Origin of the sequence: Nonomuraea sp. NPDC047897 (assembly GCF_043204415.1) — a bacterium.
Lineage (GTDB): Bacteria > Actinomycetota > Actinomycetes > Streptosporangiales > Streptosporangiaceae > Nonomuraea.
Genome location: NZ_JBIDCC010000002.1, coordinates 1 through 56101, shown reverse-complemented (window position 1 = coordinate 56101; position 56101 = coordinate 1). Strand labels below are relative to the sequence as shown.

The window sequence follows — 56101 nt, the reverse complement described above, 5'->3', positions numbered from 1 at the left end:
TCGGCATAACGTTCTCGGCAGAGACCGGGACCGAAGGAGGCCCAGGGTGGGGCTGGTCACCACGGTGACATGGGTGTTCACCGCCCTCGTCGGGATCCACCTGCTCTACCTGTGGCTGTCGGGCGGCGGGCTGCGGCAGCAGGCCGCCAAGGTCACCCGCTTCCCGCTGGCGCTGGTCGTGTCCCACCCCACGCTGGCCGTCACGGCGCTCGGCTGCTGGGCCGGCCACCTGCTGACCGGTGCGCGGGCCCTGGCCTGGGCGGCGTTCGGGGTACTGGCGGTGGCGGCGCTGCTCGGGTTCGTCATGTTCACCCGCTGGCTGGGCGGCGGGCGGCACGCCAGAGGAGCCGAGCGCCGCTTCCCCGTGGTGGCGGTGGCGCTGCACGGCGTGGCGGGTGTGACCACGTTCGTGCTGGTGCTGCTGACGGCCGGCGCGGCGGGCGAGCCGTGACCGTCAGGACGGGAGCGGCTGGCGCAGCACCTGGATGGAGCGCGAGGTGACGGCCACCAGCGCGCCCGCCGGCCACCGCTCGTCGGGGAACGCCTCGTCGCGAGGTGACTCGTCGGTCGTGTCGAGCACCGGCTGCCAGCCGTCGCCGAACTCCGCGCCCGGCAGGGTGAACGTCATGTCCTCGTGGTGGGCGTTGATCAGCAGCAGGAACGAGTCGTCGACGATCCGCTCGCCGCGCGGCCCCGGCTCGGTGATGGCCAGGCCGTTGAGGTAGACCGTGAGCGACTTGGCGTAGCCGGTGTGCCAGTCGCCCGCCGTCATCTCCGCCCCGGCCGGGGTCAGCCAGACCAGATCGCGCCTGCCGTCGTCGGGGTGCCGGCCGTGGAAGAAGCGGCGGCGCTGGAAGACGGGGTGCTCCCTGCGCAGCCGCGACAGCCGCCGCACGAACTCCAGCAGATCGGTCTCGGCGGACAGCCGCGACCAGTCGATCCAGGCCAGCTCGTTGTCCTGGCAGTAGGCGTTGTTGTTGCCCCGCTGCGTGCGGCCCAGCTCGTCGCCATGGGACAGCATCGGCACGCCCTGCGACAGGAAGAGCGTGGTCAGGAAGTTGCGCCGCTGGCGGTGGCGCAACCGGACGATCTCGGGATCCTCGACGGGACCCTCGGCGCCGCAGTTCCAGGACCGGTTGTCGTCGGTGCCGTCGCGGTTGTCCTCGCCGTTGGCGAGGTTGTGCTTGCGGTCGTAGGAGACGAGGTCGGTGAGGGTGAACCCGTCGTGGCAGGTCACGAAGTTGATGGAGGCGACCGGGCGGCGGCCTGAGGTGGCGTAGAGGTCGGCGGAGCCGGTCAGCCGGGAGGCGAACTCCGGCAGCGCAGAGTGGGTGCCCCGCCAGAAGTCGCGCACGATGTCGCGGTACTTGCCGTTCCACTCGGTCCACAGCGGCGGGAAGTTGCCGACCTGGTAGCCGCCGGGACCGACGTCCCACGGCTCGGCGATCAGCTTGACCTGTGAGATCACCGGGTCCTGCTGGATGAGGTCGAAGAACGCGCTCAGCCGGTCGACGTCGTGCAGCTCGCGGGCCAGCGCCGAGGCGAGGTCGAAGCGGAACCCGTCGACGTGCATCTCCAGGACCCAGTAGCGCAGCGAGTCCATGATGAGCTGCAGGGCGTGCGGGGAGCGGACGTTCAGCGAGTTGCCGCAGCCGGTGTAGTCGAGGTAGTAGCGGCGGTCGCCGTCGTGCAGCCGGTAGTAGGCGGCGTTGTCGATGCCCCGGAAGCCGAGCGTGGGCCCCATGTGGTCGCCCTCGGCGGTGTGGTTGTAGACCACGTCGAGGATGACCTCGATGCCCGCCTCGTGCAGGGCCCGCACCATGGCCTTGAACTCCGGCACCTGCTCCCCGCGCGTGCCCGAGCTGGAGTAGCCGCCGTGCGGGGCGAGGTAGGCGACGGTGTTGTAGCCCCAGTAGTTGGTCAGGCCGCGCGCCACCAGGAAGTGCTCGGGGATGAAGTGGTGCACCGGCATCAGCTCGATGGCCGTCACCCCGAGGGACAGCAGGTGGTCGATGACCGCCGGGTGCGCCACCCCCGCGTAGGTGCCGCGCAGCGGCTCCGGCACGGCCGGGTGGCGCATGGTCAGCCCGCGCACGTGAGCCTCGTAGATCACGGTCTCGTGGTACGGCGTGCGCGGCGACCGGTCGTCGCCCCACTCGAAGAACGGGTTGACGACCACGTTCTTCGGCATGAAGGGGGCGCTGTCGGCGGTGTTGAGCCGGGCCGGGTCGGTGAACGTGTAGGGGAAGACCGACTCGTTCCAGGTCAGCTCGCCGTCGATCGCCTTGGCGTACGGGTCGAGGAGCAGCTTGGCCGGGTTGCACCGGTGGCCGCGTGACGGCTCGTACGGGCCGTGCACCCGGTAGCCGTAACGCTGACCCGGCATGATCCCCGGAAAGTAGCCATGCCAGACGAACCCGTCGACCTCGGGCAGGTCGACGCGTTCCTCGGAGCCGTCATCGTGGAAGAGGCACAGCTCCACCCGCTCGGCCACCTCGGAGAACACCGAAAAACCGGTGCCCACGCCGTCCCAGGTGCCGCCGAGTGGGTAGGGCAGGCCAGGCCAGACTTCGCGCATGTGACCCGATTGTCGCACGCGATCGCACGCTAGAGGAGCGAGGCCTTGAGCGTGATCGTCGTGCCGGCCAGTGCCTTGCTCACCGGGCAGTTGGCCTTGGCGGTCTCGGCCGCCTCCTGGAACTGCTCGGCGCTGATGCCGGGCACCTGTCCCTCGACGGTGATCACGATGCCGGTGATGCCCTCGCCCGGCTGGAACGTCACGTCGGCACTCGTGCGCAGCGACTCGGGCGGCGTGCCGGCTCCGGCCAGGCCGTGGGACAGCGCCATCGAGAAGCACGAGGAGTGGGCGGCGGCGATGAGCTCCTCGGGGGAGGTCTTGCCGTTGGCCGCCTCGGCCCTGGACGGCCAGGAGACCTCGAACGTGCCGACACCCGAGCTGTCCAGCGAGACCGTGCCGGAACCGTCGAGCAGGGCGCCCTTCCACTGGGTGGTGGCGGTGCGGGTGGTGGCCATGTGAATGCTCCCTCCGTAGTGGTCCTCCGACCCTATCGCGGGTTCCCGCGACGATCGTCTTCCGGGGCCGCGGCCCGTGGCCGCGGGCCCGGGGTCACGGGCCCGGGGTCACGGAGGGTCAGTCCAGCCAGACGAGTCCGGCGAACCGCCCGCAGGCGCGCTCGCGCCGGTGGGAGTAGAGCTCGGCCGACTCGATGGTGCACCGGGCGTCGTGGCGCACGTCCGTGACGCCCGCCGCGCGGAGCTGTGCCTCGATCCCGGCGCGCAGGTCGAGCGCGGGGGTGCCCCAAGAGGTGGCGGACCAGGTCTCGGGCACCCGAGCCGCCACCCGTTCGCGCAGGTCGGCGGGCACCTCGTAGCAGCGGCCGCACGCGCCGGGGCCGACGAACGCCGCCATCCGCTCCGGGCGCGCGCCGTTGGCCGCCATGGCCAGGACGAGCTCGGTCGCCACGCCCGCCTCGGTGCCGGGCCGGCCGGAGTGGGCGGCGCCCACCAGGCGCGCCTGCGGGTCGGCCACGAGCACCGCCGGGCAGTCGGCGCCCAGCGAGGCGAGCGCGAGCCGCGGCTCGCCGGTGAGGACCCCGTCGAGCGGCGGCGGGTCGTCGCCGAACGGCTCGCTCACGTACGCGACGTCCGCGCCGTGCACCTGACGCATGAACACCACGGCCCGCACGCCCAGCTCGGCCACGAGGCCGTCGCGGTTGGCCCGGACGGCGGCGGGGTCGTCGCCGACCAGCCCGCCGAGGTTGCGCGAGCCGTACGGCGGGGCGCTGACGCCCCCGTGGCGGTCGGTGACGGCGACGTGCACGCCGGGAGCCAGCAGCATGCCTCGATCCTAGAGGCCCCCTGGCCTCCGCCACTCAAGCAAGCATATGCTTGGTTACGTGGCTGACTATCGCAACCTCGTCGGCGGGCGGCTCGTCCCCGCGGCCGACGGCAGAACCCTCGACTCGGTCAACCCCGCCACCGGCGAGCCGTGGGCGCGGGTGCCCGCGAGCGGCCCGCGCGACGCGGACGCGGCGGTGGAAGCGGCCGGGCGGGCGTTCCCGCGCTGGTCGGCCATGCCCGCCCTGGGCCGGGCGCACCTGCTGCGCCGGGTCGCCGCCGTCTTCACCGAGCACGCCGAGGAGCTGGCGCGGCTGGAGACCCGCGACAACGGGCGGATCCTGCGCGACACCCTGCACAGAGACCTGCCCGGCATGGCCCACCTGTGGCAGCTCGCCGCCGCCCAGTGCCTGGACGCGGTCAAGGGCGACACCGTCGTCCTCGGCCCCGACGCCCTCGGCCTGACCCGCCGCGAGCCGTACGGCGTGGCCCTGTGCGTCATCCCGTGGAACTCCCCCGTCTCGACCTTCTCCGCCAAGGCCGCCCACGCGCTGGCCGCGGGCAACACGGTGATCGTCAAACCGGCCGAGCAGGCGAGCGTGTCGGTGCTGCGGCTCGGCGAGCTGCTGGCGGACGTGCTGCCGCCCGGCGTGCTGAACATCGTCAGCGGTCTCGGCGAGGAGGTCGGCGACGCCCTGGTACGGCACCGCGGCGTGCACCGGATCAGCCTGACCGGGTCCACGGACACCGCCCGGGCGATCACCCGCGCCTCGGCCGACGCCCTCAAGCCGATGACCTTCGAGCTGGGCGGCAAGTCGCCGAACATCGTCTTCCCCGACGCCGACCTCGACGCCGCCACCGAGGGCGTCACCGTGAACTCCGTCTACACGGGCAACGCCGGCCAGGTGTGCGTGGCCGGCTCGCGCATCCTGCTGCACCGGTCGATCTGGGACGAGATGCTGGAACGCATCGAGCGGGCGGCGGCCGGCCTGGTGCTCGACGACCCGCTCCACCCGGACACCACGATGGGCCCGATCGTCTCCCAGGGCCAGTTCGAGCGGGTCACCTCCTACCTGGACCTCGCCGAGAAGGAGGGGGCGCGGCTCGTCTTCGGCGGCCGGCGCGGCGCCGAGGTGGTGCCGCGCCTGCCGGGCGGCTACTGGGTCGCCCCCACCCTGTACGCCACGACCGACAACCGGCTGCGCGTCTGCCAGGAGGAGATCTTCGGGCCGGTGGCGGTGGCGATCCCGTTCGACACCGACGAGGAGGCGCTGAGCCTCGCCAACGACTCGCCGTACGGGCTGGCCGCCGGGGTCTGGACGCGCGACCTGGGCCGCGCCCACCGGTTCGTCCGCGACCTGCAGGCCGGCACGGTGTGGGTGAACACGTTCCGTCAGATGCCGCCCGGCCTGCCGTTCGGGGGCGTCAAGGACAGCGGCTACGGGCACGACGCGGTCCTGGAGTACACCCGCGAGAAGGCGGCCATCATCCGGATGTAGTTCGGATACATTCCCGGCATGAGCGAGGAGATCATCGCCGGGCGCGGGGGCGAGTCCGCCGGCCCGCCCGCCCCCCTGCCCGAGCTGCCCGAGCTGCCCGAGGAGGCCGCCCGGTCGCGGGCCTCCGTGCTGCGCAGCCGGGCCGAGTCGTACATCGCGCTGTCCCGCCACGACGCGGCCGTCGCCGACCTGACCGAGGCGATCGCGCTGGAGCCCGACAACGCGCGGGCCTGGCGGATGCGCGGCGAGAGCCACCGCCTGATCGCGCGTTACGAGGCGGCGCTCGCCGACTTCGGCGAGGCGCTGCGGCTGGAGCCCGACAGCGCGTACGCGCTCGGCTCACGCGGCCAGGCGTACGCCTCGCTCGGCCGCCACCAGGAGGCCCTGGACGACTTCGAGCACGCGCTCACCCTGTCGCCCGAGTCGCTGTGGATCCTGGAGGCGCGGGCGGACGTCCTGGCCGACCTCGACCGGCTGGACGAGGCGCTGGACGAGCACGCGAAGATCATCGCTCTGAACGGGCAGATCGCCTACTCCTGGCTGGCCCGCGGCGATCTGCACCAGCGCATGCACCTGTACGCGGAGGCCATCGACGACTACACCAGGGCGCTCGACCTCGACCCCGCGTACGTGCGCGGCTACAGCCGGCGCGGCGAGGCGTACCGGATGATCGACCGCTACGAGGAGGCCCTCGCCGACCTGAACAAGGCGATCGAGCTGGATCCCGACCACGACCGCGCCCTGGGCAGCCGCGGCGCGGTGCTGAGCGAGCTGGGCGACAACGAGGCGGCGCTGCGCGACCTCGACCGGGCCGTCCAGCTCGACCCGGGCTACGTCTGGGCGTTCCGGGTGCGCGGCGAGATCCTCCAGGAGCTCGAACGGCACGAGGAGGCGGTCTCCGACTTCACGCGCGCGCTGGAGCTGGAGTTCGGCGACTCCTGACGCCGCCGCGTGCCCCCACGGTCCACGCCCCCGCCGCCTACGCCCAGGGGCGGGGGAAGGTGTCGCCGTCCAGCCGGTCACCCACGGCGAGCCCGAGCGGATCGGTCACGACGTGCTCGGCCCCGCTGTAGCGGGTCTCCTCGTCCATGTAGATGACGACGTGCGCGAGCCGCGCCTGGTCGGTGCGGTTCGGCAGCGCCATGTGACCGGTGTAGCCGCTGTGGAAGGTGCAGTCGCCGGCGCGCAGCGGCACGGTCACCCGGGGCGTCCAGCGCAGCGACGGGTCCATCTCGAACAGGTCCTCCTCGTGGTGGAGATCCTGCGGGCGCAGGCCGGTGCGATCCTGCGTGCCGGGCAGGAAGGTCATGCAGCCGCGCTCCGGCGGAACGTCAACCAGCGCGATCCACGCCGACAGCGGGAGCCGGTCGCCCGCGTGCGGCCAGTACGGACGGTCCTGGTGGAACTCGGTGGCGGCGTTGTTCCGCGGCTCCTTGACCAGCATCTGGTCGTGCCAGAGCCGCAGCGGGAACCCCGCGAGCTGTTCGGCGATCCGGCCGAGCCGCGGGTCGAGCGTGAGCTCCCGCAGCGTCTGGTCACGCTGCCAGACGTTGACGAGCTGGCTGAAGACGCCGCGCTTCTCCAGGCTCTCCGCCCGGTGAGCCTGCAGGAACGCCTCGGCGCCGGCCCGATGACGCTCGATCCGGGCCGGATCGAGTACGCCGCGCACTCGCACGAAACCGTGTTCGCGGTACGCCGCCACCAGCTCGTCCGGTACCCGCCCGTCCGGGCCGACGTCGCTGCCGAGCTGCCCGGTCGTGGTCGTTGCCATCCCTGACCTCCGATGTTCTCGCCTTTGGGACACCGCAAGCGTCGCCGGGGAAGGGTGCGACGGGCTAGGCCGATCTCGGCTTGTAGTCGTACGATCCCGACATGACCGTCACGCTGCACGAGCACGCGCTGTTCGCCGGCGACCCGGTCCTGGCAGGGGTCCACCGGCTCGACACCGACGTCGAGCCGCACGCGCACGACTTCCTCGAGATCGCCGTGATAGCAGCCGGCCACGGCCGGCACGTGACCAGCCGGGGCGAGCACCCGCTGCGCCGCGGACAGGTCGTCGTCCTGCGCCCCGGCGCCTGGCACGGGTTCAGGGACTGCACCGACCTGGCCGTCTCGAACTGCTGCGTGTCCGCCCAGGCGCTCCGGGCCGAACTGGCGGCGCTGTACGACCTTCCGATGCTGCGCCGGATGCTGTGGACCGACCCGGTGGCGTCCGGAACGCACGGTGTGGCCGTCACGACCGTGGATCCGGCCGCCGCAGAGGAGGCCAGTGCGGAGATCGGCGCGCTCCAACGCGAACTCGGCGCGGGCCCCCGCCGGCCGGGCCGGGTGCTGGGCCGGCTGATCACCGTGCTCGGCGTCCTGGCCGACGGCCGCGACCCGGAACGGCAGCCGCCTGAGCCCGCCCTCCACCCCGCGGTCGCCGCCACCGTCGCCCGGCTTGAGGCGGCGCCCGCGCATCCCTGGCGGCTGGATGATCTCGCCGGCGCGGTCAACCTGGACCCCGCCTACCTCGGCCGGCTGTTCAGGCGCCACGTCGGGTTGACGCCGCTGGGCTTCCTGGCCCGGCTGCGGGCCGAACGCGCCGCCACGTTGCTGGCCCACTCGCCGCTGCCCGCCGCGCGGGTCGGCGCCGAGGTCGGCTGGGACGACCCGACGTACTTCGCCCGCCGCTTCCGGGAGCTGGTCGGGCTGACGCCCACCGAATACCGCAGACGCAGCCGGTCAGCCGCGCCTGCCCGGCCCGGCGCACCGGCGGAGCCGGCGGACGGGCAGCGCCCACCCCGCCGCGCCTGAGGAGCTCGCGCGGGCCGGTGCGCTCAGTCCTCGGCCGGTCGCGCCTTGCTCGGCTGGACGCGCTTAGGCTCGCCGGGCATCTTCGGGTAGTTCGGCGGGTACGGCAGGTCGCCGCGGTCGTCGGCGGCGTACCGTTCGAGCAGCGGCTCGATCGAGCAGGCGTGGTCGTCGATGGCCGCGTGCACGTCGCCCAGCTCGGCGAACCGGGCCGGCACGGTGCGGACGTCGAAGTCGGCCGGCTCGGCGTCGGCCAGCTCGTCCCAGGTCAGCGGCGTCGAGACGGTCGCCGCGGGCCTGGCGCGCACCGAGTAGGCGCTGACCACGGTGCGGTCGCGGGCGTTCTGGTTGAAGTCGACGAACACCCGCTCGCCCCGCTCCTCCTTCCACCAGGCGGTCGTCACCAGGTCGGGGGCGCGTTCCTCGACGGCGCGGGCCAGGGCGATCCCCGCGTGCCGCACCTGGACGAAGTCCCAGCGCGGCTCGATGCGGACGGCGATGTGCAGGCCGCGGTTGCCGGACGTCTTCACGAAACCCGTCATGCCCAGCTCGCCCAGCACCTCGCGGGTCAGGAAAGCGGCCTCGCGGGCCGCGCCGAACGCGACGCCCGGCTGCGGGTCGAGGTCGATCCGCAGCTCGTCGGGATGCTCGACGTCGGCCGCCCGCACCTGCCAGGGGTGGAAGTCGACGGTGCCGAGGTTGGCGCAGTAGGCGATGGCGGCCACCTCGGTCACCCGCAGCGAGTCGGCCGTGCGCCCGCTGGGGAAGGTGACGGTGACGGTCCGCAGCCAGTCGGGATGCTTGGCGGGCATCCGCTTCTGGTAGATGGCCTCGGTGTGGATGCCGTCGGGATGCCGCTTGAGGTTGGTGGGGCGGTCCCGCATCGCCCGGAGCGCGCCCTCCCCCACGCTCACGTAGTACTCGACGAGCTCACGCTTGGTGACGCCCAGCTCCGGGAAGTAGACCTTGTCGGGGTTGGTGACCTTGACGGTCCGCTCCCCCACCTCAAGCTCGATGAACGGCGATGCCATGCCCCCGAACCTACCCCCAGGATTCCGGGCGGCCCGCCTGACGGGGCCGAAGCGTGCTTTTCGTCGGCCGCCACAACGCGTCCGGGCCAAATCCGTCGGATGGCCCGGTGCCCCGGGCCGGGCGTGCCCTGGACAGTGTGACCATGACTTCAGCGCCCACCGCATGCCCGTCGGGGCCACGGTGGTAGCCGGCGAGCTGGTGCACGGCGGCTGGTGACGAGCGGGATTCGACGAGCGGGATTCGACGAGCGGAAAAGGAGCACCACATGCGGGTCTTCATCTCTGTCGACATGGAGGGCATCGCGGGTGTCGCGACGCCGGACCAGGCCTACCGCGGTGGCCACAACTACCCGATGGCCCAGCGGCTCATCACGGCCGAGACCAACGCGGCGATCGCGGGCGCCTTCGACGGCGGGGCCACCGAGGTGCTGGTCAACGACGCGCACGGCACGATGGACAACCTTCTGCCCGACCAGCTCGACGAGCGGGCGGAGGTGCTGCTCGGCAGGCCCAAGGCCCAGTGCATGATCCAGGGCATGACGCCGGAGCACGACGTCGCGCTGTTCGTGGGCTACCACGCGCCGGCGGGAGCGCCGGGGGTGTTCTCGCACACCCTGTCCTCGCTGGCCTTCACCCGGTTCCTCGTCAACGGCGTCACCGCCTCGGAGACCGACCTCGGCGTGCTGCAGGCCGCCGCTCTGGGCGTCCCGGTCGGCATGGTCACCGGCGACGACCAGATCTGCCGGCTGACCCGCGAGCAGCACGCCGGCATCGAGACGGTGCAGGTGAAGCGGGCCGTAGGCCAGTTCGCCGCGTCCTCCGTGCATCCCGTCAAGGCGCAGCAGCTCGTCCGGGCGGGAGCCGCGGCGGCGGTACGGCGGGCCGACCGGTTGCGGGTGCCGCCGCTGCCGGACGCGCTCACGCTCACGGTGGATCTGAAGATGCCCGCGCACGCCGAGATCGGCGCGCTCATCCCGGGGATGCGCCAGATCGACCGGCTGCGGCTGGAGTTCGACGCGGCATCGCCGGACCAGTTGCTCGCCGTGTGCGCCCTGTTGTGGGAGACGGCGCCGGGAAACGTGTGACCGGCGGGCGCGGCCAGTGGCGGGCGTCTGTCGGACGGACGGATCGGCGGCGCAGAGTTCGTCGGAATCGCCGACGAAGTGCGGCGATGTGCCGACCTAGTGTATGCGGCACCCCAGAGCGGGATGCAATGCGTGGAGGAGTGGTCCGACATGATCAGGCCAATGGCAGGCAGCGCGCCGCGCGCCACCTCACAGAACAACCTCGGACGACGTGGCTTCTTGTTCGGGCTGGGTGCGTTGGGCGTGACGCTCACGGTTCCGGGCTGCGCGAACGAGGACAACAAGCCGTCGGGCGGGAGCACCGTCAGCGCGGACCCCGCCGGCAAGGACCCGGCCGGCAAGGACGTCGTCGTCGAGCACGCCTACGGCACAACCACCGTTCCCAAGAACCCCAGGCGCATCGTCGCTCTGGGCCAGACCGACATCGACGTCCTCGTGGCCCTCGGCGTGCCGCCCGTCGCCGTCGGGGTGTTCAGCGGTGACTGGTACTCGCCGCTGCATCCGTGGAACCAGCACGCGTTCACGGAGCAGCCGGCCTTCCTCGACTTCGAGGAGTACTCCATCGAGAAGATCCTCGCCCTGCAGCCGGACCTGATCACCGGCGTGATGGGCGGCATGACGAAGAAGGAGTACGACAAGCTCAGCGCGATCTGCCCGGTGGTGGCACAGCCCAAGGGGTTCACCGACTGGAACTCGCCGCTGGACCAGCAGACCGACATGCTCGCGCGCGTCCTGGGCAAGGAGGAGCAGGGCAAGGCGCTGGTGGACGGCATCAAGAAGCAGGTGGCGGCGGCCGTCGCCGAGAACCCGGGCTTCGCCGGCCTGACCGTGGCGATCGCCGAGTGCTGGGGCGACACGTTCAAGGTGATCGGTGCCACCACCCCCCGCTCCAAGTTCTTCACCGACCTCGGCTTCAAGACCCTGCCCGAGCTGGACGCGCTGGTGGGCAGCGCCTACACCGCGGACATCTCCTCCGAGAAGCTCTCCCTCATCGGCGAGGCCGACCTCGTGCTGTGGACCACCGACGGTGGTCAGGTGGAGGCACTGAAGAAGAACCCGGTCGTCTCCAAGCTGAAGTCCACCAAGGAGGGACGCTCCCTCTGGTCGACCGGGATGAAGCACGACTCCGCGTTCTGGTCGATGGACTGGGGCACCGTCCTGAGCCTGCCGTACGCCCTCAAGCACGTCATCCCGCAGATCAAGCTGGCCGTCGACGGGACCACCGACACCAAGGTCGAGAACTTCTCCTCCTGACAGCCCCGATCCGAACAGAGCACCGACGAGAGGAACACATGAGCGGGCTGATCGAGGCCGTCGAGATACGAACCGTGCGGTTGCCGCTCCGCGCCCCTTTCCAGACGTCGAACGGCGTCAGCACCGAGCGCGAGTTCGTCCTGGTGCGCCTCGCGGGCGGCGGCGCCGAGGGCTGGGGCGAGTGCGTGGCCGAGCGGGAGCCGACCTATTCCAGCGAGCACACCAGTGGCGCCGTCGATGTCATGCGTTCGTTCCTGCTGCCGCGACTCGTCGCGGCGGAGGTCCGCACCGCGGAGGACGTGGCGCCGGCGCTGAGCGGCGTGGTCGGCCACCCGATGGCGAAGGCGGCCCTGGAACTGGCGGTCCTCGACCTCGAACTCCGCCTCCGAGGGGTGTCCCTCGCCCAGTACTTCGGCGCCACCAGGACGAGAGTCCCGGCCGGCGTCTCGGTCGGCATCCAGCCGTCGGTGCCCGCTCTGCTGGACGTCGTGGGCGGGTTCCTGGACGAGGGATACCGGCGGATCAAACTCAAGATCCAGCCCGGCTGGGACCTGGAGCCGGTCCGGGCGGTCCGGCAGCGGTTCGGCGACGAGCTGCCGCTGCAGGTCGACGCCAACGCGGCCTACGACCTCGCCGACGCCGCGCTCCTTCGGCGGCTCGACGAGTTCGGGCTGCTGCTCATCGAGCAGCCCCTGCACCACGACGACCTCTACCAGCACGCCCGGCTGGCCGAGCTGCTGACGACCCCGCTGTGCCTGGACGAATCCGTGGTGTCGGCCAGGTCGGCCGCGGCGGCGATCTCGATGGGCGCCACGCGCATCATCAACATCAAACCCGGACGCGTCGGCGGGTACCTGGAGGCACGACGCATCCACGACCTCGCCCGAGCCCACGGGGTGGCCGTATGGTGCGGCGGCATGCTGGAGAGCGGCCTCGGCCGGCGGGCCAACATCGCCCTGGCCGCGCTCCCGGGATTCACCCTCCCGGGTGACACCTCGGCCTCCGACCGGTTCTACGAGTGCGACCTCACCACCCCCGTCACGCTCGACGCGGACGGGCACGTGACGGTCCCGTCCGGTCCCGGTATCGGCGCCGCGCCCGATCCGGACCTGCTGAGCAAGTTCACCGTGGACGTCTGGAGCTACGAACGATGACCGACACCACCGCGATACCGGGCCTCGACCAGGTCACCGACCGGATCGAGGAGCTGATGACCCGGCACGGGTTGCCGTCGCTCTCGCTCGCGATCGCCCACGGCGACCGGGTGGAGGCCCGCGGCTTCGGGATGGCCGACCTCCGGGGGCGGCCGGCCACCGGCGACACGCCGTACCTGCTGGCCTCGGTCACCAAGCCCATCGTCGCGACCCTCTGCCTCGTGCTCGCCGAGCAGCGGCTCGTCGATCTCGACCAGCCGCTGGCCGATCGGTTGCCCTGGCTCGACCGGCAGCGGCCCGGACGCCGCGGACGGCCGACCGCGCGCCAGGCGCTGAACCACACCGCCGGGTTCGGACAGTACTGGGACTTCGCCTACGGCGAACCGGCCCCGGGCATCCGGCAGACCATCGAGCGGTACGGCGTCCTGATCCACGACCCGGGCACCCGCTTCGAGTACGCCAACCTGGGGTACGGCGTGCTGGAGCCGTGGCTGTCCGCGGCGACGGGCCGGCCGCTGAGCGACCTGCTGGACCGGTATCTGTTCCGGCCGTTGGGACTGGCCTCCGCCGCGTACGGTCCCGGCGCCGGAGGAGCGGACGCGGCGGTGCCCTACACGGCGGCGCGGCACCTTCCCTACCCGACGATCGACACGAGCCACCCGGCCGCCAGCCTGGCCTGGATGTCGGCCTCCGACCTGGCCAGGTTCGGGCTGACGCACACGAACGGGTCCACGATGGTGGCTCCCGCCTCGGCCGAGGCACTGCGGACGCCCGGTGTGCCGGCCGCGCGGCCGTCCACGGAACGGCCCGACGTCTACGGTCTCGGGTGGAACGCCCGGTACCCCGGCGGTGTCGAGGTGCTGACCCACGTCGGAGACATGTGCGGGGTGGGCGCGTCGATCGCCGTCCTCCCGGAGCTCGGGGTGAGCGCCGCCGCCGTCGTCAACCGCACCGGGTCCTTCGAGCAGGCCCGCGCGGCGTGCGAGCTGCTCCTGGAGGGCCTGGTGAGCCGCATCGGCTCGGAGCCGGCCGCGCGGACCTCCCCGGCCGTGCCGGTCGGCGAGTGGTCCGGCCAGGTGGAGACCCCCTCCGGCGCGATACCCCTGCGGATCGGCGTCTTCGGCGACGGGGCGGCGTGGATCGAGGTGGCCGACGCCGCCCGGACACCGGCCCGCGTCGAGCCGGACCCGGTGTACGACGTGATGTTCGCGGCCGACCTGCAGCTGCCCACTCCCGACGCGCTGCGGGCCGGCCCGTTGCTCGAACTCGCCCTCGACGTCGGCGCCGACCGCCTGGCGGGAGCCGCCCGGGCGGTCAAGCACGGCGAGGGCGGGGACCGGGTGGGCAACTGTCTCACCCACTGGTGCGAGCTGGAGCCGGTCCGTTGAGCACCGAGACGCCACCGGCACCGGCACCGGCTCCGGCGGCGGGGCGTTCCGTCCGGCGGCGGCTGACGATCGGACTCGGTGTCGCCGCCGCGATCCTGCTCCTGCTGTCGGCGGCGAGCCTGGCCCTGGGCGCCGAGAACCTGCCGCTCGGGGACGTGTGGCGTTCGCTCACCGTGGGCGGCACCGATGCCGACGTCATCGTGCGCGGCGTCCGGTTGCCGCGGACGCTGCTGGCGGTGCTGGTCGGCGCCGCGCTGGCGGTCGCGGGCGCGCTGATGCAGGCGTTGAGCCGCAACCCGCTCGCCGAGCCCGGCCTGCTCGGGGTGAACGCCGGGGCCTCCCTGGGCGTGGTGGTCGCGATGGCGTACCTCGGGGTCACCGCGCTCACCGGCTACGTCTGGTTCGCCCTCATCGGAGCCGCCATCGCGACGGTGGCGGTCTACGCGCTCGGCTCGGCGGGTACGGCCGGAGCCAGCCCGGCGCGGCTCGCCCTGGCGGGAGCGGCCATCACCGCGGCGCTCGCGGGAGTGATCTCCGCGATCGTCCTGCTGTCGTCGACGGTGTTCAACGGGTTCCGGGCGTGGAGCGTCGGGACGTTGTCCGGCCGGACGGCTCCGGTGGTGATGCAGGTGGCGCCGTTCATCGTGGTCGGAGTGGTGCTGACGCTGTTCCTGGTCTCGTCGCTCAACGCGCTGTCCCTCGGTGAGGACGCGGCGCGGGGACTCGGGGCCAACGTGGCGCGCACGCGCCTCCTGGGAGTCGTCACGACGACGTTGTTGTGCGGGGCCGCCACCGCCGCGGCCGGCCCGATATCGTTCGTCGGGCTGGTCGTGCCGCACATGGTGCGCAGCTTCACCGGGCCCGACCATCGCTGGCTGCTGCCCTACTGCCTCCTCGTCGGGCCGATCCTCATGGTGGCCGCCGACCTGACCGGGCGGCTGATCGCCCGGCCCGGTGAGCTGCCCACGGCACTGGTCACCGCCGTCGTCGGCGCGCCCGTGTTCGTCTACCTGATCCGCCGGCGCAGGATGGCCGGGCTGTGAGCGCCGTGGAACGCGCCCGCCGCGGGCAGGCGGCCTCGCACTCGGCCGCGCGGCTGTCGTGGGGTGAGTGGACGGTCCTCTGGCGCCCGCGCGCGGTGCTCGTGAGCCTCGCGGTCCTGCTGGCCGCCCTCGGCTTCGCCCTGGTGCAGTTGTGCGTCGGCGACTACCCGATGTCCCCGGGCGAGGTCCTGGCGACGCTGACCGGCCAGAGCACCCTGGCCCAGGAGTTCGTGATCTACAACCTCCGGCTTCCCCGGCTGCTCACCGCCGCGCTGGTCGGTCTCGCGCTGGGGGCCAGTGGCGCGATCTTCCAGTCGGTGACCCGCAACCCGCTGGGCAGCCCGGAGATCATGGGCTTCACGATGGGCGCCTCCGCGGGCGCCGTGGCCGCGGTGCTGGTCGTCGGAGGTCAGGAAGTCTCCGGCATGCTGGGCGCCGTCATCGGTGGCTTCGTCACGGCCGCCGTCGTCTACCGGCTCGCGTATCGCCGCGGCATCCAGGGGTTCCGCCTGATCCTGGTCGGTGTCGCCGCCACCGCGCTGCTCGACAGCCTCGTCTCCTACCTGCTGCTCCGGGCCCGGCTGCAGAACGCCGAGAGCGCGTACACCTGGCTGGTGGGCAGCCTCAACGGAGCGGACTGGCAGCAGGTTCAGATCATCGCCCTGACCGTCGGGGTGCTGACCGTCCCGGTGCTCGCGATCGGCAGCCGGATGCGCCTCCTGGAGATGGGCGACGATCTCGCGCAGGGGCTCGGCGTCCGTGTCAAGGTGACCCGTCGCCGGCTGCTGGTGATCGGCACGGTGCTGTGCGCGGGAGCCGTCGCGACCGCCGGGCCGATCGCGTTCGTCGCCCTGGCCGCGCCGCAGATCATGCGCCGCCTGACCGGCGGCTCGGTGTCCGTCGTGCCCGCGGCTCTGATGGGGGCGCTGATCCTGGTCGTGAGCGATCTGGCCGCCCAGCGCGTCTGGCCGGACGCCCAGATGCCGGTCGGCATCCCGACGCTCTGTATCGGCGGTACGTATCTGGCCTGGCTGCTGTACCAGCAGAGCCGCGCCTCCCGACTCTGACCTGGAGTGAGCCATCCCATGACGACTGACATCCGGCCCGAGCACGACACCCACGGCAACCGCCTCCGTGCCCATGACCTGTCCCTGAGGTACGGCGAGCGGGTGGTCGCGGAGAACCTGTCGATCGACATCCCCGACGGTTCGCTCACGATCATCGTCGGGCCGAACGCGTGCGGCAAGTCCACGCTGTTGCGCGCGCTCGCGCGGCTCCTCGAACCGGAGCGCGGCAGCGTCATCCTCGACGGGCAGGACATCTCGCGATACCCGTCGAAGGAGGTCGCGCGCCGGCTGGGGCTCCTCCCGCAGGCCTCGATCGCCCCCGACGGCATCACCGTGGCGGACCTCGTGGCGCGCGGGCGCTTCCCGCACCAGAGGTTCCTGCGGCAGTGGTCGACCGATGACGACGTGGCCGTGACCAACGCGCTCGAACGGACCAACACCAGCGAGCTCGCGACCCGCTACGTCGACGAGCTCTCCGGCGGGCAGCGGCAGCGCGTGTGGCTGGCCATGGCCCTCGCTCAAGAGACGCCCCTGCTGCTCCTCGACGAGCCGACGACCTACCTCGACATCACCCACCAGGTCGAGGTGCTGGACCTCTGCGCCGAGCTGCAGGAGAGCGGGGAGCGCACGGTCGTGGTGGTGCTGCACGAGCTCAACCTCGCCGCGCGTTACGCGACCCATCTGATCGCCATGCGCGACGGGAGGGTGGTGGCCCATGGGGCTCCCAAGGACATCGTCACCCCGGAGCTGATCGAGACGGTCTACCAGCTCCCGTGCTCGATCATTGACGACCCCGAGACCGGAACGCCGCTGATCATCCCGGCGGCCCGGACCCGGGCCGGGCGCGCGCGGTACGACGCGGACGGGTTCCCCCGTTGACCACACACACCGACCCGGCGGACGTGGCCCTCGTCGGCGGGCGGGTGATCGACCCGGAGACCGGTCTGGACGCCGCCCGCACGGTCGCCTTCACCGGCGGGGAGATCACCCACGTCACCGAGGAGCCCGTACCGGCGCGGCGGACCGTCGACGTCACCGGCCTGGTCGTCGCGCCGGGCTTCATCGACCTGCACAGCCACGCGCAGTCGCTGGTCGGCGCCCGGCTCCAGGCCCTGGACGGCGTGACCACCGCGTTGGACCTGGAGGCCGGCCGCTGGCCCGTGTCACCCGCGGTCCGGGCCGCGCGGGAGCAGGGCCGTCCCATCAACTTCGGGTTCTCCGCCGGTTGGGCGCACGCGCGGGCCACGATCGCCGGGGACGGAGCGAGGTTCGGTCCGGATGTCGTCCTGCCCGCGGCTCCCGGCTGGGACGAGCCCTGGTCGGGCCGGCAGGTCACTGCTCTGCTGGACATGCTCGCCGGGGAGCTCGCCGCGGGCGCCGTGGGGATCGGGGTGCTGCTCGGCTACGCCCCGGGCGTGACCCGGGCCGAGTACCTCGACGTCGCCCGGCTCGCCGCGGAGCACGGCGTGGGCACGTTCACCCATGCCCGGTTCCTGTCCGGAGCCGAACCCGGCTCCTCGCTCGAAGGAGTGCTGGAAGTGGTCGCGGCGTCGGCGGCGACCGGAGCGGCGATGCACCTGTGTCACCTGAACAGCACCTCCGGCCGGCAGTCCGCGCAGGTCGCCGGGGTCCTGTCGACGGCGGCGGCGCAGGGGCTGAAGGTCACCGGCGAGGCGTATCCGTACGGGTCCGGCGCGACCGAGATCGGCGCCGCCTTCCTCGCGCCCGCGAACCTGCGCCGGCTGGGCCTCGACCACTCCGCCGTCCACCTTCTGGAGGAGGGCCGGGCCGTCCGTGATCGGGCCGAGTACGACGACCTGCGTGCCCGCCGACCGGCCATCGACGTGATCGTGACCTTCCTCGACGAGGCCGACCCCGACGACCGGGCCTCGCTCCTGGAGACGCTGCTGATGCCGGACACGGCCATCGCCTCCGACGCGTTCACGCCGTACCTGGACGCGCGGCCGGTGACCGCCGACACCTGGCCGTCCCCGCCGGGCGCGATGACCCATCCCCGGAGCGCCGGCTGCTTCGCGAAGGTGTTCCGGTGGCTGGTGCGCGACCTCGCCCTGCTCACGGTGGCCGAAGCGGTGCGTCGTTGCACGCTCGTCCCGGCCCGGGTGCTGGCGGCCAGCGCGCCGGGGGCCCGCCGGAAGGGCCGGTTGCAGGTCGGATGCGACGCCGACGTGGTCGTGTTCGACCCCGCGACGTTCGGCGACGTCGCGACGTACCGGAGGGTGGAGCCGTCGCGGGGCATGGTGCACGTCTACGTCCACGGGGTTCCGGTCGTCCGCGACGGTCACCTGCTGCTCGACGCCCGGCCGGGTCGCCCGGTCGTCGGCGCCGCCGCCGGCTGAGCCGTTCGGTCCGGCGCACCGATCCGCCCGGTGGATCTCGTCGGAACCACCGAGATCCGCGGTGGGCGAGCGTGCGTACGATGGGCGAATTGCCCCGCTGTGAGCGCGGCGCCGGGATCGAGAGTGGGTGAGCGGTGGGAAGCAGTCCGAGTCCTGCTGAGGAGGGGCGACCCTCCGCCGGTGAGTCCGCGGGTCGCGGACCGACCCTCGGCAGGGTCCTGCAGCACCTGGGACCGATGCTGCTCGCGACGCTCGCGGGCACGCCCCGCTACGTGGCGCCCGTCGGCGGGGTCGTCGTCCACGACCTGGACGACCCTCCGCCGATGCCGCGGGGGGCGATCCTGCTCGGTGTCGGCATCACGGCACCCTACGACGTCCGCTCGCTGGTCCGGCTGGCCTGCCGGCACGACGCCGCCGCTGTGATCATCCGGCAGCCGCGCGGCAACGCGCCGGCCCTCGACGAGCTGCTTCCCGACGAAGGGATGGTCGTGCTGGGCCTCCCGGCGGGAGTGTCCTGGCAGCAGGTGATCACCGTGCTCGGGACGGCCATGCAGTCGTCCCCGCACCCGGAGGTCCGGGAACTGGGCGAGCGCGAGGTCGGCGATCTGTTCGGGATGGCGGGCGCGATCAGCGACCTCATCGACGCTCACGTCACCATCGAGGACCGCAACTCGGTGGTGCTGGCCTACTCGGACCACCAGGGCGAGACCGACCCGATCCGGGTCGAGGTGATCCTGGGGCGCCGGACGCCCGAGCCCTACTGGGCCTTCGACGAGGAGCGCGGCGCGCTGCGCTCGATCCGCGAGTCCGTGCGCCCGGTGTTCCTGCCGCCTCTCGCTCTTCCCGACGGCCGCGTCACCCGGGGCCGGGTCGCGGTCGCCGTACGCGCCGCCGACGAGATCCTGGGCTCGATCTGGGCCGTGGTCGACAAGCCGCTCACCGCCGAGAAGGACGACCTGCTGCTCGACGCCTCCCGGCTCGTGGCCCTGCACATGCTCCAGTTGCGGGCCGGTGCGGACGGAGCCCGGCGGCTGCGGACCGACCTGGTCGCCACCGCCCTCACCGGTGGCCCCGAGGCGCGTTCCGCACTGGACCGGTTGCGCCTGGCCGAGCATCCGCTGATCGTCGTCGCGCTGACGCTGAGCGAGACGGCCGGCGGCGCCTACACCGCCGCCGCGGCGCACGTCACCAAGCTGCAGCGGCTGGCGGTCTCGTTCCAGGTCCACCTGGCGGGAACCTGGGCGGACACGGCCGTCGCGCTCCTCGACGACACCGTCTACGCGCTCGTGCCGTCCCGCCGCGAGGACACCGAGGTCAGCCTTGAGCTCTCGTGCCGGAGCTTCATCGGGCGTGGCGGCGAGAGCGCCATCGTGGGCATCGGCAGGGTCGTCCACCACGCCACCGAGCTGGAGCTGTCGCGGGCGGACGCGGACCGCGCGCTGCGGGTGCTGGGCCGACGTCCCGCCGAGCCGTCGTCGGCGCCGGGGGCGGGCCGGGTGGCCCGTGCGGCCGACATCGAGGCGGACTCGCTCATCCTGGAGCTGCGCGATCTCGCCCTGACCTCGAAGCGCGGGCCGTTCGGCGCCTACGCGCGGCTGCTCGCCTATGACGACGACAGGGACTCGACGATCATGGTGGAGACGTTGCGCGCCTGGCTGGACGCCCATGGTGACGTGATGACCGCCTCCACGGCGGCCCACGTTCACCAGAACACCTTCCGGTACCGGCTCAAGAGGATGTCGGAGATCGGGGGGTTCTCGCTCGACGACCCGGCGGCCAGGTTCGCGCTGCAGCTCCAGTTGCGGCTCTACCCGCCGGACCCGTCCACCGGGCGCGCGAGCAGGTAGCAGCCGTCACGACGGACGTCGACGACCTCCCAGCCGTCGGCGAGCGCCCAGGTCATCGCCTTGCGCATGCCGAAGCGCCAGGCGCTGGCGGCGCTCGGGTTCGTACGGCGCAACGCCTCGATGTTCTCGGGGACCTGCAGGGCCAGCAGCTCGGTCCGGGACGCTCCCGAGCCGGGCTTGTCCAGGAGCGGGCGGTCACCGTCCGCGCGGAGCAGGTAGTGCGGAGCCCTCTCCACGGTCACCGCGGGGTGCGGGTACGGACGCAGCAGGTTCCAGTTCGCCAGCGCCCGGTCCGAGTCGTCGTGACCGTTGAGCGCGTCGCCCATGTCGCCGTAGAAGTTCTCGAAGTAGCGGTCGATGCGTGCGCCCAGGCGGTGCACGTTCAGGTAGGCGTTGCGGGCCACGAGGGGGTCGAAGGTCCAGGTGATGCTCGTGGCGCCCACGCTCAGCGCCCAGTGGCGCTGGTGGAGCTTCAGGGCGTTCCCCGCTCCGCGTCCCCGCAGCTCGGGCAGGACGCCGGCGATGTGGCTGTGCAGCGTCTGCGTCCGCGGCGGGGCGAAGAAGCCGGCCGCGGCGCCGACGACCCGGTCGCCGGCCCTCACCACGGCGACGTAGTTGCCACTGTGGGCCAGAGCGATCAACGCGCCCGGGGAGAGCACGCTGCCCTCCCGTTGGTTCCAGACACGATCGAAGATCTGGCTCGCGGCCTCGCAGTCCGCCTGGGAGGAGGCCAGCTCGATCGTCACTCCGGCGCGCTCGGCGGCGGCGCCGGCGAGCGACGCCGCGCCGACAACCCAGCTGTCCGTGACGAGCACTGCGTCCCCGACATCGGGGGACTTTTCACCATTCGTCTTCACGCTTCCGCTCCACCTCAGGGTTATTACGAACCGGGCCATCCTGACCGGCACGACGAGGACGCGGCACAGACCGGCTCACGAATTCCGCCGGGCCTCTTGGGCGATCCCGACGAACCTCTCCCGTGGCTCAACCGTGGGCCCCGGGGGGTTCGCCGAGCAGATCCGCGACCAGCGCCGCCAGCAGCGCGGTGCGTGCGGGGACGTACTCGACCAGCACGTGCTCGTCGCGGCCGTGCGCCCCGCCGCCGACCGCGCCCAACCCGTCGAGGGTCGGGGTGCCGAGGGCCGCGGTGAAGTTGCCGTCGGAGGCCCCGCCGACCGCTGTCGACTCCAGATCCGGCAGACCGAGGCGCCGCGCCAGCGTGACCGCCCGGCCATAGAGGCCGGCCGTGTGCCCCGACTCCAGCGGAGGTCGCCGGTCCGCGGAGCGGACGGACACCGTGGCGCGCGGATCCGCCGGCGTCAGCTCCTTGAGCGCGACATGGACCCGGTCGAGCTCGGCCGCGGTCCAGGCGCGTACGTCGACGTCGAGCCGCGCCCGGTCGGGCACGGTGTTGGTCGTCGTGCCCGCGCGCATCGTCGTCGGGGTCACGGTCGTCTCCAGGCGGGGATCGGACAGCGCCGCGATCTGGCCGGCCAGTCGCGCGATCTCCAGCCCCGCGTTCACGCCGCGCTCGGGTTCGAGCCCGGCGTGCGCCGACCGGCCGGTGACCTCCACGACGTACCCGTCGACCCCCTTGCGCGCGGTCTTCAGCGCGCCGCCGTCAGCCGCGGGTTCGAGGACGAGCACCGCGTCCACCCCGCCGCCGAGCTCCTCGACGAGGGCGCGCGAGGTCGCCGAGCCGACCTCCTCGTCACCGGTGATCAACAGGGCGACGCCGTCGAGCACGTCAGGGCGTCCGGCGTCGAGCAGCAGCGCCAGGGCGTGCACCGCCTGCACGACGCCCACCAGCATGTCGAAGCACCCCGGCCCCGTGAGCACCCCGTCGACGACTCGGCACGGCAGGTCGGCGAGAGACCCTTCGGGCCACACCGTGTCGTGGTGGCCCAGCAGCAGCACCCGTGGCCGCTCGGGCGTGAACAGCACGTGGCTGACACCGCCCACCTCGCGGATCTCGGCGACGACGCCCAGCCTTCGTCCGACCAGCTCGGCGACCTCGGCCGCGCTCCTGGCGACCATCGCGTGATCGGCGCTCGGGGACTCGATGCCGACCAGCCGGGTGGCGTCGGCCAGCATCGCGTCGAGACGGCACTCGGCGGCGGTCACGAGGTGAGCGCCCGGACCCGGGTAGCGGGAGGCTGCGGAAGACATAGGTCGAACGTAGAGCCGGACCCGGGACGCCGCCTCGGCCGATCGAACGGCTCCTCGGGCCGTGGGTTGGTGAGCCCGCCCAACCAGCCGGCACGAGAGGGAGCCGGTGGCGATTCCCGCCTTCGCCGCCTTCGGGTTCGCCGTGGGTGGGTCCGTCCCGGAGCGCGCCTCGGTGGCGGGACCGAGGGCTCGACGGGACGGACCACAGACCACCCGCCCACGGGCCGGTCCGGGCGCTGGCGCGCCACCCGGCCGGCCGGTGATCACCTGCGGCTCCAGCACGGGCGTGGGCTGTGCCGCTCGGGCGATCCGGCGAGTGATCCCACCCTGAGCAGGAGGTGATGACACCCCCTTGCCTACAAAGACGCGAATTCGCCGCAGAAAGGATGCTCTCCCGGTGGAGATCTCTTTTTGCCACATCTCGTACGCTGAACGTATGGACAAGGTGGTCAAGAGCGAAGCCGAGTGGCGGGTCCGGCTGTCGCCCGAGGAGTTCCAGGTCCTCCGGCAGGCGGGCACCGAGCGGCCGTTCACCGGGGAGTACGTCGACACCAGGACCGAGGGCGTCTACTCCTGCCGCGCGTGCGGAGCGGAGCTGTTCAGGTCGGACGCCAAGTTCGAGTCGCACTGCGGCTGGCCGAGCTTCTTCGAGCCGTCGAAGTCGGAGGCGGTGACGCTGGTCGAGGACCGCACCCTCGGCATGGTCCGGACCGAGGTGCGGTGCGCCCGCTGCGACTCCCACCTGGGCCACGTCTTCCACGGCGAGGGCTACGCGACACCCACCGACGACCGCTACTGCATCAACTCGATCTCCCTGCGTCTCGAACCCCAGGCGTGACCCGCCCGCCGCGCGTGGCGGACGCCCGCCGGGGGTAGGACCGGCGGGTGAGACTGGTCCATCTTCGGCACCGGTGGGTGACGGTCGAGAGCATCGGCCGGGTCGTCACCCAGCGGTGCGCGCGGTGTTTCGCGAGCCGGGTGCGCGTGCGCTAACCGGGGTCGGGGTGGGTCACCCGGCAGGTCGTGTCGCCGTGGCCGAGGATGTTCGCCAGCACCGGGCTGCCGTTCTCACCCGGCCTGGCCTGCACGAACACCACCGGCTCGGCCGTGCCGCGCGCGCCGAGGTAGGCGAGGCCGCGCTCGCAGAGGGCGAGCGCGGCGGCGGAGTCGTCGGCGGACTCCGGCAGGTCGGTGTAGATGCGCAGGTAGCCGCCCACCGTGCGGATGTCCTTCACGTGCTTGGCGGCCGCGTCGCCGGAGCCCCACCGGGTGCGGAAGTACTCGACCGCCTGATGGTCGGTGTCCTGCGAGGCCGCCGTGGCGCCCGCCGCCCCGGTGCCCGCCCGCCCGTCGGCGGCGGCGCCCGCGCCGGTCCCGCCCTCGCCTGCCCCCGGGCCGCCGTCCGAGCCGCTGCCCGAGCCGCCGGTGGAGTCGCCGTCCGGGGTGGCTTCCGTGCCCTCGCCTGCCGTCCGGGCGGAGCCCGCCGGACGGGGCCTGCCGGTGTCGCCGTCGCGCGCCGCGGCCGGGCCGGCCGCCCGTGCGCGCGGCCCGTCGTCCGTGGCCGCCGCCGTTCCCGACGGGGTGCCCGTGGGCGGGCCGCCGGTGCCGAGCAGGGCCACGATCCCGCCGGCCAGCGTCAGCGTGCCCACCGACACCCATCCGGCCCACGCCCTGCCGGGCTTGGCGTGCGTGCCGCGGCTCCCGCGCCTGCCGTGCGCGCCGGGTGTGCGACGCCGTCCGGCCCGCGCCGCGCCCCGCCCGACAGCGCGACGGCCACCTTCACCGCCGTCATCGCCGTCGCCCTGGCCGACGTCATCACCGTCGCCCTGGCCGGCGGCGCGCCCGCCGGCCGGCGGGTCCGCCGTGAAGGGGTCCGGCCGTTCGTACGGATGCCGCCCGCGTTCGCCCGAACTCGCGGCCATGTGACGCCCCCCGAACCGTGACGACCTGCCATCCTCTGCCGATTGTGACTCCCGGAGCGGATCCGTGCAGGCGTATCCGTGAAGGCGCTAGGGCAGGGCGGCGAGCAGCTCCCGCACCGGCTTGCGGGCCCCGGTGTAGAAGGGGATCTCCAGCCGGGTGTGCCGGCGCGCCTGGGCGCCGCGCAGCTCGCGCATCAGGTCGACGATGCGGTGCAGCTCGTCGGCCTCGAACGCCAGCATCCACTCGTAGTCGTTGAGCGCGAAGCAGGCCACGGTGTTGGCCCGCACGTCGGGGTACTCGCGCGCCATCCGGCCGTGCTCGGCCAGCATCGCCCGCCTGTCCTGGTCCTCCAGGAGGTACCACTCCAGCGAGCGGACGAACGGGTAGACGCTCACGTACGCCCGGGGCTCCTCCTCGGCGAGGAACGCCGGGATGTGCGACTTGTTGAACTCGGCGGGGCGGTGCAGCGCCATCGCCGACCACACGGGCGCGCTGTGGCGGCCGAGCGTGGTGCGGCGGAACCGGGAGTAGACGTCCTGCAGGTCCTCGGGCGTGGGCGCGTGCCACCAGAACATGTAGTCGGCGTCGGCGCGGAACCCGGCCACGTCGTACAGGCCGCGCGTCACGACGTCCTTCAGGGCCGCCTGCTCCAGCAGCTCGGTGACCTCCTCGCCGACCCGGTCACGCTCGGCGGGCAGCGGCTCGGCCGCCTTGAAGACGGACCACATCGTGTAGCGGATCACCTGGTTGAGATCGCGGGCCTTGGGCCGCGCGGCGCCTTCAGTCATGCCAACATTCTCCTCAACGCGACAGGTGGTCCAGAATCCGGGCCGCGGCGGTGCGGCCGGTCGCGACGCACGCGGGGATGCCGAGGCCGTCGTAGGCGGCGCCGCACACGGCCAGGCCCGGCTGGGGCGCGACGGCGGCGCGCACCCGGGCGACCCGGTCGAGGTGGCCGACGTTGTACTGCGGCAGCGAGCCGCCCCACCGGGTGACGCGGGTGTCGAGGGGCAGCCCGCGCACGCCGAGCACGCCGGCCAGCTCCGCCGTGGCGAGGGAGACCAGCTCGGCGTCGTCGCGCTGCAGCAGGTGTTCCTCGCCGATGCGGCCGATGGACAGCCGGATCACGACGGCGTCGCCGCCGAGGTGGGGCCACTTGTTGGAGCTGAACGTCGCCGCCTTGACCGCCCGGCCCTCCACGGGCGGCACCAGGTAGCCGCTGCCGGTCGGCGGCTCGGGGAAGGCGGTGGGCGCGTAGGCGAGCGTGACGATGGCCATGCTGGCGTAGTCGATCCGGGCCAGCTCGGCGGACGCGACCGGCACCTCGGCCTTGAGCAGCCGGGCGGCGGCGGGGCCGGGGGTGGCGACGATGACGGCGTCGGCCTCGATGGTCTCGGGGTGCGGCACCGGGCCGGCCACGAGTCGCCAGCCGCTCTCGGTCCGGTGCAGCTCGCGGACGGTGAGGCCGGTGCGCACGTCGGCCTCCGACGCCTTGGCCACGGCCTCGGGCAGGCTGCCCATGCCGTGGCGGAGCGAGGTGAAGACGGGGCCCGCGCCGGCGGCGGCGTCGTGGACGATCTGCCTGGCCGCGCTGAGCAGCGACCGTTCGGAGCGGGCGGCGGCGGCCACCCGCGGCATCGTGGCCTCCAGCGACAGCCTGTCGGCGCGGCCCGCGTAGACGCCGCCGAGGAGGGGCTCGACGAGCCGGTCGAGGACCTCGCCGCCCATGCGGGCCCGGATGTAGGCGGCGACGGACACGTCGGTGCGGACGAGGGTGGCGGGCAGTATCTGGTCCATCGGCACCCGCAGCAGCCCGCCGGGCGAGACGATGCCGGAGCGGGCCAGCTCGGTGAGGTCGGCGGGCACGCCCATGACCTGCGTCTTCGGCATCGGCCGCAGCGCGCCCCGGCTGAGGATGGCGGCCCGCGTGGTGCCCGGGTCGACCAGCTCGTCGCCGAGCCCGGCGGCTCGGGCCAGGTCCTTGCCCTCGGGCCGCCTGGCCAGCATGGACTCCGCCCCGGCGTCGACCATGACCCCGGCGACCTCGGAGGCGTGCAGTTTGCCGCCGACGCGTGGGCTCGCCTCGATGACCGTCACCCGGACGGGCGGGCCGTGACCGTCGTGGGCGGCGTGGCGCAGGTGCCACGCCGCGGCCAGACCGGAGATGCCGCCCCCGATGACGACCACGTGCGCGTGATTGCCTTCCACGCCTCCAGACGCTACCGCCTCGGCGGCCCGCCCGCCCGTCCGGGGCGCGCGGGTGCGGCGGGCGTGTGACCGTACCGTGACTGGCGTTCGCAAACCGGTCCGGTGCGGGATCCGTCTCAGGGGCATGAGGAGATTCCGGTTCGGCATGGCGTTGCCGGTCGCGTGCGCGGCCCTGCTCCTGGCCGGCTGCGGCGGCGGCGCGTCCACGCCCCAGACACTGAGCGCGCCGGTGACCGACGAGGTCCGCGGTGAGGCCGACGGCGCGCCCGAGGAGGCCGCTGCGGCCCCGCGGGAGAGCACGCGGCAGGGCCGGAGCGTCACCTCCGGGGTGGAGGTCGCCCGCCAGGAGCGCCAGGTCATCTACGTGGCGCGGCTGAGCGTACGGGTCAAGGAGGTCGCGGCGGCGGCGCAGCGGGCCAAGCAGTTCGTCGCGTCGACCGGCGGGCACCTGGCCAAGGAGGAGTCCCGTTCCGGGGACCGGGGCGGGGGCTCGGCCACGCTGGAGTTCAAGGTGCCGCCCGCCCGCTACTCCGAGGTGCTGACCGCCCTCGGCAGGGACCTCGGCGAGCAGATCTCCCTCACCCAGGGCACCGAGGACGTCACCCTGCGGGTGGCCGACGTGGAGAGCCGGCTCGCGTCGGCGCGGCAGTCGCTCGACTCGCTGCGCGCGCTGCTGAAGAAGGCCGGCACGATCGGCGAGGTGCTGCAGGTCGAGCGGGAGATCTCCGCCCGGGAGGCCGACCTGGAGTCGTTGCAGGCGCAGCAGAAGGAGCTGGCGGGCCAGGTGGGCATGGCCACGCTCACGCTGAGGCTGGTCGGGCCGCGCGCCGTCGTGGCGGACCCCTCGGCGCAGCCGCCCGGGTTCCTCGGTGGGCTTGCGGCGGGGTGGGCGGCGCTGGTGATGTTCGGCAAGGTGGCGCTGACCGTGCTCGGCGCGGTGCTGCCGTGGCTGGCCGTCGTCGTGCCGCTCGTCGCCTTCCCCGTCGTCGCCGTACGGCGCAGGCGCAGGCGCAGGACACCCTCCGCGCCCCCGTCGGCGCCCGAGCCCCCGTCGACGCCCGAGCCCCCGTCGGCGCCTGCGCCTCAGGCGCCGTGAACGAGGTCGGTCAGGCGCTTGAGCTGGTCGGGGTCGGTGCCGGGGAGCACCCCGTGGCCGAGGTTGAACACATGGCCCTCGGCGGTCTCGCCGCGGCGCAGCACCTCACGGGCCTTGCGCTCGACGACCTCCCACGGCGCCATGAGGATGGCCGGGTCGAGGTTGCCCTGCAGCGCCTTGCCCGGCCCGACCCGGCGGGTGGCCTCGTCGAGCGGCACCCGCCAGTCGACGCCGACCACGTCGGCCCCGGCCTCGCCGAGCAGGCCGAGCAGCTCGCCGGTGCCGACGCCGAAGTGGATCCGCGGCACGCCGAGGTCGGCCAGGCCGTCGAAGATGCGGCGGGTGTGGGGCAGGACGAACTCGCGGTAGTCGTCGGGGGCGACCGCGCCCACCCAGGAGTCGAAGAGCTGGATCGCCGAGGCGCCCGCCCGCACCTGGATGCGCAGGTGCTCCAGGACGATGCCGGCCAGGCGGTCCATGAGGTCGTGCCAGAGCCGCGGCTCGCCGTACATCATGGCCTTGGTGCGGTCGTGGTGACGTGAGGGGCCGCCCTCGACGAGGTAGGAGCCGAGCGTGAAGGGCGCCCCGGCGAAGCCGATCAGGGGTGTGCCGCCGAGCTCGCCGACCAGGGCCCGGATCGCCTCGGTGACGTAGGAGACGTCGTCCGGCTCGATGGGGCGCAGCGCGGCGAGGCCGGCGGCGTCGCGGACGGGCTGGGCGACAACCGGGCCGACGCCCGGCTTGATGTCGAGGTCGATGCCGATGGCCTTGAGCGGCACCACGATGTCGCTGAAGAAGATGGCCGCGTCGACGCCGTAGCGGCGGACGGGCTGCAGGGTGATCTCGACGGCGAGGTCGGGCGTCTCGCACGCCGTCAGCATGGGCACGCCCTCGCGCACCTTCAGGTATTCGGGCAGCGAGCGCCCGGCCTGCCGCATGTACCACACGGGCGGATGCGGGACGGGCTGCCGGCGGCAGGCGCGCAGGAACGTTGACTCGGCGAGATTCACCCTCCAAGGGTGCCATGTTCCGGCTCCGGTCCCGGCATCCGGCGGGCGGCACTCCCCCAGCCCGGCCCGCCTGTCCGGAAAAACCACCATAACTGGGCCCAAATCATGATCGAATAGCCGAATGGATGTTTACCCGCCGACCGGCCATGGACCGCACACTCGGGTCGAACACCTCCCATGGAGGGCCATACAACCGGTCCTGAGTGCCCCAATTCTTCGCCAAGAACCCGCGCGGCATCGATTCAGCATCCACTTTCGGGACACGCCGAGCGCGTTGCGCGGAATTGTCGCCGCGGCATGCCACCGTCGGAGCGACGATCCGACGAAAGGCCTCAGTGCGATGACCGCGTTGTGGAGTCCCCCAGAGCGCCGCATGGAGACCTGCGCGTCCCGCGCGGGTGAGCGGCCGTTCGAGCAGCCGCCGTGCCCCGACGGCCACGCGCCCGGGGAGTGCCCGGAGTGGGCCCGCGTCGCGTGCGGCCACGCCCTGCCGGTCCCGCCGCCCGCCCGCCTCCCGCACGTGCCCGCCCGTCTCCCGCTCGTGCCCGCGCCGCGGATCCCGCAGCTGGCAGCGGCAGCGGTTTGAGCACGTACGATGAGCACCCCCGTGGTCCCCTTCCGTTCCCTCTCGACCTACTCTTCGGCTATGACCCACGGTGACCTGCCACCGGCCCCCGCGGCGTTCAGGCGCGCGGTCGAGAGCCTCCGGCTGGCCGAGGTCAGACCGGAGATCGAGCTCGAAGACCTGCCCGCCCCGCAGCGGCTGGCCCCGCACTCCGCCGCCATCGGCGCGTCCGTCTACCGCGACGACGACGAGCTGGCCGTCGGGCGGCTGATCCTGCTCTACGACCCCGACGGCCAGCGCGGCTGGGAGGGGCCGTTCCGGCTGGTCGCCTACGTGCGGGCCGACATGGAGCCCGAGATCACCTCCGACCCGCTGCTCGGCCCGGTGGCGTGGAGCTGGCTCACCGACGCCCTCGACGCGCACCACGCCGACTACTCTGCCGCCGGCGGTACCGTGACTAGAGCTGTGTCCGAGGGGTTCGGCAACAAGGCCGACGACCCGGTCACCACCGAGCTCGAGCTGCGGGCGTCCTGGTCCCCGACCCAGGAAGACCTCTCCGGCCACGTCGCCGCCTGGTGCGACCTCATGTGCGTGGCGGCGGGGCTGCCGCCGCTCCCGCCGGATGTGGCCGCCCTGCCCCGTAGACGCGATGATCCGGAGAGTGACCGAACGAAGTGAGGGCACCAGTCAACACCACATCCCCGTCATGAGAGCGGTGGACTCATGACAGAAGAACGCACCATCGTCCCGCTGCTGGAGCCGCGCGAGGGCATCCCCGCCGTCATCGCCGACGACGCCGCCCTGGCCCGGGTGGTCGACGCCTTCGCCCGCGGCGACGGACCGGTGGCGGTCGACGCCGAGCGCGCCTCCGGCTACCGCTACGGCAACCGCGCCTACCTGGTGCAGCTACGCAGGGAGGGCGCGGGCACGGCGCTGATCGACCCGATCGCCTGCCCCGACCTGTCGGAGCTCGACGCGGCGCTGGCCGAGACGGAGATCGTGCTGCACGCCGCCTCGCAGGACCTGCCCTGCCTGTTCGAGGTGGGTTTCCGGCCGCGGTCGCTGTTCGACACCGAGCTGGCCGGCCGGCTGCTCGGCTACGAGCGGGTCGGCCTCGGCACGATGGTCGAGACGGTGCTGGGGCTGCGGCTGGAGAAGGGCCACTCGGCCGCCGACTGGTCCACCAGGCCGCTGCCCGAAGACTGGCTGCGCTACGCGGCCCTCGACGTCGAGGTGCTGGTGGAGCTGCGTGACACCCTGCACGAGGAGCTGGCCGACAGCGGCAAGCTGGACTGGGCGCGCGAGGAGTTCGCCGCCGTGCTGCGCATGCCGCCGTCCGCGCCCCGCTCCGACCCGTGGCGGCGCACGTCCGGCATCCACAAGGTGCGCAACGTCCGGGCCCTGGCCATCGTCCGCGAGCTGTGGACGATGCGCGACCGCATCGCCCGCGAGAACGACCTGGCACCGGGCCGGGTGCTGCCCGACTCGGCGATCGTCGCCGCCGCCCTCGACGTGCCGCGCACCCGCAAGGCGCTCACCGAGATCTCCGCGTTCACCGGGCGCAGCGCGCGCCGGCACATGAGCGACTGGCTGGGCGCGGTCAGCCGGGCGCGCGCGCTGCCCGACGGGCAGTTGCCGCAGCCGAGCACGCCCGGCGACGGCCCGCCGCCCGCCAACCGGTGGCCCGACCGCGACCCGGCCGCGGCCAAGCGGCTGGCCGCGGCCCGCGCGGTGGTGACGGCGCTCGCCGACGAGCACCACATGCCCGCCGAGAACCTCCTGCAGCCCGACGTCGTGCGGCGGCTGACCTGGGAGCCGCCCGAGGAGATCACGGACGGGTCCGTCGCCGAGCGGCTGCGCCTGCTGGGCGCGCGCGCCTGGCAGGTCTCCCTCACCGCTCACCCCCTCGCCTCGGCCCTGTCCCGGCTGGCAGGCTGAGACTCGCTCCACGCCCTGCCCGGCTCCGGGCGGGGCCGGCACTTGACGCCCCGACGGGGGCGGCCTTACGGTTCGGGAAAGCGCTTTCCACGAAGGGAACCCCATGAGCGTGCGGTCCATCGGCGTCGTGATGAACGGCGTCACCGGCAGGATGGGTTATCGCCAGCACCTGGTCCGGTCGGTGCTGGCCATCAACGAGCAGGGCGGCGTGACGCTCTCCGACGGCAGCCGGGTCACGCTGCGGCCCGTCCTCGTCGGCCGCAGCGCCGCCAAGCTCGCCGACCTCGCCGCCAGGCACGGCATCGCCGACCACACCACCGACCTCGACGCCGCCCTCGCCGACGACGACAACCTCATCTACTTCGACGCCCAGGTCACCTCGGCCCGCGTCAAGTCCGTGCTGAAGGCCGTCGAGGCGGGCAAGCACATCTACACCGAGAAGCCGACGGCCGAGTCGGTCGAGGAAGCCGTCGCGCTGGCCGAGGCCGCCACGGCCAAGGGCATCAAGAACGGCGTGGTGCAGGACAAGCTGTTCCTGCCGGGCCTGCTCAAGCTCAAGCGGCTGATCGACGGCGGCTTCTTCGGTCGCATCCTGTCGGTCCGCGGCGAGTTCGGCTACTGGGTCTTCGAGGGAGACTGGCAGGAGGCGCAGCGCCCGTCCTGGAACTACCGCGCCGAGGACGGCGGCGGCATCGTGCTCGACATGTTCCCGCACTGGCACTACGTCATGGAGAACCTGTTCGGCCGGGTCCGTTCGGTCTACGCCCAGGCCGTGACGCACGTTCCGGAGCGGGTCGACGAGCAGGGCCGCGCCTACCCGGCCACCGCCGACGACGCCGCGTACGGGGTGTTCGAGCTGGAGGGCGGCGTGATCGCGCAGATCAACTCGTCCTGGACGGTGCGCGTGAACCGCGACGAGCTGGTGGAGTTCCAGGTGGACGGCACCGAGGGCAGCGCCGTGGCCGGCCTGCGCAACTGCCGCGTCCAGCACCGCGCCACCACCCCCAAGCCGGTCTGGAACCCCGACCTGCCCGTCACCGCCCGCTTCCGCGACGGCTGGCAGGAGGTGCCGGACAACGCCGAGTTCGACAACGGATTCAAGATCCAGTGGGAGCTGTTCGTCCGGCACGTGCTGGAGGACGCGCCCTTCCCGTACGACTTCGCCGCGGGCGCCCGGGGCGTGCAGCTCGCCGAACTGGGCCTGCGCTCGTCCGCGGAGGGCCGCCGGATCGAGGTGCCGGAGCTGTGAACATCGACCTGCCCGGCGGGACGTACACGCTGCGCGAGCGGGTGACCTGGCCGGTGCCCGACAGCCCGGCCGCCAGCCGGATCGTGTACGCGGCGGCGCACGTGGTGGCCGACCCGCTCGGCGACAACACGCCCGGCTCCCCCGCCGCCGTCGACTGGGACGCCACGCTGCGCTTCCGCCGCCACCTGTGGTCGCACGGGCTGCGCGTCGCCGACGCCATGGACACCGCCCAGCGCAACATGGGCCTCGACTGGGCGGCGACGAAGGAACTCATCCGGCGCAGCGCCGCCGAGGCCCGCGACTACGGCGAGCCGGCCTCGCTGGTGGCCTGCGGCGCCGGCACCGACCACGCGCCCGGCGCCGCCGACCTGGACGCCGTCACCGCCGCGTACACCGAGCAGATCGAGACCGTCCAGACGGCCGGCGCCGGCGTGATCATCATGGCGTCACGCCAGCTCGCGCGGGTCGCCGCCGGCCCGAAGGACTACCACCAGGTGTACGGCAAGCTGCTCGGACTGGCCGAGCGGCCCGTGGTGCTGCACTGGCTGGGCGAGATGTTCGACCCGCAGCTCGCCGGCTACTGGGGCTCGCCGGACGTGGCGGCCGCGACCGAGTCGTTCCTGGAACTGATCCACGCCCACGCCTCCATGGTCGACGGCGTGAAGGTGTCGCTGCTGGACGAGCAGCACGAGATCGCGCTGCGCGCGGCGCTGCCCGAGGGCGTGAAGCTCTACACCGGCGACGACTTCAACTACCCGTCACTGATCAGGACCGGCTCCCACGCGCTGCTCGGCATCTTCGACGCGATCGCTCCGGCCGCCGCGGCGGCCCTGCAGGTGCTCGACGCGGCCGAGGCCGCCTGCGACGCCGCCGGGCGCGACCGGCTGCTCGCCCACTACGACGAGATCCTCGCGCCGACCGTCCCGCTGTCACGCAAGATCTTCGAGACGCCGACCTACCACTACAAGACCGGCATCGTCTTCCTGGCCTGGCTCAACGGCCACCAGGACGCGTTCGCCATGGTCAACGGCGCCCAGTCGGCCCGCTCGCTGACGCACCTGGCCGAGGTGTTCCGGCTGGCCGACCAGGCGGGGCTGCTCACCGACCCCGAGCTGGCCGTCCACCGGATGAAGGCGCTGCTGGCGGTGAACGGCCGGTGAGCCTGTCACTCAACCAGTGGACCACCCGCCGCTGGACGGTGGCCGAGGCCGTGGACGGCTGCGTCCGGCACGATCTGGAGGCCATCGGCCTGTGGCGGCAGGACGTCGCCGAGCAGGGGCTGGCCGAGACGGTCAAGCTGGTGCGCGCCGCCGGGCTGCGGGTGTCGTCGCTGTGCCGGGGCGGATTCCTCACCTCGGGCGGGCTGCCCGGCGAGGACGGCCGCCGGGCGTTCGCCGAGGCGCTCGACGACAACCGCCGGGCCGTGGACGAGGCGGCCGAGCTGGGCGCGGCCTGCCTGGTCATGGTGGTGGGCGGGCTGCCCGGCGTGCGCCCCGGCGAGCCTGTCGGTGAGCGCTTCGGCCAGGCGCCGGGCCAGGGCCCGGCCGAGCCGTCCCCCGTCTCGCGCGACCTCGCCGGCGCCCGCGAACGGGTCACCGAGGGGCTGGCCGAACTCGCCCCGTACGCCGGTGAGCGGGGCGTGCGGCTGGCGCTGGAGCCGCTGCACCCGATCTACTGCCCCGACCGGGCCGTCATCTCGACCCTCGGCCAGGCGCTCGACCTGAGCCTGCCGTTCCCGCCGGAACAGGTGGGCGTGGTGGTCGACACCTTCCACGTGTGGTGGGACCCCCAGCTGTTCGAGCAGATCGCCCGGGCGGGCGACCGGATCGCCTCCTACCAGGTGTGCGACTACCTGCACCCGCTCCCGGCCGACGTGCTGCTGGGGCGCGGCATGATGGGCGACGGGGTGATCGACTTCCGGCCGATCACCCGGGCGGTCCAGGAGGCCGGCTACACGGGCGATGTGGAGGTGGAGATCTTCAACGCCGACGTGTGGGCGGCCGACCCGGACGAGGTCCTCGCCACGATGAAGGCCCGCTACGCCGACGTGGTGCTCCCGGCCTGACCGGGACCGCCACGGACGGTCCGGCCGGCGGCGAGAAACCGACGAGGGGCGGGCGCCGCCGGTCTCGCCCGGCTCAGCGGGTCACGGCGGTCTCCCGCTCCACCCGCGACAGCTTCTCGGGATTGCGCACGTGGTAGGCGCCGGTGACGTAGCCGTTCTCCACGCGCACCGCCACCACGCCGTCGATCTCCCCGTCGACTCGCACGAGCAGCCCAGGACCACCGTTGATCTGGACCAGCTCGACCGACCTCTCCGCGTCGCGTCTCCACCAGCCGACGGCCAGCAGACGGGCCACCTTGTCGATCCCCACAACGGGCCGGAGCAGGGCATGTCTGACTCCGCCGCCGTCGCTCAGGGCGACGACGTCCGGCGCGAGGACGTCGAGCAGGCTCTGCAACTCGCCGGTCTCGACCGCCCGCTGGAAGGCCTCAAGCGCGGCTCGGGTCTCGGCCGGGGAGGTGATGCCGCGGGGCCGGCGGGCGGCGACGTGTGCCCGCGCCCGGTAGGCGAGCTGGCGTACCGCGGCCGGGCTCTTGTCGACGGCCTCGGCGATCTCCTCGTAGTCCAGATCGAACACCTCGCGCAGCACGAACACCGCCCGCTCGATCGGCTGGAGCGTCTCCAGCACCAGCAGCATCGCCATCGAGACGCTCTCGGCCAGCTCCACGTCCTCGGCCACGTCCGGCGCGGTCAGCAACGGCTCGGGCAGCCACGGCCCGACGTAGGACTCCTTGCGCCGGCCGAGCGCGCGCAGCCGGTCCAGCGCCTGCCGGGTGACGATCCGCACCAGGTAGGCACGCTGCTCCCGCACGGTTGCGTGATCGACGTCCACCCAACGCAGCCAGGCCTCCTGCAGGACGTCCTCGGCGTCGGCGGCCGAGCCGAGCATCTCGTAGGCGACGGTGAACAGCAGGTTGCGGTAGCCGACGAACGCCTGGGTGGCGGACTCCACCGAGTCCGCCGAGTCGACGCGGCCGACCCGGTCGGGTGACCCGGCCGGGTCCGTCGTCGGTTCGCTGTCCTCGTTCATGCCTGCTTCCCGCCTGCTCGGTCTCGACGCTGCCACACGCACATGACGTCGGTCCCCGCCGCTCCGTAACACCCACGCCACGTGGTCTATGTCACATGGCCGCGCTGTTACGGGGGCCGGGGCGCCGACGTCTCGTGGTCGTCAGAACGCTGACACCCACGACAACATGAGTTGAGGAGACCCGCACCATGTCCACACCCGCGACGACCGACACGGCGACCGAGCAGGAGAAGCTGCGGTCGCGGATGCCCAACCCCCTCCCCTTCGTCCCCGAGATGACCGGAGTCGCCGAAGGCCTGCACAAGGTCCTGAAGAACGGCTCGATTCCGCAGGTCACCATCCACCTGCTGCAGCTTCGCGCCGGGCAGATCCTCGGCAGCACGTACTTCACCATCCGGGAAACCAGGAACCTCCGGCAGGCCGGGGAATCGGAGGAGCGCATCACCGCCGTGGCCACCTGGCGGGACGCCACCTCCTTCACCGAACCCGAACGGGTCGCGCTGGAGCTCGTGGAGGCCGTCCTGACCCCGAACCCGTCCGGGGAACGCGTCCCCGACGAGCTGTACGCCAGGGCATCCGAGCACTACGACGACAAGGCGCTCTGGACGCTCATCATGGCGATCGCCCACATCGGCTTCTTCACCCCTGCCGCTCTCATCGCCAAGCCGATCCCCGGTATGCCCCCCGGCCAGAACTACAGCCACTGAGAAAGGCGTACGGCATGAGCACCACCAAGTTCGCGGTGGCGGGAGCGACCGGGCGGCTGGGACGCCACGTCGTCGACGTCCTGGCCGACCGGGGACACCCCGTCGTGCCGGTGTCCCGGGCCACCGGCGTGGACGTCATCACCGGTGAGGGCCTCGCCGACGCCCTCACCGGAGTGGATGTCATCATCGACGTCGCCTCGTGGCACTCCTCCGAGCAGGAGGCGGCGACGGAGTTCTTCCGCACGTCGGCCCGCAATCTGCACGAGTACGGTCAGCAGGCCGGGGTCGCCCGGATCGCCATGGCGTCCATCATCGGCGCCGACCGGGCCACCGCCGGGTTCCTCGCCGCCAAGAAGGTGCACGAGGAAGTCCTCCTGTCCGGCCCGCTCCCCGTCCGCATCCTGCGGGCCGCGCAGTTCCACGAGTTCGTCGGCCAGCTCCTGGACTGGCAGCCCGGCGACGTCGCCTACGTCCCGGACCTGCCCAGCCAGCTCGTGGCCTGCCGCGCCGTGGCCGAGGAACTGGTCGACCTGGCCCTCGGTGTCGACGCTCCCGCAACCATCCCCGAGATCGCCGGCCCCCGCAAGGAGAGCCTGGCGGAGGCGGCGGCGCTCCTCGGCGCCCGCCGAGGCGTCAAGGTGGTCGGCGTCGACGGGTCCGGCATACCGGATGCCGAGCTCGCCGCCGCCGGCGCCTTCCTGCCCGGCCCGCACGCCAGGCTCGCCGGGCCCACCTTCCGGGAGTGGCTCGACACCCAGCCCTGAGCCGGTCGTACGGCACGGCCCTGCCTTCCGCCGCCACGGTGCTCCGGTCGTCCTGGTCCGGCTCACGGCCGGCGCGGACGGATCAGACGCCGCGCCAGGACGCACCGAGATCCCGCGCCCGCCCGGCCCCCTCCCAGCGGGCTGGGACGTCGTCGTCGACGACCTGGCCGGCCATCCCGGGGACGTCACCGTGACCAAGCGCACCTGGAGCGCCTTCCACGGCACCGACCTCGACCTGCGGCTGCGCCGCCGCGGCGGCACACAGCTGGTGCTGGCGGGGATCGCCACCAGCATCGGCGTGGAGTCCACCGCTCCACCGCCGAGATCATCGGCCTGCTGGCCGAAGACACCATCCCCTCGAGAGGACAGATGATGACTGAAGCGCCGGACCTGCCGCTGCACATGCGGCGGAACGGGCTCAGCCCGGTCGAGGAACTGGCCCGGGCTCGCGACAGCGAGGGCGTGGTGCGAGTGAAGACGCCGTTCGGCGTGCCCGCGTACCTGGTCTGCCGCCACGAGGATGTCCGCCAGGTGCTGGCGGACCCTGCCCGGTTCAGCAGCGCCCTGACACCGTTCCCGGGAGCAGAGCAGTTGGACGCCGACGAGCTGGCCACGATGCAGGCCGGGCAGCTGATCGGGTTCGACCCGCCCGAGCACACGCGGTTGCGCCGGATGCTCACCCCGGAGTTCACGGTACGGCGGATGCGCAGGCTGGAGCCGCGGATCACCGAGATCGTCCGGACGGCTCTGGACGATCTGGAGCGGGCCGGCAAGCCGGCCGATCTGGTGGAGCACTTCGCGCTGCCGGTGCCGTCGCTGGTGATCTGCGAGCTGCTGGGCGTGCCGCAGGCCGACCGCGCCGAGTTCCACGAGCGTTCGGTGCGTCTGCTGGACACGTCCTTGCCGTTGGAGCAGCGCGTCGCGGCGCAACGGGAGGATCGCGCCTACATGGCCGGCCTGGCGGCCCGCGCGCAGGCGGAGCCGGGCGAGGACATGCTCGGCATGCTGGTGCGCGAGCACGGCCACGATCTCAGCACCGACGAGCTGATCGGCATCGCGGCACTGCTGCTGCTGGCCGGGCACGAGACGACCTCGAACATGCTCGGCCTGGGCACCCTGGCCCTGCTCCGGCACCCGGAGCGGGCGGCGATGATCCGCGACGATCCGGCGCGGGTCGAGCCCGCCGTAGAGGAGCTGCTGCGCTGGCTGTCCGTCGTGCAGGTGCTGCCGCCGCGCACGACCACGACGGACGTGGAGATCGGCGGGCATGCCATCCCCGCGGGCTCTCTCGTGCTCTGCTCGTTTCCGGCCGCCAACCGCGACCCCGCCTTCGTCGACGACCCCGACACCCTCGACATCACCCGGGCAGCCGCCGGTCACGTCGCCTTCGGCCATGGTGTGCACCACTGCCTCGGGGCGCCGCTGGCGCGGATGGAGATGCGCATCGCCTTCCCGGCACTGCTGCGGCGCTTTCCCGGCCTCGCCCTCGCCGATCCGGACGAGCAGGTGGACTTCCGTGCCTTCAGCCTCGTGTACGGCGTGCGCACGCTGCGGGTGACCTGGTGAGCGGGCAGCCTCGGGAGCCGGAAGCCCACGGCAACCGACCACCACGGAGTGACCTGGTGTGGCGGGCAGGCCGGGGATCGGTGCGGTACCTGGCCGTCAGCGCGCTCCTCTTCGTCCTGATCAGCGTCCAGTTCGTGGTCGGGGGGAGCGGCGACCTCGCCGTCCATGTCCCTCTGGGCGTGGCGCTGTTCGGCGCGAGCGCCGTCATGGTGGCACAGGTGTGGTCGTCCCGCCCCGACCGCGCCGCCGGCTGAACGTCCCCCGTCACCTCCACGCCGTCCGGCGCCCGGTGCTTGAATGTCCGGATGGAGATCTTGATTCTGGGTGGGACGGCGTGGGTGGGGCGGGAGGCGTCACGGCAGGCGCTCTCGCGCGGCCATCGGGTGACGTGCCTGGCGCGCGGCGAGAGCGGAGCGGTCGCGGACGGGGCGACGCTCGTGGCCGCCGACCGGCGTGATCCCGCCGCGTACGCGCCGCTGCTCGACCGCGAGTGGGATGCGGTCATCGAGGTTTCCTGGCAGCCCGGTTTCGTGCGGGCGGCACTCGACGCGCTGGGCTACCGGGCCCGCCACTGGACCTATGTCTCCTCCGTCAGCGCCTACGCCTCCCATGCCGCGCCGGACGCCGACGAGTCCGCGCCGCTCCTCGCCCCGACCGACCGCGTCGAGGTCGATCGCACGCTGTACGGCGAGGCGAAGGTGGCCTGCGAGCAGGTGACGACGGCGGTCCTTGGCGACCGCCTGCTCATCGCGCGGGCCGGGCTCATCGGCGGCCCGGGTGATCACAGCGGACGTTCGGGCTACTGGGCGGCCCGCGCGGCGCGCGACCCGCGGGGGCCGATGCTGGTCCCCGACGCGCCGGCCCTGCCGACGCAGGCGATCGACGTGCGCGACCTCACCGCCTGGCTGCTCGACGCCGCGGAGTCGGGGACCGTCGGCACCTACGACGCCGTCGGCCCGGTCGTGCCGTTCGGCGAGTGGGTCGAGCTGTCGCGCGCCGCCGGCGGCCACACGGGCCCCGTGGTCGCCGCCGACCCGGCGTGGCTGCTGGCCAACGGCGTGGCCGAGTACATGGGGCCCGAGTCGCTGCCGATGTGGCTCACCGATCCGGGCTGGCAGGGGTTCTCGGCCCGCAGCGGGTCCGCGGCGCGCACCGCGGGCCTCCGCCATCGGCCCCGGGCCGACCTGCTGGCCGACACGCTGAGCTGGGAACGCGAGCAGGGCCTCGACCGGCCGAGACGTGCCGGCCTCAGCGCCCCGCGCGAACGCGAACTGCTCGCGGCCCTCGGCTGACGTCCTCGTGCCCCACGGGCCGGTCCGGCGCGGTGCGGAAGTCCGCGAACCTTCGGCCGCGCCTGCTCATCCAACAAGGGACACATCACCTGCCACGCATGCGGGGGGATCATGAAGCACCGAACGAGCCGGCCGGCACGGGCCGTCGCGGCACTGGCGGCGGGGACCTTGCTGGCGGCCGCGGCACCCGCCGCGGCCGGCACAGCGGCGTCCGCCGCGACCGCCACCACCGAGACCACCGCGACCGCCACCACGACCACCGCCGCGACCGCCGCCGCGCCGAAGGGCACCTTCGGCCCGTACGGCTACGGCGGTCTCCGGCTGGGCATGACGGCCAAGCAGGCCAACGCCACCGGGAAGATCGTGCTGAAGCAGCGTGGCCACTGCTCCGGCTGGGACTACAAGGCCCACCGCAACCCGCGCGACGAGGTGGGCCTCTACATCTCGGTCCGGCGCGGGGTGGCCGTCATCTTCGCGCCGAAGGGCGTCCGGACTCCCCGGGGCATCGGCACCGGCGCCACGCTGCGCCAGGTCAAGAAGGCGTACCCGGGGGTCAAGGAGGAGGTGAGCGGCTGGTACGCCACCGCGCCCGGCAACCCGAAGGCGTACTACTACTTCGGCGTCGACCGGCGCGGCAAGGTCGAGGCGCTGGCCCTGGGCCTGCGGAACCAGGACTGCGTCAACTGACCTGCGCGGCGCAGACCCCGGCGCGGGGTGGGTCAGGCGTCGGGTGGTGACAGATCGCGGGTGAGGGCGTCGAGGGCGGCCAGGCGGGCGGCCGGGGTGAGGCGGGCGGCCGCGGCGACGAGGATCAGCTCGGTGACCGCGATCTCGTGGGTGAGGGGCGCGATGGGCCCGGCGGCCTCGCGCGGGAGGCGGACCAGCACCTCGGCCTGCTCGGCCAGCGGCGACTCCCACGCGTCCGTGACGAGGACCAGCCGGGCGCCGCGGGCGCGGGCCGCGTGGACGAACCGGGCCGTGGCGGCGGAGTAGCGGCGGAAGTCGTAGGCGACGACGACGTCCGGCGGCCCGAGATCGAGCACGACCCGGGCGCGGGCGGCGGGTTGGTCGGGGACGCGGTGCGCGCCGGGGCGCAGGCCGGCGAGCTGGCGGACGAGATAGTCGGCGGCCAGCTCGCTGAGCGGCCCGCCGAGCGCCCAGACCGCGCCGGCCTCCGCCAGCCGGACGGCGACGGCGTCGAGCAATGGCCCGGTCACGGCGGCGAGCGTGCCCGCGAGGCCGGAGCGGAGGTCCTCGGCCGCGTCGTGGAGGTCGGGCGGCCGGGTGACGAACTCGCTGAGCCGCGACCGGTCGTGCTCGCGGGCGCCGGCCCGTACGGCGGCCTGGAAGTCGGCGAACCCGGCGAACCCGAGCCGGCCGACCAGGCGCGAGGCGGTGGGCGGGCTGACGCCGGCCCGCTCGGCCAGGGCGCGCAGCGAGCCGAGGGCCGCGAACGGGTAGTCGTCGAGCAGCACCCGGGCGATGGCCCGCTCGCCCGGCGGCAGCTCGGGATACATCTCGCCCAGCCGGATCTCGATCGCATCGGCGTCCATGTTGACGAATGTTACATCAGCTCCCGGATAGCGCTCATAACGAAACAAATGTTATGGTCCGGCACATGACCACCTGGCAAGGACTGCTCGACAGTCGCTACCGGCGTCTGCTCCCCGTCACCGACTCCACCCCGTCCGTCTCCCTCCACGAGGGCGCCACGCCGCTGCTGCGCTCCCGGCACCTGTCCGCGCTGACCGGCTGCGACGTGTGGCTCAAGGTGGAGGGCGCCAACCCCACCGGGTCGTTCAAGGACCGCGGGATGACCGTGGCCGTGAGCCGGGCCGCCGAGTCCGGCGCCGAGCTGGTGCTGTGCGCCTCGACGGGCAACACCAGCGCCTCGGCGGCCGCCTACGCGGCCCGCGCCGGCCTCGCGGCGGCCGTGCTGGCGCCCAGGGGGGCGGTCGCCCTCGGCAAGCTGGGCCAGGCCGTCCGCCACGGCGCGCGGGTCGTGGAGCTCGCCGGCACGTTCGACGACTGCCTGCGCGCCGCCCGCGACCTGGCGGCGCACCACCCCGTCGCGCTGGTCAACTCGGTGCGCAACGAGCTGCGGCTGGCGGGGCAGCGGACGGTGGCGTACGAGATCGTGGACGCGCTCGGCGACGCGCCGGACGTGCACTGCCTCCCGGTGGGCAACGGCGGCAACATCACCGCCACCTGGCAGGGTTACCGCGCCTACGCGGCCGAGGGCCTGACCGGGCGGGTGCCCCGCATGTGGGGGTTCCAGGCGGCGGGCGCCGCGCCGCTCGTGCACGGCGCGCCGGTCGCCGAGCCGGTGACGGCGGCCTCCGCCATCCGTGTCGGCCATCCCGCGACCTGGGACGGCGCGGTCGCCGCCCGTGACGAGTCCGGGGGGCTCATCGCGGCCGTGACGGACGAGCAGATCTTCGCGGCGTACCGCATGGTGGCCCGCCACGACGGCGTCTTCGCCGAGCCGGCCTCCGCCGCGGGCGTCGCCGGCCTGCTCGACCGGCACCGCCGGGGGCTCCTGTCCCCCGGGCTGCGCGTCGTGATCACCCTCAGCGGCAACGGGCTCAAGGACGCCGAGGCCGCGCTGGCCGACGGGTACGCGCCGGTGGAGACGTCGGCCGCCACCGCGGACGTGGCCCGCGCCCTCCACCTGGCCGCCTGAGTTCGCCTCGCGGAACGGGGCCGGCCCATGGGGCGGACCGCCCGGCCCTTGGAGGGTGAGCCGGGCGGCCCGCGGGCCCGGCGAGGCGAGGAGGGGGCCGCCGGGCGGTCCTGGGAGGTTCCGCCGCGGTTCCAGCATGCGGGCCGGGCGTACAGGAAACGTCCAGAAGCCGCACACACGGCCCGCGCTCAGCCCTCCGTGAGGGTGACGGTGCCCGCGGCGCCGTCCACGGTGATGCGGGCGCCGGTGACGATGCGGTGCGTGGCGTCGGCGACGCCGACGACGGCCGGGATGCCGTACTCGCGGGCCACGACCGCGCCGTGCGACATCGCGCCGCCCATCTCCATCACCAGCCCGCCCGCCGTGAGGAAGAGCGGGGTCCAGCCGGGGTCGGTGGACGGGCAGACCAGGATCTCGCCCGGCTCCAGGTGGGCGCCGACCGGGTCGAGCACCACCCGGGCCGGGCCGGTGACGGTGCCGGCGGAGGCCGCGCTCCCGGTGAGGGCGCCCGGGTCGGCCGTGACGGCGGCCTGGGCCTCAGGCTCGGTCCCGTCGGACAGCATGATCCGGGGGACGTGCCGGCGGCGCGTCTCCCGCTCGTGGGCCGCGCGCCGCCCGGCGACCCGCTCGCGCAGGTCGCCGCCGGCCGGCGCCGCCCTGGCCTCGGCGAAGGTCAGGAAGAACACGTCGTGCGGCTCGGCGAGCACCCCGGTGGCCACGAGGTGCTCGCCGACGGCCAGCATGCTGCGCCGCAGCCCGGCCAGCGTCTGCACGAGGTGGAACTTCGGCAGCTCCCGCAGTCCCCCGTACGCCCTGGTCCGGCTCAGCGCGAACCGGGTGACCGCCCCCCGCAGCCGCCCTCGGCGGCGGGCCCGCGCGACGACGGCGGCCACGGCCGCCTCCGCGTCGGCGGCTCCCCGGGCGAACAGCGCGTCGGGAGGGGGGCCGGCCGCGACACCGGCGCGCAGGTAGTTGGCGAGCACGCCGAGGATGTGCGTGGGGTCCTCCGACCAGCGCGGCAGTCCCAGGTCGATCTCGGCGACGCCGCGGTGCCCGTACCTGTCGAGGAATCCGGCGATCTCGCGCTGCGCCTTCGGGGGCAGCGCCCCGTCCCGGTAGCGGCGCGCCAGCTCGTCCACGGGCAGCTCGCGGAACGGTTCGGGCTCGACGCGGCCGGCCAGCGCCCACAGCTGGAGGTCCATCTCCGTGGTGGGGTTCGCGGGGAGGCTGCGCAGCACGTCCTGCATCTCGGCCAGCGGCACCCCGGACAGCCTGGCGGCCAGCGCGAACAGGGCGTACCCGGTGATCACGATGGGCATCACGGACACGACGAGCGGGAACGTGCCGGCGAGAACCCGTTCGGCGTGGTCGAGGCGCTGGGCGGGCGTCGCCCCGGCGGGCACGCGCAGCCGCCGGTCGATCCGCTCGCCGAGGCCGCTGACGTGGGCGTACGACCTGCGGGGGCTGGCGAGAGCCTGCAGCACGCGGGCGGGCGCGTGGATCCGGCGGGCGAAGCGGGCGGCGGCCGGCACGACCGGGCGGCGCGCGGTCCGGGTGACCGACAGGCGCGGGTCGGCCATCAGCCGGTCCACGACGACGGCGGCCCGGGGCCTCGCCGAGCCGCAGCATCCGAGGCAGGATCGCCCGGCCCGCCCGGCTGCGCAGGGCCGTCGTCAGGTCCAGCCACAGCCGCCCGCCCGACTCCGCCATGAACGCCGGCCCGTCGCGCAGCACCGCCGGCCCGTACCCGAACAGCCCCGCCGCGCCGGCCGCCACCAGCTTGATCGCGGCCAGCCCCATCGGCGTGAGCGGGCCCATGACGCCCTGGGCGACGTTGAAGCTGAAGTACACCCGCAGTCCCTCGCGCGTTCCGTGGGGCAGCGGGTACAGCGTGGTGATGGGCCTGGCCTGGGTGAGCCAGAGCCGGCCGGCGCCGTCGATCGCCCACTCGGTGTCCTGCGGCGCGCCGTAGTGGCCTTCCACCCGGGCGCCGAGCGCGGCCAGCTCGCGCGCCTGCGGGTCGGTCAGGCACAGGCCGGCCGGGACGTCCTCGTCGCGCCGGGTGCCGCCGCCGGGCGCGGGGCGGACGGCCAGGCGCTTGTCGCCCTCGTGCCGGTCGAGGACCCGGCCGGTGGCGGTGTCCACGACGAACCGGTCGGGGTTCACCGCGCCGGAGACCACGGCCTCGCCGAGACCGGGGCTCGCGTCGATGACCGCCTCGTGCCGCCGGCCCGTGACCGGGTTCGCGGTGAACATCACCCCGGCCACCCGCGCGTCCACCATGGCCTGCACGACCACCGCGAGCCGGACCCCGGCGTGGTCGATGCCCGCCGCCTCCCGGTAGGCGACGGCGCGGTCGGTCCACAGCGACGCCCAGCAGCGGCGGACCGCGTCGAGCACGGCGTCGGCGCCCACGACGTTGAGGTAGGTGTCCTGCTGGCCGGCGAAGCTGGCGAACGGCAGGTCCTCGGCCGTCGCCGACGAGCGCACCGCGACCGGCCCGCCGCCCACCTCCTCGTACGCGGCCACGACCGCCTTGGCCACCTCGGCCGGGACGGGCGTCCGCAGCAGCCGCGTCCGGGCGGCCTCGGCCAGGCCCGCCGTGCCCTGCCCGCCGGCGGCGACGATCTCGTCCAGGCCCGCCGCCCCGGCGACCCGGCGGTAGGCCTCGGTGGTCAGCGCCCAGCCCTTCGGGACGGGCAGGCCGGCCCGGGTCAGCTCGCCGAGATTGGCGGCCTTGCCGCCCACCTCGGCGAGCATTCCGGCGTCGATCTCGGAGAACCGCAGCACGGTGATCAATGGGTCACATCCAGGTGTCAGGCGTCGTCGTCACGAGTGTCGCCCGCGACGCGCCAAAATTCAACACCTGATGACTTCAGTGTCGCAGCGGCACCCCGTCCAGGTCCCAGGCCGGGGCCGGATCGATGCCGAGGGCGGCCAGCGCGGTGGGCGCCACGTCCACCGGCCGGGGCGAGCCGAGCGAGGCGCCGCCCAGGTCCTCGCCCAGGCGGGCGGCGATGACGAACACCGTGCGCTCGACCTCGCGGACGCCGCCGTGGCCGCCCCCGTCCAGGTGCCCGTGGTCGGTCGTGACCAGCACCGTCCAGCGCTCCCCCGGGTAGGTGGGGCGGTGGCGGATCGCGGCGAGCAGGTCGCCGAGCTGGGCGTCCTGGGTACGCAGGGCGTCGGCGTACTCCCGGCCGAGCGGGCCGAGCGCGTGGGCCACCTCGTCGGTGTCGCCCAGGTACACGAACGACAGGTCCGCGGCGGTGCCCGCCAGGTGCTCCAGGGCTGCCGCGGCGACCTGCTCGTCGGCGGCGCCCCAGGTGGTGGCGTAGCCGTCGAACACCCCACGGGCGCCGATGCGGGGGCCGAAGGCGCCGTGCTCCGCCAGCGCGGGCCAGGAGAAGAACGCCCCGGTGACCAGGTCGGGCCGGACCGCCTGCGCCCGCGTCAGAAAATCGGGATATTTCGTAAACTGGGCGCCCACGAAGCTGTTGTCCACCACGCCGTGCTTGTCCGGCCACACGCCCGTCGCGACCGACGACCACCCGGGGCCGGAGTCCGTCCGCGCCGCGATGACCCGCCCGCCACCGGACGCGACCCCGGCGTCGTGGCCGCCGGGCTCCTGGATCACCTCGCCGGGCGACCCGGTGCGCGGCTCGTCCGCCACCCCGTACGGGAGCAGGCTCGTGCCGTACGTGCCCGCCTCCATGAGGGCGGTGAGCACGGGCGGGCGCAGAGCGGTGAGCCGGTCGAAGCGCAGCCCGTCCATGCCGACGACCAGGACCTTGGCTCTCACCGGCGGCTCCCGTCGAAGCGCTCGACCCAGGCGGCCGCGCCCGGCAGGATCTCCTCCACCGGAGCGACCTGCGGGTACCAGGTGCGCTCCCACTCCAGCGACACCCACCCGTCGAAGCCGGACCCGCGCAGCAGCTCGCCGCTCTCCTCCAGCGGCACCGCACCGGCCCCCATCGGCACCGGCGTGCAGTCCTCGGCCGACACCGCGTCCTTGACCTGCACGTACGCCAGCCACGGGCCCAGCGCGCGCAGCGTTTCGGCGGGCTGCTCGCCGTGCCGCCACGGGTGCAGCAGATCCCAGATCGCCCCCGTGGTCTCGGGGCAGGCCGCCTCGTCCAGCAGCCGGGCCACGCTCGCCCCGGTCGCCATCGCGTCGTGCGTCTCCACCAGCACCCGTACGCCGAGGTCGCGTGCCGCACCAGAGACGGCTTTGAGGCGGCGCGCGCCCACGGCGGGGTCCGCGCCGCGCGGGAAGACCCGCACGCCGGGCGCGCCCAGGTCGGCGGCGAGGGCCAGGTCGGCGAGGAGCCGTTCGACCACCGGTTCGTCGGCGCCCGGCTCGCACACCCCGGCATACCCGGCGAGCGCCGCGGCCGCCAGCCCGGCGGCCGCCAGCCGCTCGCGCACCGAACGCCGTTCGCCAGGACCGAGGCCGGCGTGCACCCCGGTGTCGGGGTGCAGGCGCAGCTCCAGCCCCTGACAGCCGTGCCGCGCCGCCACCTCGATCGCCCTGTCGAGCCCCTCGCCGGGCATCCCCAGCGTGCTGACCGCCAGCTTCACCGCGCCTCCCGCGTCACGTTCTCGCCTCACGTCATCCCGCCCGCACGCTATCGCGGCCGGTTCCGCACGATTCGGCCAGCCATCGGGCGACGTCCGCGACCGCCTCCGGGCCGGCGCGCCGCGGGCGCGGATCAGCGGATGTCGCGGACGCTCTCACGCAGGACGACCTCACCGGCGACGTGCTCGACGACCGCCGTGTCGCCCTCGCCCAGCGCCAGGTTCAGCGCGAGCGCCCCCATGTCGGCCAGCGGCAGCCGTACGGTGGTCAGCGCCGGCACGTGGTCGCGCAGCGTGGCGATGTCGTCGAAACCGGCCACCGACACGTCGTCGGGCACCCGCACGCCCTGCTCGCGGTAGGCGGCCAGCGCGCCGACGGCCATCACGTCGTTGACGGCGAACACGCACGTCGCGTCGCCCGTCTGCCGCGCCGCCGCGTAGCCGCCGTCACGGTCGAAGGGCCCGTGGACGACGCGCGGCTCGGGCAGCCCGAGCTCCTCCAGCGCCGCCGTGAACCCGGCGCACCGGTCGCGGGCGGTCATCAGGTGGGGCGGCCCGGCCAGCACGGCGAACCGGGTGTGGCCGAGGGCGGCCAGCGACCGGGCGAGGGCGGCGGCGCCCTCGTAGTTGGCGGGCGCCACCGTGTCGACGCCGAGCAGGTCCTGGCCGACGCAGGCGACGCGCCCGCCGCTGGCCCGGTAGCGGCCGAGCTCGCGGCGCAGCCGGCCCGTGACGTCGGGGTCGTCGACGCGCGAGCCCGCCAGGAGGACGGCGCGGACGCGCTGGGCGTTCATCGTGGCCACGTAGGCGATCTCCTGCTCGGGATCGCGGTGGGTGGTGCCCACCATGACGAGCAGGCCCTGACCCGCCGCGGCGCGCATGGCGCCGTCGGCGAGGGCGGCGAAGTAGGGGTCGGTCAGGTCGTGCACCACGATGCCGATGACGTTGCTCGCGCCGCGGGCCAGCGTCTGCGCGGCCATGTTGGCCCGGTAGCCGAGCTCGTCGGCGGCCCGTTCGACCCGCGCGCGCAGGGCGGCGCCCACCTGGCGGGTGCTTCCGTTGAGCACGCGCGAGGCGGTCGCGAGCGAGACGCCCGCCTGTTTGGCGACGTCTTCCAGCGTGACCACGACACCTCCCGGAAAACGGTTTCCAAAGTCTGACAGACCTCTCCCGGGAACGCATCCTTACATGCCGCGCGCCCTGCGGAACAGCCTGTGGTCAGGACCAGGGGAACAGGATGTCGAGCAGCCCGCCGCCGCTGCTCTTCGTCGGGCTCGGCGCCGGCGCCTGGGTGGCCGGGGCCGTCGGCTGGGTCGTCGGCTGGGTGGTCGGCGCCTGCCGCTCCTCGGTCTCCCGGGGCTTCGGCTCCTGGGTGGCGCCCGGCCGCCGTTCGGTGCCGGTCTCCTCGACGACCTCCGGCTCCTGGGTGACCCTCCTCGTCGGCCTGACCGGGGACTCGGTCTCGCGGGGCTCGGTCACGCGGGGCGTCGGCGTGCGGGTGACCCGGGCCCGGACGGCGGTGGGCGTCGGGGCCGTGGTCTGGGAGGCGGTCGGCTCGGTCGTCGGCGCGGTGGAGTCGTCCACCGCCCCGTCCGACTCCTCGGGGCCGGGCGACCCGGCGGGCGGTTCGCTCACCTGACCGGCGCTCGCGCACTGGTTCCCCGGGCAGGGATCGTCGGAGGACGTGCCGGTCAGCATCCAGCCGGCTCCGAGGCCGAGCAGCACGACCGCGGCGGCGCCCGCCACCAGCACCTTGGTCCGGCGGCGCACCTCCTTGTCGCCGGTGTGCCGGTCGTCGGCGGCGTCGGTCCATCCGGAGCCGAGGAAGCCGCGCCGCGTCTCACCGGAGGCGTCGTCCTCGTGCCCCTCGTAGCCCTTGTCGAGCGGGAGGTAGGCGGGGTCGTGGAGGTCTCCGTCGGGGCCGTCGGCATAGCGGGCGCGATCGTCGTGCACGAGGTGCGCACCGCTGTCGGAGTCGGCGTACGTGGCCGCGCCGTCCTGTACGAGGTGCGCACCACTGTCACCGTAGGAGACCGCGCCGTCCTGCACGAGGTGCGCACCGCTGTCGGGGTCGGCGTAGCCGCCCGTGTCCAACGCCTGAGCGCCGGCCTCGGGGCCGGGATACCCGGCCGCCTGCCCGTGCGCCAAACCGTCAACGCCGTCCACCGCGGGGTAGGAGGTGTCCAAGGCGTCCTGCGGCGGGACGTACGGCTCCGCCGGGCCGCCGTCGGGCGGCATGACGTACGTCTCATTGCCGGACACCACGATGGCGGGCTGTTCGTCGGTGTCGTCGGTGCTCCACCGTGGCGACAGGACGTCTCCGGTCAGCTCAGGGTTCGGTCTCCCCTGGCCATCTTCGTATGACCTGTCGTTCTCGTCGCGCGCCACTACAGAACCTCTCTCATACGACTCCGAAACGTCACCTTTACTAACAGAGTCGACCCCCAGTTGTCCGGATATTTCACCTCATGAACACGAATTGTTGTTGACCCCTTACGCCACACCCGTTTCACCCGGACAGTGACGGGGCAGGACAGTTCGGATCAGAGGCCGTGGCCGGCGCGTCCAGCGCGGCCATGGTGTCGCATCTGGCGGGCGAGGCCGGTCGCAACATCACCGGCTCCGCGATCACCGTGGACGCGGGCGCCACCGCCTGAGCCCTGCGGCTCAGATCATCCGGCGCAGGGCGGCCTCCACGGCGTCGATGAGCGCGTCGCCTTCGGTGCCGGGGTGGCGGGCCAGGCCGAGCTCGACGTCCGGCAGAGCAGGCAGCGCGGCCGCGTCGTGCCAGGCCATGGCCGGGTCGAGGTTGGCGGGCATGAGCGCCGCGACCCCGAGCCCGGCCCGTAGCGCGGCGAGCACTCCGGCGAGGCTGTTGCTCTCGAACGCCACCCGCCAGCGGCGCCCGGCGCCTTCCAGCGTCTCCAGCACCGATGTCCGCCAGGCGCAGGTGTTCGAGAACAGCACCACCGGCAGCGGATCGGCGTCGGCGGCGACACCCTGCCCGACCGCCCAGACGAGCGGCAGACGCACCGTCCAGCGCGGCGGCCAGGGAAGATCCGGGACCTCGTCGAGCACGAGCTGGACCCGGCCCGAGTCGTAGACCTCCCGCATCGCCGCGCTGGAGAGGCTGAGCACCTCCAGCGACACATCCGGGTGCAGCCGCGCGAGATCCGCGAGCGCCTGAGGAAGGCGGGAGGCGGCGAGATCCTCAAGGAGCCCCACGCCGCAATGTCCGGTGAGCGCGCGGCCCGTTTCGGCGAGCGCCTGGGCCGACAGCGCGAGGATGCGCTCGGCGTAGGGCAGCAGCTCCTCGCCGGCCCGGGTCGGCGAGACGCCGGACGGCGCCCGGTGCAGCAGCGGCCTGCCGACGGCCCTCTCCAGCTTGCGCACCTGCTGGCTGAGCGCGGGCTGGGTCTGGCCGAGCGCCGCCGCCGCGCGGCTGATGCTGCCCGCCCGCACGGCGGTGACGAACGACCGCAGCAGTGCGGTCTCCAGATCACGTGCCATAAGCCTTCATTATGCCCGGTGCAACGAAGTGACGACTTCCTATGGCCTGACGGAGGATCTAGCGTCGAGCCGGTGACCGGTTTTCGACAGGTGCTCGCGGTGCCTGGCATGTCGCCGCTGCTGGGCGTCTCGCTGCTGGCCCGTGCCGCGATCACGGCGGACGTGATGGCGCTGACGATGTACGTCGTGATCGCGCTCGACATGAGCTACGCGGCGGCGGGGGCCGTGGCGGCGGCGCTCACCGCGGGTGTCGCGCTGGGCGGGCCGCTGCTGGGCCGGATGGTCGACCGGCGGGGGCTGCGCGCCGTGCTGCTGGTCACGGTCGTGCCGCAGGTCGTGTTCTGGGCGGCCGTGCCCGTGCTGCCGTACGTGGTCCTGCTGGGCGCCTCGTTCGCCGCCGGCCTGCTGATGGTGCCCGTCCAGTCGGTCACCCGGCAGGCGATCGCCGCGATGACGGCGCCGGGGCAGCGGCGGGCGGCGTTCGCGCTGGAGTCGGTGGTGGGCGAGCTGTCCTACATGGTGGGTCCGGCGGTGGTGATCCTGTGCGCGGCCGAGGTGTCCCCCGGCGTGGTGGCCTGGGGTGTGGGCGCCGCGATCGTGCTCGGCGGGTTGGGGATCGCCCTGCTCGACCCGCCGTTGCGGGCCGGGGACGAGCCGGACGGCGACCCGGCGGACCGGCCCCGGCGCCGGGAGTGGCTGGGAGCGCGCATGGTCGCCGTCCTGACGATGGGGTTCGGCACCACGATGCTGCTCAGCGGCGTGGACCTGGCCATCGTCGCCACGCTCCGGGAAGCCGGTCAGGTCTCGTGGGCGGCCTTGGTCGTCGCCGTGTTCGGGGTGACGTCCGTCGTGGGCGGCCTGGTGTACGGGGCGCTGCCCCGGCCGGTGCCCACCTGGCTGCTGCTAGGCCTGCTCGGGCTGGTGACGGTTCCGGCCGGGCTCGCCCATGACTGGCCCTGGCTGTGCGTGGCCGTCATCGGTGCCGGGCTGCTCACCGCGCCGACCCTGTCCGCGGTCTCCGACACGGTGAGCCGGCTGACGCCGGCCGGTGTGCGAGGCGAGGCGACCGGGCTGCAGTCCTCGGCGCTGAGCGCGGGGTTCGCGCTCGGCTCCCCGGTCGTCGGTGTGGCGATCGACGCGTCCGCGCCCGGGGGCGGTTTCGCGGTGGCCGGCCTGGCCGGCCTGCTCGCCGCGCTGACGGGAGGCCTGCTCTGGCGCCGGTCACCCGCCGCGCCGTCGGCCTCGTCCGCGTCGCCGGCGTCCGAGCCCCGCGACGCCGCCGCGCCGACCCCCTGAAGTCCCGGCCGGGCACGGCCGCGGACGCGCGGCGCGTGCCGCTGCGCGGCGAGTAGTTACTGACGAGTAGCATGGCCTCGTCAACTGCCTGCCAACGAGGAGCGAATCCGTGCCTTCCTCTCGTGACGTCGTGTTCGTCGACGGCGTGCGCACGCCCTTCGGCCGGTCGGGGCCGAAGGGCCTGTATGCGGAGACCCGCGCCGACGACCTGGTCGTGCGGGTCATCCGCGAGCTGCTCCGGCGCAACCCCGGCCTGCCGCCGGAACGCGTGGACGAGGTCGCCATCGCCGCGACCACCCAGATCGGCGACCAGGGCCTGACCATCGGGCGTTCGGCGGCGGTGCTGGCCGGCCTGCCGAAATCCGTGCCGGGCTACGCGATCGACCGCATGTGCGCGGGCGCGATGACCGCGGTCACCACCGTCGCGGGCGGCATCGCGTTCGGCGCGTACGACGTCGCGATCGCGGGCGGGGTCGAGCACATGGGCCGCCACCCGATGGGCGAGGGCGTCGATCCCAACCCGCGCTTCCTGTCGGAGAAGCTCGTCGACCCGAGCGCACTCGTCATGGGCATGACGGCCGAGAACCTGCACGACCGCTACCCGTCCATCACCAAGGACCGCGCCGACGCCTACGCGGTGCTGTCGCAGGAGAAGGTGGCCAAGGCGTACGCCGACGGCAAGATCCAGCCCGACCTGGTGCCGACCGCCGTCCGGACGGCGGAGAAGGGCTGGGGGCTCGCGGTCGAGGACGAGGCGCCCCGGCCCGGCACCACGATCGAGGGCCTGGCCGCCCTGAAGACGCCGTTCCGCCCGCACGGGCACGTCACCGCGGGCAACTCCTCGGGCATCAACGACGGCGCGACCGGCTGCGTCGTGGCCGCCCGCGAGGTCGCCGACGAGCTGGGTCTGACGCCGAGGATGCGGCTGGTGTCGTACGCCTTCGCGGGCGTGGACCCCGAGGTGATGGGCGTGGGCCCGATCCCCTCCACCGAACGGGCGCTGCGCCTGGCCGGGCTGTCGATCTCCGACATCGGCCTGTTCGAGATCAACGAGGCGTTCGCCGTGCAGGTGCTGGCGTTCCTGGAGCACTTCGGCATCGCCGACGACGACCCACGGGTCAACCCCTACGGCGGCGCGATCGCCTTCGGCCACCCGCTGGCCTCCTCGGGCGTGCGGCTGATGACCCAGCTCGCCCGCCACTTCGCCGAGCGCCCCGACGTGCGCTACGGCATCACCACCATGTGCGTCGGCATGGGCATGGGCGGCACCGTGATCTGGGAGAACCTGGCATGACGAATCTGGACACCTGGCGCGCGCTGCTGGGCGAGCGCGACACCGACGAAGTCGTCACCAAGGCGCTGGTCCGCGACGTCGAGCTGCCCGGCGGCGCCGGCACCATGGCGCTCATCACGCTGGACAACGGCTTCGACCACACCAAGCCCAACACGTTCGGCCCGCGCGGGCTGTTCGCGCTGAACGGCGCGCTGTCGGAGATCGCCGAACGCACCGACCTGGCGGCTGTCGGCGTGACCGGCAAGCCGTTCATCTTCGCCGTCGGCGCCGACCTCAAGGGCGCCGCCGCCGTGGCCTCCCGTGAGGAGGCGCTGGCGATCGGCGGCCTCGGCCACCACGTCTTCCGGCGGCTGGGCGAACTGCCGATCCCGTCGTTCGCGTTCGTGAACGGCGCGGCCATGGGCGGCGGGCTGGAGATCGCGCTGCACTGCGCCTACCGGACGATCTCCGCCGGTGTGCCGGCGGTGGCGCTGCCCGAGTGCTTCCTCGGCCTGGTGCCCGGCTGGGGCGGCACGCAGCTCCTGCCCCGCCTGATCGGCCCGGAGAAGGCGCTCAAGCTCATCATCGAGAACCCTCTCTCGCAGAACCGCATGATCAAGGGCGCGCAGGCGTACGAGCTGGGCGTCGCCGACGCGATGTTCGAGCCGGCCGACTTCCTGGAGGAGTCGCTGCGCTGGGCCGCCAAGGTGGTCACCGGCGAGGTCGTGGTCGAGCGCCCGTCCCGCGACGGCGACGACGGGGACGACGACTGGGACAAGGCGGTGGCCGACGCCCGGTTCCTGGTCGACATGAAGCTGCGCGGCGCGTCCCCCGCCCCCTACCGGGCGCTCGACCTGGTCGCGCTGGCCCGGACGGCCTCGCGCGACGAGGGCTTCGCCGCCGAGGACGAGGCGCTGGCCGACCTGCTGATGGGCGACGAGCTGCGGTCCGGGCTGTACGCCTTCGACCTGGTGCAGCGGCGGGCCAAGCGGCCGGCCGGCGCGCCCGACAGGTCGCTGGCCCGCAAGGTGACCAAGGTCGGCGTGGTCGGCGCCGGCCTGATGGCCTCGCAGATGGCGCTGCTGTTCGCCCGCCGCCTGGAGGTGCCGGTCGTGCTGACCGACCTCGACCGGACCCGGCTGGACAAGGGCGTCGGGTACGTGCACGCCGAGGTGGACAAGCTGCTGGGCAAGGGCCGGATCTCGGCCGACCAGGCCAACCGGCTCAAGGGCCTGGTGACCGGCTCGCTGACCAAGGACGCCTTCGCCGACGCCGACTTCGTCATCGAGGCGGTGTTCGAGGACATGGCGGTCAAGAAGAAGGTGTTCGCCGAGGTGGAGGCCGTGGTCTCCGCCGAGTGCACGCTCGCCACCAACACCTCGTCGCTGTCGCTGACCGAGATGGGCGCCGAGCTGGCGCACCCGGAGCGCCTGGTCGGCTTCCACTTCTTCAACCCGGTCGCCGTGATGCCGCTCCTGGAGATCATCAAGGGGGCCGCGACGGACGACGCGACGCTGGCCACGGCGTTCGCCGTCGGCAAGTCGCTGCGGAAGTCGGCGGTGCTGGTCAAGGACGCCCCGGCGTTCGTGGTGAACCGGCTGCTGACCCGGTTCATGGGCGAGGTGATCGCGGCCGTGGACGAGGGCACGCCGCTGGAGACGGCCGAGCACGCCCTCGACGACCTCGGCCTGCCGATGACGCCGTTCGCGCTGCTGCAGCTCGTCGGCCCGGCCGTCGGGCTGCACGTGGCCGAGACGCTGCACGAGGCGTTCCCCGGCCGGTTCGGGGTGTCGGCGAACATGGGCAAGCTGGTCGCCTCCGGTAAGCCCGGCGTGTACGCGGCCGACTTCTCGCTGGACCCGGAGGCCGTGGCGCTCTTCGCGGGCGGTGACCGGCCGTCCACCGCCGAGGAGGTGCGCCGCCGCGTGCTGGAGGCGCTGGCCGAGGAGATCAGGATCATGCTGGACGAGGGAGTGGTCGCCGCGGCGCAGGACATCGACCTGTGCATGATCCTGGGCGCGGGCTGGCCGTTCCACCTGGGCGGCATCACGCCGTACCTGGACCGGGCCGGCGTCGCCCGGCCCCGTTTCCTGGAGCCGGGTGTGGCCTCCGTGCCCGCCTGACCCGGACACCGGAAGGGGACCCGCGTGCGCGGGTCCCCTTTTCTGTGACCTTTGCCTGATCCATGACCGCGGCCGACGGCGTCCCGGGTACCTACACCAGCACACCCACCCGCGACATCGTGCACATTCGCCACACGTGCACCCGGCTCGCCCCGGCGATGGAGGACAGGCATGAGATCGATGACGACGACGGCGTTGTGCGGAGCGTTCCTGATGCTCGCGGCGGCGCCCGGGGCGGCGGCCGCCGACGACCACGAACGGTCCACCGCTCTGACGATCACGGTGACGGCGGCCGGGCAGGCGCCCGCGTCCTACCTGCTCACCTGCGACCCCGACGGCGGCGACCACCCGGCCCCGGCCGCGGCCTGCGCCCGGTTGCGCGCGGCGGACGGCAAGCTGCGCGGCCTGCGCCGACCGGCCACCTCCTGCGGGTGGTCGTACCAGCCGTACAAGGTGGGAGTCGCGGGCACCTGGCAGGGCCGCAACATCTCCTACAACGGGACCTTCACCAACGCGTGCCGGGCCAAGGCGGCCGGGGCGGACGTGTTCGCGTTCTGAGCCGGCTCAAGGGGGGCGCGGGGGGGGGGGGGGGCGGCCCCCCCCCCCCCCCCCGCGGGGGGGGGCCCCCCCCGGCGGGGGGGGGGGGGCCGGCGCGGGGGGGGCCCCGCCCGCCCCCCGGG

At 73.6% G+C, this 56101-nt stretch carries 53 protein-coding genes and 1 pseudogene; 34 read left to right on the top strand and 20 right to left on the bottom strand.

Going from position 1 to position 56101, the window contains the following annotated elements; genetic code table 11:
• The first annotated feature begins 46 nt into the window (after window positions 1–46).
• Window positions 47–451, top strand: a complete 405-nt coding sequence (locus tag ACGF0J_RS03675; protein WP_393141885.1) for a hypothetical protein — start codon at window positions 47–49, stop codon at window positions 449–451.
• A gap of 3 nt (window positions 452–454) precedes the next feature.
• Here ACGF0J_RS03675 and glgX read toward each other — a convergent pair whose 3' ends face one another.
• The 3 genes from glgX to ACGF0J_RS03660 form a co-directional block, all read right to left on the bottom strand.
• Window positions 455–2578, bottom strand: a complete 2124-nt coding sequence (glgX, locus tag ACGF0J_RS03670) for a glycogen debranching protein GlgX (RefSeq protein ID WP_393141884.1) — start codon at window positions 2576–2578, stop codon at window positions 455–457.
• Window positions 2579–2607: 29 nt separating this feature from the next.
• Entirely contained in the window at window positions 2608–3033 is a 426-nt protein-coding gene (locus ACGF0J_RS03665; protein WP_393141883.1) for an OsmC family protein, read from the bottom strand.
• Window positions 3034–3151: 118 nt separating this feature from the next.
• Window positions 3152–3859 carry a polyphenol oxidase family protein gene (locus tag ACGF0J_RS03660; RefSeq protein ID WP_393141882.1) on the bottom strand — a complete coding sequence of 236 codons (708 nt, stop codon included), beginning with the start codon at window positions 3857–3859 and terminating at the stop codon, window positions 3152–3154.
• Window positions 3860–3917: 58 nt separating this feature from the next.
• On the opposite strand from ACGF0J_RS03660, the gene ACGF0J_RS03655 reads away from it, so the two are divergent.
• Both ACGF0J_RS03655 and ACGF0J_RS03650 read left to right on the top strand, forming a co-directional pair.
• Complete coding sequence (locus tag ACGF0J_RS03655; RefSeq protein ID WP_393141881.1) at window positions 3918–5357, top strand: aldehyde dehydrogenase family protein; 1440 nt, start codon at window positions 3918–3920, stop codon at window positions 5355–5357.
• Between the two features lie 18 nt (window positions 5358–5375).
• Window positions 5376–6299, top strand: a complete 924-nt coding sequence (locus ACGF0J_RS03650) for a tetratricopeptide repeat protein (protein ID WP_393141880.1) — start codon at window positions 5376–5378, stop codon at window positions 6297–6299.
• Window positions 6300–6336: 37 nt separating this feature from the next.
• Here the strand turns inward: ACGF0J_RS03650 and ACGF0J_RS03645 are convergent, their stop codons facing one another.
• Window positions 6337–7128: a phytanoyl-CoA dioxygenase family protein gene (locus tag ACGF0J_RS03645; protein WP_393141879.1), complete on the bottom strand. Its 792-nt coding sequence runs from the start codon at window positions 7126–7128 to the stop codon at window positions 6337–6339.
• Window positions 7129–7229: 101 nt separating this feature from the next.
• Between ACGF0J_RS03645 and ACGF0J_RS03640 the strand changes: the two genes are divergently transcribed.
• A complete protein-coding gene (locus tag ACGF0J_RS03640) occupies window positions 7230–8153 on the top strand; it encodes an AraC family transcriptional regulator (RefSeq protein ID WP_393141878.1) in 924 nt (307 codons plus the stop codon).
• Between the two features lie 23 nt (window positions 8154–8176).
• On the opposite strand, the gene ligD is transcribed toward ACGF0J_RS03640, so the two are convergent.
• Window positions 8177–9181: a non-homologous end-joining DNA ligase gene (gene ligD, locus ACGF0J_RS03635; RefSeq protein ID WP_393141877.1), complete on the bottom strand. Its 1005-nt coding sequence runs from the start codon at window positions 9179–9181 to the stop codon at window positions 8177–8179.
• 266 nt (window positions 9182–9447) lie between these two features.
• Here ligD and ACGF0J_RS03630 point away from each other — a divergent pair, with 266 nt between their 5' ends.
• The 9 genes from ACGF0J_RS03630 (at window position 9448) to ACGF0J_RS03590 (ending at window position 20376) form a co-directional block, all read left to right on the top strand.
• Window positions 9448–10266, top strand: a complete 819-nt coding sequence (locus tag ACGF0J_RS03630) for a M55 family metallopeptidase (RefSeq protein ID WP_393141876.1) — start codon at window positions 9448–9450, stop codon at window positions 10264–10266.
• Window positions 10267–10509: 243 nt separating this feature from the next.
• Window positions 10510–11520 (top strand): ABC transporter substrate-binding protein, encoded by a 1011-nt coding sequence (locus ACGF0J_RS03625; RefSeq protein ID WP_393141875.1) that lies wholly within the window; start codon window positions 10510–10512, stop codon window positions 11518–11520.
• Between the two features lie 38 nt (window positions 11521–11558).
• The gene (menC, locus tag ACGF0J_RS03620; RefSeq protein ID WP_393141874.1) at window positions 11559–12674 is read left to right on the top strand and encodes an o-succinylbenzoate synthase; all 1116 of its coding nucleotides are present in this window, start codon (window positions 11559–11561) and stop codon (window positions 12672–12674) included.
• Window positions 12671–14062, top strand: coding sequence for a serine hydrolase domain-containing protein (locus tag ACGF0J_RS03615; RefSeq protein ID WP_393141873.1), 1392 nt, complete (start codon window positions 12671–12673; stop codon window positions 14060–14062). The genes menC and ACGF0J_RS03615 overlap by 4 nt, the downstream gene beginning before the upstream one ends.
• Complete coding sequence (locus ACGF0J_RS03610) at window positions 14059–15105, top strand: FecCD family ABC transporter permease (RefSeq protein ID WP_393141872.1); 1047 nt, start codon at window positions 14059–14061, stop codon at window positions 15103–15105. Before ACGF0J_RS03615 ends, ACGF0J_RS03610 begins: the two co-directional genes overlap by 4 nt.
• Window positions 15102–16172 (top strand): FecCD family ABC transporter permease, encoded by a 1071-nt coding sequence (locus ACGF0J_RS03605; RefSeq protein ID WP_393141871.1) that lies wholly within the window; start codon window positions 15102–15104, stop codon window positions 16170–16172. Before ACGF0J_RS03610 ends, ACGF0J_RS03605 begins: the two co-directional genes overlap by 4 nt.
• Window positions 16173–16190: 18 nt before the next feature.
• Window positions 16191–17051, top strand: a complete 861-nt coding sequence (locus tag ACGF0J_RS03600) for an ABC transporter ATP-binding protein (RefSeq protein ID WP_393141870.1) — start codon at window positions 16191–16193, stop codon at window positions 17049–17051.
• On the top strand, window positions 17048–18529 hold the full coding sequence (locus ACGF0J_RS03595) for an amidohydrolase family protein (protein WP_393141869.1): 1482 nt from the start codon (window positions 17048–17050) through the stop codon (window positions 18527–18529). Before ACGF0J_RS03600 ends, ACGF0J_RS03595 begins: the two co-directional genes overlap by 4 nt.
• A 236-nt stretch (window positions 18530–18765) precedes the next feature.
• Window positions 18766–20376 (top strand): PucR family transcriptional regulator, encoded by a 1611-nt coding sequence (locus tag ACGF0J_RS03590; RefSeq protein WP_393141868.1) that lies wholly within the window; start codon window positions 18766–18768, stop codon window positions 20374–20376.
• Here ACGF0J_RS03590 and ACGF0J_RS03585 read toward each other — a convergent pair.
• Together ACGF0J_RS03585 and ACGF0J_RS03580 are read right to left on the bottom strand one after the other, a co-directional pair.
• The gene (locus ACGF0J_RS03585; protein ID WP_393141867.1) at window positions 20337–21191 is read right to left on the bottom strand and encodes a GNAT family N-acetyltransferase; all 855 of its coding nucleotides are present in this window, start codon (window positions 21189–21191) and stop codon (window positions 20337–20339) included. The genes ACGF0J_RS03590 and ACGF0J_RS03585 overlap by 40 nt on opposite strands.
• A gap of 169 nt (window positions 21192–21360) precedes the next feature.
• Window positions 21361–22545 carry a M20 family metallopeptidase gene (locus tag ACGF0J_RS03580; protein ID WP_393141866.1) on the bottom strand — a complete coding sequence of 395 codons (1185 nt, stop codon included), beginning with the start codon at window positions 22543–22545 and terminating at the stop codon, window positions 21361–21363.
• 436 nt (window positions 22546–22981) lie between these two features.
• Here ACGF0J_RS03580 and msrB point away from each other — a divergent pair, with 436 nt between their 5' ends.
• Window positions 22982–23383, top strand: coding sequence for a peptide-methionine (R)-S-oxide reductase MsrB (gene msrB, locus ACGF0J_RS03575; RefSeq protein ID WP_393141865.1), 402 nt, complete (start codon window positions 22982–22984; stop codon window positions 23381–23383).
• Between the two features lie 151 nt (window positions 23384–23534).
• Here msrB and ACGF0J_RS03570 read toward each other — a convergent pair whose 3' ends face one another.
• The gene (locus tag ACGF0J_RS03570; RefSeq protein ID WP_393141864.1) at window positions 23535–24194 is read right to left on the bottom strand and encodes a hypothetical protein; all 660 of its coding nucleotides are present in this window, start codon (window positions 24192–24194) and stop codon (window positions 23535–23537) included.
• Between the two features lie 63 nt (window positions 24195–24257).
• On the opposite strand from ACGF0J_RS03570, the gene ACGF0J_RS03565 reads away from it, so the two are divergent.
• Complete coding sequence (locus ACGF0J_RS03565) at window positions 24258–24488, top strand: hypothetical protein (protein ID WP_393141863.1); 231 nt, start codon at window positions 24258–24260, stop codon at window positions 24486–24488.
• A gap of 66 nt (window positions 24489–24554) precedes the next feature.
• Here the strand turns inward: ACGF0J_RS03565 and hemQ are convergent, their stop codons facing one another.
• Window positions 24555–25256, bottom strand: a complete 702-nt coding sequence (hemQ, locus tag ACGF0J_RS03560) for a hydrogen peroxide-dependent heme synthase (RefSeq protein WP_393141862.1) — start codon at window positions 25254–25256, stop codon at window positions 24555–24557.
• Window positions 25257–25269: 13 nt separating this feature from the next.
• Window positions 25270–26676, bottom strand: coding sequence for a protoporphyrinogen oxidase (hemG, locus tag ACGF0J_RS03555; protein ID WP_393141861.1), 1407 nt, complete (start codon window positions 26674–26676; stop codon window positions 25270–25272).
• 124 nt (window positions 26677–26800) lie between these two features.
• On the opposite strand from hemG, the gene ACGF0J_RS03550 reads away from it, so the two are divergent.
• Entirely contained in the window at window positions 26801–27772 is a 972-nt protein-coding gene (locus ACGF0J_RS03550; protein ID WP_393141860.1) for a DUF4349 domain-containing protein, read from the top strand.
• Here the strand turns inward: ACGF0J_RS03550 and hemE are convergent.
• Window positions 27760–28719, bottom strand: coding sequence for a uroporphyrinogen decarboxylase (hemE, locus tag ACGF0J_RS03545; RefSeq protein ID WP_393142707.1), 960 nt, complete (start codon window positions 28717–28719; stop codon window positions 27760–27762). The two genes, ACGF0J_RS03550 and hemE, sit on opposite strands and share 13 nt — an antisense overlap.
• A gap of 709 nt (window positions 28720–29428) precedes the next feature.
• Here hemE and ACGF0J_RS03540 point away from each other — a divergent pair.
• From ACGF0J_RS03540 to ACGF0J_RS03520, 5 genes are all read left to right on the top strand, one after another.
• On the top strand, window positions 29429–30025 hold the full coding sequence (locus tag ACGF0J_RS03540; RefSeq protein WP_393141859.1) for a DUF3000 domain-containing protein: 597 nt from the start codon (window positions 29429–29431) through the stop codon (window positions 30023–30025).
• A 45-nt stretch (window positions 30026–30070) separates the two neighbouring features.
• A complete protein-coding gene (locus ACGF0J_RS03535) occupies window positions 30071–31285 on the top strand; it encodes a ribonuclease D (protein WP_393141858.1) in 1215 nt (404 codons plus the stop codon).
• Between the two features lie 103 nt (window positions 31286–31388).
• The gene (locus tag ACGF0J_RS03530) at window positions 31389–32534 is read left to right on the top strand and encodes a Gfo/Idh/MocA family protein (protein WP_393141857.1); all 1146 of its coding nucleotides are present in this window, start codon (window positions 31389–31391) and stop codon (window positions 32532–32534) included.
• Window positions 32531–33694: a dihydrodipicolinate synthase family protein gene (locus ACGF0J_RS03525; RefSeq protein ID WP_393141856.1), complete on the top strand. Its 1164-nt coding sequence runs from the start codon at window positions 32531–32533 to the stop codon at window positions 33692–33694. Before ACGF0J_RS03530 ends, ACGF0J_RS03525 begins: the two co-directional genes overlap by 4 nt.
• On the top strand, window positions 33691–34599 hold the full coding sequence (locus tag ACGF0J_RS03520) for a sugar phosphate isomerase/epimerase family protein (protein ID WP_393141855.1): 909 nt from the start codon (window positions 33691–33693) through the stop codon (window positions 34597–34599). The genes ACGF0J_RS03525 and ACGF0J_RS03520 overlap by 4 nt, the downstream gene beginning before the upstream one ends.
• A gap of 73 nt (window positions 34600–34672) precedes the next feature.
• Here ACGF0J_RS03520 and ACGF0J_RS03515 read toward each other — a convergent pair whose 3' ends face one another.
• Window positions 34673–35629, bottom strand: coding sequence for an RNA polymerase sigma-70 factor (locus ACGF0J_RS03515; RefSeq protein ID WP_393141854.1), 957 nt, complete (start codon window positions 35627–35629; stop codon window positions 34673–34675).
• A 188-nt stretch (window positions 35630–35817) separates the two neighbouring features.
• Between ACGF0J_RS03515 and ACGF0J_RS03510 the strand changes: the two genes are divergently transcribed.
• The 7 genes from ACGF0J_RS03510 (at window position 35818) to ACGF0J_RS03480 (ending at window position 40645) form a co-directional block, all read left to right on the top strand.
• The gene (locus ACGF0J_RS03510) at window positions 35818–36336 is read left to right on the top strand and encodes a carboxymuconolactone decarboxylase family protein (RefSeq protein WP_393141853.1); all 519 of its coding nucleotides are present in this window, start codon (window positions 35818–35820) and stop codon (window positions 36334–36336) included.
• A 14-nt stretch (window positions 36337–36350) separates the two neighbouring features.
• Window positions 36351–37100: an SDR family oxidoreductase gene (locus ACGF0J_RS03505; RefSeq protein ID WP_393141852.1), complete on the top strand. Its 750-nt coding sequence runs from the start codon at window positions 36351–36353 to the stop codon at window positions 37098–37100.
• On the top strand, window positions 37006–37473 hold the full coding sequence (locus ACGF0J_RS03500) for an isochorismatase family protein (protein ID WP_393141851.1): 468 nt from the start codon (window positions 37006–37008) through the stop codon (window positions 37471–37473). The genes ACGF0J_RS03505 and ACGF0J_RS03500 overlap by 95 nt, the downstream gene beginning before the upstream one ends.
• The gene (locus tag ACGF0J_RS03495; RefSeq protein WP_393141850.1) at window positions 37473–38666 is read left to right on the top strand and encodes a cytochrome P450; all 1194 of its coding nucleotides are present in this window, start codon (window positions 37473–37475) and stop codon (window positions 38664–38666) included. The genes ACGF0J_RS03500 and ACGF0J_RS03495 overlap by 1 nt, the downstream gene beginning before the upstream one ends.
• A gap of 80 nt (window positions 38667–38746) precedes the next feature.
• The gene (locus ACGF0J_RS03490) at window positions 38747–38920 is read left to right on the top strand and encodes a hypothetical protein (RefSeq protein WP_393141849.1); all 174 of its coding nucleotides are present in this window, start codon (window positions 38747–38749) and stop codon (window positions 38918–38920) included.
• 51 nt (window positions 38921–38971) lie between these two features.
• Window positions 38972–39958, top strand: a complete 987-nt coding sequence (locus tag ACGF0J_RS03485) for an NAD-dependent epimerase/dehydratase family protein (protein WP_393141848.1) — start codon at window positions 38972–38974, stop codon at window positions 39956–39958.
• Window positions 39959–40069: 111 nt separating this feature from the next.
• Window positions 40070–40645 carry a hypothetical protein gene (locus ACGF0J_RS03480; protein ID WP_393141847.1) on the top strand — a complete coding sequence of 192 codons (576 nt, stop codon included), beginning with the start codon at window positions 40070–40072 and terminating at the stop codon, window positions 40643–40645.
• A 32-nt stretch (window positions 40646–40677) separates the two neighbouring features.
• On the opposite strand, the gene ACGF0J_RS03475 is transcribed toward ACGF0J_RS03480, so the two are convergent.
• Entirely contained in the window at window positions 40678–41511 is an 834-nt protein-coding gene (locus ACGF0J_RS03475) for a MurR/RpiR family transcriptional regulator (protein WP_393141846.1), read from the bottom strand.
• A 65-nt stretch (window positions 41512–41576) separates the two neighbouring features.
• On the opposite strand from ACGF0J_RS03475, the gene thrC reads away from it, so the two are divergent.
• Window positions 41577–42641, top strand: coding sequence for a threonine synthase (gene thrC / locus ACGF0J_RS03470; RefSeq protein WP_393141845.1), 1065 nt, complete (start codon window positions 41577–41579; stop codon window positions 42639–42641).
• 188 nt (window positions 42642–42829) lie between these two features.
• Here the strand turns inward: thrC and ACGF0J_RS03465 are convergent, their stop codons facing one another.
• Window positions 42830–44221: a PEP-utilizing enzyme gene (locus ACGF0J_RS03465; RefSeq protein ID WP_393141844.1), complete on the bottom strand. Its 1392-nt coding sequence runs from the start codon at window positions 44219–44221 to the stop codon at window positions 42830–42832.
• Window positions 44222–44445: 224 nt separating this feature from the next.
• Between ACGF0J_RS03465 and ACGF0J_RS03460 the strand changes: the two genes are divergently transcribed.
• Window positions 44446–44613: a hypothetical protein gene (locus tag ACGF0J_RS03460; RefSeq protein WP_393141843.1), complete on the top strand. Its 168-nt coding sequence runs from the start codon at window positions 44446–44448 to the stop codon at window positions 44611–44613.
• Here ACGF0J_RS03460 and ACGF0J_RS03455 read toward each other — a convergent pair.
• The 6 genes and pseudogenes from ACGF0J_RS03455 to ACGF0J_RS03430 form a co-directional block, all read right to left on the bottom strand.
• Window positions 44592–45401 (bottom strand): annotated as a pseudogene (locus ACGF0J_RS03455) (PEP/pyruvate-binding domain-containing protein); the annotation flags it as partial. The gene ACGF0J_RS03460 and the pseudogene ACGF0J_RS03455 sit on opposite strands and share 22 nt — an antisense overlap.
• A gap of 115 nt (window positions 45402–45516) precedes the next feature.
• On the bottom strand, window positions 45517–46443 hold the full coding sequence (locus tag ACGF0J_RS03450; protein ID WP_393141842.1) for an alkaline phosphatase family protein: 927 nt from the start codon (window positions 46441–46443) through the stop codon (window positions 45517–45519).
• Window positions 46440–47222 carry a sugar phosphate isomerase/epimerase family protein gene (locus tag ACGF0J_RS03445; RefSeq protein ID WP_393141841.1) on the bottom strand — a complete coding sequence of 261 codons (783 nt, stop codon included), beginning with the start codon at window positions 47220–47222 and terminating at the stop codon, window positions 46440–46442. The genes ACGF0J_RS03450 and ACGF0J_RS03445 overlap by 4 nt, the downstream gene beginning before the upstream one ends.
• Before the next feature lie 131 nt (window positions 47223–47353).
• A complete protein-coding gene (locus ACGF0J_RS03440) occupies window positions 47354–48346 on the bottom strand; it encodes a LacI family DNA-binding transcriptional regulator (RefSeq protein WP_393141840.1) in 993 nt (330 codons plus the stop codon).
• A 91-nt stretch (window positions 48347–48437) separates the two neighbouring features.
• Complete coding sequence (locus ACGF0J_RS03435; protein WP_393141839.1) at window positions 48438–49484, bottom strand: hypothetical protein; 1047 nt, start codon at window positions 49482–49484, stop codon at window positions 48438–48440.
• A 402-nt stretch (window positions 49485–49886) separates the two neighbouring features.
• A complete protein-coding gene (locus tag ACGF0J_RS03430) occupies window positions 49887–50729 on the bottom strand; it encodes a LysR family transcriptional regulator (RefSeq protein ID WP_393141838.1) in 843 nt (280 codons plus the stop codon).
• Window positions 50730–50801: 72 nt separating this feature from the next.
• Between ACGF0J_RS03430 and ACGF0J_RS03425 the strand changes: the two genes are divergently transcribed.
• The 4 genes from ACGF0J_RS03425 (at window position 50802) to ACGF0J_RS03410 (ending at window position 55979) form a co-directional block, all read left to right on the top strand.
• A complete protein-coding gene (locus ACGF0J_RS03425) occupies window positions 50802–52025 on the top strand; it encodes an MFS transporter (protein ID WP_393141837.1) in 1224 nt (407 codons plus the stop codon).
• A 130-nt stretch (window positions 52026–52155) separates the two neighbouring features.
• Window positions 52156–53319 (top strand): thiolase family protein, encoded by a 1164-nt coding sequence (locus tag ACGF0J_RS03420; RefSeq protein WP_393142705.1) that lies wholly within the window; start codon window positions 52156–52158, stop codon window positions 53317–53319.
• Window positions 53316–55421, top strand: coding sequence for a 3-hydroxyacyl-CoA dehydrogenase NAD-binding domain-containing protein (locus tag ACGF0J_RS03415; protein WP_393141836.1), 2106 nt, complete (start codon window positions 53316–53318; stop codon window positions 55419–55421). The genes ACGF0J_RS03420 and ACGF0J_RS03415 overlap by 4 nt, the downstream gene beginning before the upstream one ends.
• A gap of 171 nt (window positions 55422–55592) precedes the next feature.
• Window positions 55593–55979: an SSI family serine proteinase inhibitor gene (locus tag ACGF0J_RS03410; protein ID WP_393141835.1), complete on the top strand. Its 387-nt coding sequence runs from the start codon at window positions 55593–55595 to the stop codon at window positions 55977–55979.
• The last annotated feature ends 122 nt before the right edge of the window (window positions 55980–56101 follow it).

Excerpts from the sequence above, each read along its gene's own strand:
- ACGF0J_RS03530 (WP_393141857.1), top strand. The coding sequence starts at position 31,389 with ATGAGCGTGCGGTCCATCGGCGTCGTGATGAACGGCGTCACCGGCAGG.
- ACGF0J_RS03510 (WP_393141853.1), top strand. The coding sequence starts at position 35,818 with ATGTCCACACCCGCGACGACCGACACGGCGACCGAGCAGGAGAAGCTG.
- ACGF0J_RS03660 (WP_393141882.1), bottom strand. The coding sequence starts at position 3,859 with ATGCTGCTGGCTCCCGGCGTGCACGTCGCCGTCACCGACCGCCACGGG.
- thrC (WP_393141845.1), top strand. The coding sequence starts at position 41,577 with ATGACCACCTGGCAAGGACTGCTCGACAGTCGCTACCGGCGTCTGCTC.
- ACGF0J_RS03540 (WP_393141859.1), top strand. The coding sequence starts at position 29,429 with ATGACCCACGGTGACCTGCCACCGGCCCCCGCGGCGTTCAGGCGCGCG.
- ligD (WP_393141877.1), bottom strand. The coding sequence starts at position 9,181 with ATGGCATCGCCGTTCATCGAGCTTGAGGTGGGGGAGCGGACCGTCAAG.
- ACGF0J_RS03465 (WP_393141844.1), bottom strand. The coding sequence starts at position 44,221 with ATGGCCGACCCGCGCCTGTCGGTCACCCGGACCGCGCGCCGCCCGGTC.
- glgX (WP_393141884.1), bottom strand. The coding sequence starts at position 2,578 with ATGCGCGAAGTCTGGCCTGGCCTGCCCTACCCACTCGGCGGCACCTGG.
- ACGF0J_RS03600 (WP_393141870.1), top strand. The coding sequence starts at position 16,191 with ATGACGACTGACATCCGGCCCGAGCACGACACCCACGGCAACCGCCTC.
- menC (WP_393141874.1), top strand. The coding sequence starts at position 11,559 with ATGAGCGGGCTGATCGAGGCCGTCGAGATACGAACCGTGCGGTTGCCG.
- ACGF0J_RS03640 (WP_393141878.1), top strand. The coding sequence starts at position 7,230 with ATGACCGTCACGCTGCACGAGCACGCGCTGTTCGCCGGCGACCCGGTC.
- ACGF0J_RS03410 (WP_393141835.1), top strand. The coding sequence starts at position 55,593 with ATGAGATCGATGACGACGACGGCGTTGTGCGGAGCGTTCCTGATGCTC.
- ACGF0J_RS03650 (WP_393141880.1), top strand. The coding sequence starts at position 5,376 with ATGAGCGAGGAGATCATCGCCGGGCGCGGGGGCGAGTCCGCCGGCCCG.
- ACGF0J_RS03505 (WP_393141852.1), top strand. The coding sequence starts at position 36,351 with ATGAGCACCACCAAGTTCGCGGTGGCGGGAGCGACCGGGCGGCTGGGA.
- ACGF0J_RS03665 (WP_393141883.1), bottom strand. The coding sequence starts at position 3,033 with ATGGCCACCACCCGCACCGCCACCACCCAGTGGAAGGGCGCCCTGCTC.
- ACGF0J_RS03485 (WP_393141848.1), top strand. The coding sequence starts at position 38,972 with ATGGAGATCTTGATTCTGGGTGGGACGGCGTGGGTGGGGCGGGAGGCG.
- hemQ (WP_393141862.1), bottom strand. The coding sequence starts at position 25,256 with ATGACTGAAGGCGCCGCGCGGCCCAAGGCCCGCGATCTCAACCAGGTG.
- ACGF0J_RS03500 (WP_393141851.1), top strand. The coding sequence starts at position 37,006 with ATGCCGAGCTCGCCGCCGCCGGCGCCTTCCTGCCCGGCCCGCACGCCA.
- ACGF0J_RS03550 (WP_393141860.1), top strand. The coding sequence starts at position 26,801 with ATGAGGAGATTCCGGTTCGGCATGGCGTTGCCGGTCGCGTGCGCGGCC.
- ACGF0J_RS03515 (WP_393141854.1), bottom strand. The coding sequence starts at position 35,629 with ATGAACGAGGACAGCGAACCGACGACGGACCCGGCCGGGTCACCCGAC.
- ACGF0J_RS03480 (WP_393141847.1), top strand. The coding sequence starts at position 40,070 with ATGAAGCACCGAACGAGCCGGCCGGCACGGGCCGTCGCGGCACTGGCG.
- ACGF0J_RS03590 (WP_393141868.1), top strand. The coding sequence starts at position 18,766 with ATGCTGCTCGCGACGCTCGCGGGCACGCCCCGCTACGTGGCGCCCGTC.
- ACGF0J_RS03495 (WP_393141850.1), top strand. The coding sequence starts at position 37,473 with ATGACTGAAGCGCCGGACCTGCCGCTGCACATGCGGCGGAACGGGCTC.
- ACGF0J_RS03645 (WP_393141879.1), bottom strand. The coding sequence starts at position 7,128 with ATGGCAACGACCACGACCGGGCAGCTCGGCAGCGACGTCGGCCCGGAC.
- ACGF0J_RS03535 (WP_393141858.1), top strand. The coding sequence starts at position 30,071 with ATGACAGAAGAACGCACCATCGTCCCGCTGCTGGAGCCGCGCGAGGGC.
- ACGF0J_RS03580 (WP_393141866.1), bottom strand. The coding sequence starts at position 22,545 with ATGTCTTCCGCAGCCTCCCGCTACCCGGGTCCGGGCGCTCACCTCGTG.
- ACGF0J_RS03430 (WP_393141838.1), bottom strand. The coding sequence starts at position 50,729 with ATGGCACGTGATCTGGAGACCGCACTGCTGCGGTCGTTCGTCACCGCC.
- ACGF0J_RS03615 (WP_393141873.1), top strand. The coding sequence starts at position 12,671 with ATGACCGACACCACCGCGATACCGGGCCTCGACCAGGTCACCGACCGG.
- ACGF0J_RS03475 (WP_393141846.1), bottom strand. The coding sequence starts at position 41,511 with ATGGACGCCGATGCGATCGAGATCCGGCTGGGCGAGATGTATCCCGAG.
- msrB (WP_393141865.1), top strand. The coding sequence starts at position 22,982 with ATGGACAAGGTGGTCAAGAGCGAAGCCGAGTGGCGGGTCCGGCTGTCG.
- ACGF0J_RS03415 (WP_393141836.1), top strand. The coding sequence starts at position 53,316 with ATGACGAATCTGGACACCTGGCGCGCGCTGCTGGGCGAGCGCGACACC.
- ACGF0J_RS03630 (WP_393141876.1), top strand. The coding sequence starts at position 9,448 with ATGCGGGTCTTCATCTCTGTCGACATGGAGGGCATCGCGGGTGTCGCG.